Below are 45,782 nucleotides of genomic sequence, written 5' to 3' on the forward strand. Positions count from 1 at the left end.
GTTGATCCTGTTCCGGTAGACCCAACACCAGTTGAACCGCCAGTTACTGAGCCGCCTGTCGTTGTTGACCCATCGGTGTTTATCATATGGCAAGCGGGCGTTAGCCAAGTGAGTAACGGTGATAAAGTGACGCATAACGGCAAGTGCTTCGTAGCTAAAAACGGCCCGGGTGTATGGGAAAGCCCTGTTCAGTCGAATTGGTTCTGGGATGAAATTAGCTGTAATTAATAGTCTGAATATTGAGGAAGTGACTTAAGTTACGAGTTCAGTCGTACGACCATAATGATATAAATAATCAAAAGCCGAAAGTTTCTACTTTCGGCTTTTTTTCGTTTCGAACTTGGCTATCTAAGGAGGGGTATTGGTCTATTTGGCTATGTTGAAGCGCAATTAAAGACTAATTATCCAGTTAGAGGATAAAGTTCTGTACAAATGGTGGTTGTGAATTTATATTCAAATTTAATTTATATTTATTCTCTTTATTTTAGGGTTAAGGTGTACCTATGGAACAGACAGATATCACGTCACTCATCCCCATTGTGATTACTTTGGTGTTGTCGTTGGCGACAAGGAATGTGGTGATTGGCCTTTTTGCTGGTGTGCTAAGTGGTGTGGCAATGCTGGCTGGCATGTTTAGCGAACTAAATCCGCTTGATACGTTTGGTACCATGGTTAAAGGTTACTTAGTCCCTCAACTTACTGACAGCTACAACGCTGGCGTGATTATGCTGTTGGTATTCATCGGAGGCTTTGTCGCATTGATGGAAAAGTCCGGTGGCGGCGTCGCGTTTGCCAAGCGAGTGACTCAGTGGGTAAGCAACAAATGCCAAGCTCAATTGTCAGCATGGTTGGGTGGAATCGTTATATTTTTCTCAGATTTAGGCACCCCTCTAATTGTTGGCCCTGTTTTTCGTCCTCTTTTCGATAAACTGAAACTTTCTAGACAGAAGCTAGCATTCATCATTGATTCAACCTCATCGCCGGTTGCGATCCTTATTCCTTTCATTGGATGGGGCGTTTACATCATGAGCCTGATCCAAAAAGAGTTTACGGCGCTGAATATCAATATGTCTGACTGGGATGCGTTCATTGGTGCAATTCCTTTTCAGTTCTACGCATTCCTCGCGATTTTCATCGTTCCGTTAGTGTCCGTTAAAGGTTTAGACTTTGGACCAATGGCAAAAGCCGAGCGTGATTGCCAAGCGGGAATTAACTCTGGCGTGAATAACGAATCACTAAATCCGTTCTCGCATAAAAATGCAAAGGCATCTTTTGTTTGGGCACCGTTGTTAGTGATGCTGGTGGTGTTATGTGCGATGTTAGTTCCTCAAGGCTTCCCGTTCCAAAAGGTCGCGGGTTCATCGTTCAGAGCAGCTTTATCATCGGCTTATTTCTTTGCCGCGATTACCTTGATCTCGCTAATGGCTTACTACGGTGTAAGAAAACTGTCTGACGGTGTTTCTGTGTACTTAAAAGGCATGGGAAATATGATGCCGGTCGCGATCATCTTGGTATTGGCTTGGGCGTTAAGCACCGTCGGTAAAGAGTTGGGCGCAGCCGCTTATATTGCCGAGCAAGCACAGAGCGGCTTTCCATATTGGTTAGTGCCTGCGGTCGCTTTCTTGCTGTCTGCCATTATTTCATTCGCTACGGGCTCATCGTGGGGAACCTTCGCGATAATGATGCCATTGGTTATCCCAACCGCGATTGCGATAGATGCTCCGCTTCTTGTCGCAATTGGTGCCGTGTTATCAGGTGGCTTGTTCGGTGATCACTGCTCACCGATCTCTGAAACCACGATTCTTTCTTCAACCGGGGCAGGGTGTGATCAGTTTGAACACTTTAAGACACAGCTCCCTTACGCATTAATGAACGGCTCTATCGCTTTGGTTAGTTTTGTAGTGGCAGGCTTTACAGGAAGTGCTTTGGTTGTGTTAGGCGCTCTTGTTGCTCAGCTTATTCTTGTAACTCTGTTAGCCAAGCGCGACGCGAGTAAAAACGCTTCTTCAGAAGTTCAATCTCAAGTGCCTGAATCTAAACCACAACAAGCGTAATTTGAGATTACAAACGAGGGATGAGATTCCAGATATCTCGTCCCTCAATTCTGGAATGACGATTCAATGGGTAGATACGGGATACGAGTAAACGAGTAACGAAAAGCTCGCCCTCTGTTACCTACGTTTGCTATTACGGGGCGCTTATTCAAATCTAAAGACTCTTTTCGCATCCCGAATCTCGTTACCCGCATTTTTTCATATGCATATCACTAACCCAATCTCAACATGCTCTCGCATCTCAAATATCGTTTACTCGCACCAACGTAAACCACCGTCATTCCCTACAGTGAGGAACGAACGTGATAGGGAATCTCTAGCGTTTATCGTCGGTGTTCATATCGAAGAGGAGATTCCAGATATCTCGTCCCTCGATTCTGGAATGACGATCTAATGAGTCGATACGTGACAGGGAATTCGTTTACTTATAGGTTCTATGAATTAATTCGCGTTGTTATGAAACTAATTTTCCATAAGATCATTTACACAATCTTAGTTTTCGATAACTGGATTACCTAGTTGTACGGTTTATAGATTAAAATTTTCTGATAACTTTTATCGTTTTTTTTTAATCAACCACTTTAATAAGGTAAATTCGCAATGTCGACCAAACTAGCTAACCCAGCGCCACTAGGCTTAATGGGTTTCGGTATGACCACTATTCTTCTTAATATCCACAACGCAGGTTTCTTTCCAATCGATTCAATGATTCTTGCTATGGGTATTTTTTACGGTGGTTTGAGCCAAGTTATCGTGGGCACAATGTGTTTCAAACGTGGTGACACGTTCGGTACAACTGCATTTACTTCTTACGGCCTGTTCTGGTTGTCTTTGGTTGGTTTGATTGTAATGCCTTACATGGGTCTACCAGCAAGCCCTGCAGCATTCATGGGTTGGTACCTACTACTATGGGGCATCTTCACAGGCTTCATGTTCATCGGTTCTCTATGCTACCCAGTGGCTAAGCAAGTAGTATTCGGTTCATTGACTATCTTGTTCTTCCTACTTGCAGCTCGTGATTTCACTGGCAGCGAACTAATCGGCACTATCGCTGGTTTTGAAGGTATCTTCTGTGGCGCTTCAGCTATCTACTTTGCAATGGCACAAGTAATCAACAACGAATACGGCCGCACAGTACTGCCTATCGGTGAGAAGAAAGCGCCTCAAATGGCAACACAAGAAATCGCTGCTTAATACTCTAACTCGGGAACAGTTAGTTTGTTATAAGCCATTTATTGGTTATGAATAAAACAAAAGGGGTTAGCCGAAATGGCTAACCCCTTTTTTATGCGTTATTAATAGCGCTATTCTTTTAAAGCGATCTATTTGCTAAGGAAAGCTTAAGCTGAAGGTTGCTCTACAGGTTTAGTGTCTGCAGATTCTGCTTCAGGAGACTTGCCTGTTTTACGCTTGTACTTCTCTTCCCAGTAAGTTGCACCTTTAATGCCTAGTTTTACAGGGTTGAATGTGTACTCAGTTACGCCTTGTTTCTGCTGTTCTTCGTAGTCAGCTAGAGCTTTAAGCGCAGGCTTAGACATGAAGAAGATGATCAGAATACCAACGATGTTTAACCATGCCATCAAGCCAACACCAACATCACCCATTGCCCATGCAAGGTTCGCTGTTTTAACTGTGCCATAGAAAACTGCAGTGATAAGAACAAGCTTAAGTACGAACATCATGCCAGGGATCTTGATGGTACGACGTAGGTAAGCAATATTCGTTTCTGCGATGTAGTAGTATGCAAGAATCGTTGTAAATGCGAAGAAGAACAGAGCAAATGCGATGAATGGCTTACCAATGCCTGGTAGTGCACTTTCAATAGCAAGCTGTGTAAATACAGGACCATTCGCACCAATGTTTGCTGCTAGGTTCTGAACAAGGAACACACCTTCAGCGCCGCCATGAACGTTGTAAGCACCAGTGATGATGATCATGAACGCTGTAGCAGAACATACTAGAAGAGTATCGATGTAGATAGAGAACGCTTGTACCAAACCTTGCTGAGCTGGGTGATCAACACTTGCAGCAGCTGCCGCGTGAGGACCAGTACCTTGACCCGCTTCGTTTGAGTAAACACCACGCTTAACACCCCAACCAATTGCAGCACCGAAGCCTGCCATAGGTGTGAATGCATCACCAACAATCATTGCGAAAACAGTTGGCACTTGGCTGATGTTTAGCAAAATGATAACGAACGCGATGATGATGTAAGCCAATGCCATGAAAGGAACAACGATCTGTGTGAAGTTCGCAATACGTTTAACACCACCAAAGATGATGAAAGCAAGGATGATAGCAACAACAGTACCGGAGAAAATTTTAGCGAAACTGAATGTACCGACAGCTGTTTCAATCATGTCACCTGAGCCAAATGCAGCTTCTACAGCATTACCGATACTGTTTGACTGAACACCTGGAAGCAAAATACCACATGCAAAAATAGTCGCGATAGCGAAGATCCATGCGTACCACTTCTGACCCATTGCTTTTTCAATGTAGTAAGCCGGACCACCACGGAACTGGCCTTCGTCTTCTTCTTTGTAGATTTGCGCTAGCGTAGATTCTGCGTAAGCAGTCGCAGCGCCAAAGAAGGCTACAACCCACATCCAGAATACGGCACCTGGGCCACCGAAACCGATAGCGGCAGCAACACCAGCAATGTTACCTGTACCGACACGGCCAGATAGCGAAACGGCTAGAGCTTGGAAAGACGAGATGCCTTTTGATGAGCTTTTACCCGATAGTAGCAAGCGCCACATTTCAAAGAAGTGACGGATTTGAACAAATCGAGTCATGATGGAGTAGAACAAACCTGCACCTAAACATAGGTAGATAAGTACTGGGCTCCAGATTATTCCATTCAAAAAATCAACGAATGACTGCATGAGTATTTTCCCTGTTAGTTTTGCTTATGATTGTTTTTCGAACAACACAATACTTCACTTGTAACCTGAGTGTTAAATTATTTAACTGCGCATTAGGATTACTGTGACATAAAGCAAGTTATAGAGGGTGTTTGTTAATGCTTAGTGCTAATTCGATAATCCTTCCATTTAATCGCCTATGCAACTGCACGAATTTGTTGGCATTTTTAAGAGTGAATAAATATTGCGTAGAGTTTATGGACTGTTTTTACATGGAATTGTTACGGAATATTTCCTAATCCCCGTTCGTGAAATGGGTCGAAATTCGCTTTTACTTGTATTGAGTAAATTCTATTCGCCTTCAGAATGTTAATGTTTTTTATATACTTATGGAGCATTTATGAAGATATTTTATTGTTTAATAATGGGGTGTTTACTGTTAACTGGCTGTGGGGGGGGCAGCGGAGGTGGTAGTGATGGCAGTACTGGTTCTGAAGGGGGGAGTTTTAGTGGGCTGCCCGACCCAGGTGGAACATTAAGTGAAGACTATGATGTGAGCCAACTTCGAGCGCAAGCAACGTTTTCTAATAATACTGTTACAGATGCAAGTATTGTTGTGACATTAAGCTATGAGAAGGATGCAACTCGTCTTATGTCTCTTACTGGGCTTGATGAAATCGAAGTTTTGGTCGACGGAACGCTAGTTGCCTTAACCAATATCTACGGCTCGCTATACTCTTACGATATGCCAACTTACGCCGCTACTTATGAAGTTATTTGGAAGCGTGATGGTGAGGTAGTTGCTGCAACTAGTTTTGATGGACAACCCTCTGCAATTCCATTGACTAGTACTTATGATGGCAGTGGTTACAATTACGCTTGGACTGAAGATTCTGAGGTTGTATACCGATTCGTGATCCCCTCGCTTTCTTGTCTTAATTCTGAAGGTGTTTACGAAACTTTCCACCATTGGGAAAATGATGATTTAAGTAAAAATGTAGTAACCGGAGGAGCATATTACGTGCCGCTTAGTTTGTTTAACAATTTTACTGAGGAAGAATTAATAAGTAATTACCAGACATGTGATATATCGATTGATATCACTGGTGAGCACAAAGAAATTAATATTAATGACTCCAATAGCTTAATTAAGGGGATTGCTATGGGAGCTGGAGTGTCGTTAGAAACGATATTTTAGCTAGTTTCGTGACATAAGGAGTAAGCTCACAAATTACTTACTCCTTTTTTACTTAGGGGGAGTGATATCTAATCATCGGTACTATGTATCTTGTGAATCCAATTCAGGTTTCGCTGCGCCTCTAAACGAGCCACTTCGTCATCAAGCTCTGCTATTTTTTCTGCCATGATTGCGTGACAGCGATTGGCCAGTTCTCTTGCATCACTAAGCTTGTATCCGGATACATCGATAGGTTCCAGCATCTCGGTGATCACAATGCCATTATTGGCTCGATTAAAGTCAATCTTATTGTGTGTGGTGCTGGTACACATCGGGGTGATAGGCACGCCAGCTTCAATCGCCATTCGGAAAGCGCCCGTTTTGAATGGCAGTAGTCCACGCCCTTTACTACGGGTTCCTTCAGGGTAAACCCAAACAGACAGATCTCTCTGGTGAATTGCTTCAGCCACTTGTTTGATGGTATCGCGTGCTTTGGACTTGTCTTCGCGGTTAATCATGATGTTACCGGTGATCCAATACAGCAGGCCAAAGAAAGGTACATACAACAAATCGCGCTTGCCCAATGAAACAGTGCGTGGTCTTAGCATTCCTGGGTCGGTTACAAAGTCCAATATGCTTTGGTGGTTAGATATGTAGACGCTGTTTTCTGGTGTAGGCGCATTATCTAGGCCGCGCTGCACCAGTTTTACACCGATGATCTTTTGGAGTTGGTTGAACCAACGACAGAAAACGTACACATGCTTGGGGTTCTTGGGGCTAAACAAGCAGTAAACAAAAGCACATAGAGTGGTGAAAATAATAAACACCGTAGCCAAAATAATACGAAGAACAGCAAGCACAATTCACTCCTTACTCACCGCAGATGGCAGTGATTAAATAGTTTTAGATGCTTGAAGTTTTCACTCTATTTAACCGAATTGCAACAATTAACTGTGATAGGGAGCAATTTTTAGATCTTTATATAAAACAAGGACTAACAATGGGTGTTTGACACAGTTATCGAGCTTACACGTGTTCACCAGTAATGGATTATGATCACCAATACTGTTTATTTGGATCCGATTTTTCTACCCATTCCGGATCTTGGCGCGATTCCAAGTAGAGTTGTAGGCCGTTATAAGACATGAAAGCTGCAGGGCCGCCGAGGTGCTCGAAATAGTCAAAATACTCATCTTCGAGAGCACAAAGGTGGGCTAAATCTTTAACCTTGTTAGCCAGCGCCCATTGAATGGCAAATACAGGCGCTATTGAGCCTGAAATATTCACCTCTTCGACGTTTGGGTTAAACATGGAATTAGCTTGCTCAAGCAGTATCTCTTCTTGTTCAGACTCTTGTTGCAGTACCTCTTCGACGATCTCCGAGCGCTTGGTATTAGAAACACTCTTGTTCAACTTGGCGATTCGCAGTGCGTAGCTAAATCGGTCTGATGAAACGATGTCGACAAGCTGCGACAACAGCTCCTTGTCTACGCCCGCAGCCTTGGTGAAATAATCGATACATGAATTGATTGAGGCATAACGAGTACCGTCAAACTCAAAGCCACTGGTTTCGTCGTATACCTCAAGTGGGATGTCATCAACCGACAAAGGCCAGCCTTTGTAATCGACGCGTTGCTTGGCGATTTGATACATCTTCCAAGCGCTGCGTCCAAACCCACCAAGTGTCGAGCCCGAGAAATCAGAATCAATAAGCTCTTGCTCCGTCCAGTTCTCACCGATGCCAAGGTGCTTAGCGTACTTGTCTATCAGAGTGTGTTTTATCTGATCGCGCACAGACCAAATTGAGGTCAGATTCTTCGAGTAGTTAATTCTCGCACACTCATTACAAGCCGGCAGTGCTATCGGTGAATGGCCTATCTTGGCAACAGCCTGCGCTGTCTTAGGGAATTCAACAACGTTACTGGAAGGTTCACCACAAAACCAACAGGTGTGGCGCAGGTTGAATGGGGTATCTATGTGCGAGTATGTGTTAACTGTCAATTTTGAACCATCATGTGTCATTGAGACTGATCTTGTAAATGTGTACTGATTACTTCAATTTCTATAATTACAGTAACCATGGCTTGATGTTTACCAGTGTTAGCTGATAATTCTTGGGAGTCAAAGAGAGTTTCTTATTATCCTCGTAAATATCTAAGAACTTGAGTGAGTTTTTATAAATATTCTTATTGTAGTTATCTGTACTGTGATTTTTGATGGGGAATTCTATCCGTGAACGATATGGGTTTTATAATACTTAGTCAACCATCCGTCGTTTATAATTAACATATTTATCAATATTAATTCTGGGATTGTTTGAAAAATTAGATAACCTCTCAAAATCAAACCAACTTTAAGATTATCCCCCTGTTTTAGAACAATATTTTTGTAAGTTTACGAATGGATGTGGTGACATAGAAGTTTCGACGGCGATATCTAGGGGATAATAATTATAAGAAATGAATTTAGTCAAATTTTAATGTTAAGTAAGTGATCTATGTTCTTCTGAAAAATGAAAATATGATGCGAATCTTAAAAATTAAATGTTATTTATGGTGTGTTGTCTATGTTTTTACATAACTTGTTGATTATTAAATATGACTTTGGTTTAATATGCGTAATTTTGATTTCACAATAGAGTAGAGCATGGCCGGTGTTGGTAATCGATTAAGAGATAATAAAATATTTATTGTTTGTGTGTGTGTTTCATCCCTGATTGCCTTAGTATTTATTATAGGAATAAAAAAACTAGGTTTCCCTGATTCATTGGATAAGGTTAGCGATGCTATAGCTAGTTTAACTAGTGCTTTAGCATTTGTGTGGGTTGTTGGTGGTTTGTTTATTCAACAGTCTGAATTAAGTTTGTCTCGAGATGAATATACAAGGTTACGACATAATTCTGATGATGAAAACTCTTCAAATAAGATACAAATGACATTATCAACGTTAGAGCATTTAATTGATGTATTTGACAGTATTAGTGATAATATATTTTCCGTTTTTATGTCTGAAGATAAATATAAGAAGATTCCTAAGTATTATAAGATACACTCTTTTTGTGAATTGTGTATGAAGTCTCAAAGTAAAAATGATACACACTCTTTAACAGAACTGAGAAGGATGAAAAAGCTTTATGGTCCTGTTTTGAATAAATACCATAGCGTTTATGAAGAACTTAGCTTATATATTTCATCCATCGAAAGTGATCCAAAGAAGTTAAGTAACATGAATTTTTTAAGTAATACTGTTTATTCAGATGTAATGAATAAAATACAGGTTTCTTCCGAAAAATCGAAAATAATATATGAGATTATTAATGAAAGGTGATAGTGAACGTTGGTCAGAGTTGTCTCTTTCTAAGAATATTCCAATGGAAATTTTGTTAGAAAGTTTACCTTCACAAGCCGCCATTTATTCTTTTGAACATGACTTTCGATTGGATAGCTTTTTCCAAGAAGTAAAAAACGAAGATGATTGGTGTGATTTAATTTTGAGTAGAATAAATGATGTTCTAAGTTTATCACATGGAATATCAAGAAAAGTAAAAGTTGGTGCATATGAATCATTAGAAGTTACGTATAGTGGAAGCACAAAAGGGTCATATCTAACAAAAGAGACATTACTGAGTGTTATTGATGTCGATGAAGGTTTTCCTGCTAAATTAATAGATTTTATTAACTCTCTTTCTTCAATCTCTCCATCTCTGTATATAGGAGAGACTAAATGCTTGAAAGCGAGAGTTAAACAGCACTTAGGTTCTGAATCCTCTTTGTCAATCAGATTAAAAGCTGAGGGCATAGATTTCGACAGGCTTAAAGTTAGGTATTTAGTTTTAGAGGATGAACTTTACGAAGAGGGCGATGAGTCTAGTGACGATATTGAGACTGAAACAATAGATTTCTTCGGGTTGGATCTTGATAGTAATAAGAAAAAAGAAGAGATTAACTTACCTTTAAAAATATTTGAAGAAATAGCAACTAGATATACAAAACCAAGATTCGTAAATAAAATTGGCGAGCAACAGATTTAGAAGAGAATAATATGAATGAATTTGATGATGATCTATATGAAGAGAAAAGTGACCAGTGCTACACTCCGACTAAGGCTGTACTTAAAGGTGACTTTTCAGTTTCCAATTATACAGTTCCTTACTACCAAGCTAACCTTACGTTGGAGGAGATTCATCGTCATTTGAAGCTTGTTGAAGATATGCCATCAGAACACCGGCACAAGTGGTCTTTGGAAGAACTTTTCCAGCGTGATATTAATTGGCCCAGAGTTGAAGAAGATATTGTAGTAAACTATTTAAAAAGAAAAGAAAAAAGGTCATTTTTTAACTCTTTGACAGTAGCCCTTCTTCCTATGAATAATGATGGTAAGCTAGGTAGAGCATACAACAAGCTTGATCTTTCGCCACCTTCAGAACCGCCTTTTAATATAGATAAATATGAAGTTACACAAGTCGGTGGGGTCCAAATAGCCTCAAATGGAAGCTCTTCCAATATTCAATATTTGAGGTGGGATGAAAAAAATATATTTGCAGCTACAATTGACGGACAACATCGTCTCGCTGCTTTGAAAAAATTTTTCGAGACATCAAACTTAAGTTTGAAACAAAGAAATACTAGAGTTCCGGTTATATTTTTAGTTTTAGATTCTCGTGTTGGTTTTGATATGCCTAGTATTGTGGGTAACCATGATGATAATCCATTATTATCTGTAGTTAGAGAGGTTTTTGTTGATTTAAATAAGCATGCGAAATTAATATCTAATGCAAGACAGATTTTATTAGATGATCAAGATCTTGAATCAATATGTACTCGAAATCTATTAGTTGGGAAAACTAGAGAAGAATTGCCTGATAAACTTCCACTTGGTTTAGTTAACTGGAAAGATGATTCAGTTAAGTTTGATTCAGGATCATATTTTACTTCGGTCAGTGTTTTACATATGGTGATAAAGGATATCTTATCAATAAAATATCCCGAAGATCCTTTAGATGAAGATCATGTGAGAACATTCTCTAAAAGTGTAGAAGATAGTCTATTTATTTCTGATATTATCTACAAAGGAGAAGGGGAAAATTCTTCAATATATAAAGGTAAACGGAAACTAGAAGAGTATTGCTTAGATAAAGTTACATTGGATGAAGAGCCTATAAAAATACTACCGTATGAATATTCATTAGCTGCAGTCGATTCATTCAACTTACATTATAAGCCTTTAATATATGGTATCTTTAGCAAGTTTAAACCATATAAAGATTTTTGGGAGTTAACAAGGGAAGTTGGTGGTGTTGATGGAGAGCTTGCGTTTTATAACAGTTTGAGTTTATCTGCACAGAAAAACCAAAAAAATAATATCTGGTCAGAAGATGAATTTGAAGGATACGTTAGACGACCTGAGAGTGAATTAAGTAGCTTTAAGAAGGAGCAATGGGCCTTTATGGTCGTTTGGCAAAAAGCATTACTTAAAGCAACAAAGTATGCATATTTTCAATCTTCATCCTTGGAGGGAGAGCATATTGATCCTGAGGGTTTCTTAGATCATTGGATTTCATTCCTAAATGAACTTTATGAGAAAGAGATTTTTAACATAAATTACATATTATCTCCGAATACGACACACACATCAGAGCGTGTTGAAGGTCATTTATGGGAGGGTATTAGTAAAAATCCTGTGACATTGACAATTAAATACTCGAATACTGCAGTCAATAAAATTCAGGATACGTTAATTTTATTTTGGTATTATAAAAAATCTAATGCTACATCACCCAGTGAATTTATTGACATAATTTCAGACAAGAATTCATTAAAGAAATATCCTGGAGCGAGTAAGTTGCTAAACTCTATTGCTAAAGCACTAGTGCCCGTTGCTAAGCATAGATTTTCATTGATAAATGAAGAGGAGATAAAGGTTAACTGCAGAGAACGATTGAAGTTAATCCTTAGTCAGCTCGACTACAAATAATATAGATAAAACGACAGGCTCCTAGTGTAGCCTGTCATCTTTTTACTTGTAACAAGTCACACAAGCACCACCGCCTTCATCGAGGTCGTACATCGCATCCATGTCTAAGGTGTCGATTAGCATACTTTCATCAACCATAGCGTGCATACCTAAACGACGTTTTCGTTCGCGAGCTTTCTTCTTCTCGAAACGCTTTTGAACCTTGTCGTGGTTTGCCTTAATTTGTGCAATACGTTCAGGATCTTCTAATGACTCTAGCGGTTCGTTAGGGCCCATCCAAAAAAATGTTTCACCATTCGCACTTGTTTCTGCTCGCTTCTCATAAGATTTTGCTTCAGCAAAAGCTTCTGGGTGTCGTTCCATAAGACGAACCCACTCAATTTTACGTTGGAAGAAACAAAATGTGCATCCTGAACGAGAGCGCCACTCATAATATTTTGGCAAACCGAGTCCTGCGCTATCAAGAATATCAAGTACGCCTTGCTTCTTAATACCGTCATCAGCAAAAGGCATTTTTATCTTCAAGTACTTTTGACTTTCATTCGGGCGGTAGCCGTCCCGCCAAGGTTCATCAGCACGAATGCCTACATAAGACACTACTTCATACCCTTCGTCTAAATAAGGCTTAATCCACTTTTCAAATGGTTCAAGCTTCATACGAATAGTGCACCAGCGTTGCTGTCCTGCAGGTAAGAAATTGTTGTGCTGTTCTAGCCAGTAATCAAACCCTTTTTTATCATTTATATGAGATATTGGTTTGCCAAGAACAATTTCTAGTTGCTCTAGATAATCGTAAACTTCTGGTAGTTCTTTTCCGGTATCAGTAAAGAAATAATCGATGTCGATCTCAGGGTAATTTCTTGCCATGTAAACCGCTAGGGCAGCACTGTCTTTGCCACCAGAAAGCCCGAGAACATGTTTAACTTTACGTTGTTGACTCATGATTAATACCTATTCATTTAACCTTGAGCTTCCAGTGCTTGTTTCAATAATGTTTGTAAAACATGTATGCGCTCGAATTCATCCATTTCTAATTCTTTTAAGGTGTGCTCTACATGCTTAATTCTTTTATCGGCATTGGCTTGCTCTACAATGCGAACTTCTTTTTTATATGACTGTAGTTGACCGTCATTGCCTTCCAGGACGAGAGATACTAATTTAGTTTTTATCTCTTTTACCTGATTATCTGGCGCTGTATCGGACGATTTAACGACGCTTAAGAAATCTTGAGCAAATTCACTAATCTTTGTTGATGCAGTAAGCAACAGGCCTTCATTCCAACTTTGCTTACCACGGCCAATTACGATCTGAATCATGCTTTCTAGCCACTCAAGTAGACCATCTTCGCTTTTTCCTAGTTCTCGAGCAAAAGCTTTCAGGCGAATATCTCCCGCTTTTTGTTCAACTAGCTGGCACATAGATTTAAGTTCTTTTCCGCTCTCAGGGAATAATGTTTTTACCTTTTGCTTGATATCTTTGAGCATCAACTCGTGCTTGCTACGCAATACTTTGAAGTGATGCTCCAATACATCTACTTTTTGAGTAAACGTAAGCTCACTTTTAGGATCGAGGTATTTAGGTAAATCTACAATCAACAAAGCATGAGGATCGTTAGCTTGCAAGAACAGGTCTCGAACTGAGATTAGCTTCTTATTTTCAGTATAATCAGCGTTGAAGTCGTGCGCGTTCTTAACCCAATTAGGTAAGTTGTGCATAGTTGTAACTAACGGACTAGCAACAGATAAAATATTATTCGTTACATCTCTGTTAGTTTCAGCTGCGGCAAATGAAGCTAAAAATTGCAGCCACTCTTGCTCTGATTTATCTAAAACAATGAATTTAACGGCTAGATCTTGTGGCGACTTAATTAACTTATGTACATAGTCAACATCAGGCTCTGCGATAAATGCATATTCACCACCAAGGTCTTTTTCATAAAAAGCAACTTTATCACCGAGTGATTTTAAGAATGCGAGTAAGAAAATCGGTGTAACACCTTGCGTAATCCCATAAGGTGTTTTGCTCCATAGAGAAACTATTTCTGATAAGCGAACGTTGCGACCTGAGTTTGCTATCAAGTAATCACTTGCGGCATCGAATAGGGCTTTTAGCTTCGGGTCAATATTAGCATCATGGTGCCAATGTTTTTCATTTTCAGCTTCAAACGTATGAATAGCTGTATTTTTTAGGCAGCTAATATACATAGACATCTCTGGTGGATGACCAGTAATCCCCAGACTCTCTTCACCTTCTTGATCTAACATTGCTTCAAGCAATTTCTTTAGAGCGGAGACAGCAGTACCTGATAGCTTATTACGGTTCACAAGCTCGTTCATTATTACTGGAGTTGCATTGAATACTTTTTCTGCAGTGTCACTTACGATAGTACTCAATGTCTTTGTGTCACTTCTTTGCCCAAAACAATACCAATCAGCATTACTAAACGCCTCATTGATTGCATTATCTAAAGCAATTTCGGCATTGATCAAGCGACCATTGTACTCTTTTTGAGCGACATTATCGTGCTGTAAAGTTGCGCCGATCTCCTTGTCTGATTTTATTAACTCAAGCGCATATAGTTCTTTTGCAAGGGCGGTAATTTCATCAGAGCTCTTAGCGCCCGCTAGGATGAGGGTCGGATATTGTTTCGATACGTCTTGTAGTTTTTTTTCATTAGTTTGGTTTAGTAGCAAAACCAAGTTTGCAAACTCACCTTTACGCTCGGCAATTAGGTGTTGCGCAAATTCATCATCAAAATTGTCAGAGATAGATTGCTCAGCCCAACGCAAAGTGCCGACTTTGTGGTAGTAACCTTTTGCAATAATCTGCTTTGAGAAAACAATATGGTTAATGGCTTCGTTACTCGTACCTTGCTGCTCAATTTTCTCTTCGATTAAACTTGGAATATCTAGGTCAGAGCCTTCAAAGACGACCCATGAAGACAAGTGCTTACGGTAGATGATACAGGATGCATTTTTTAAACTGTGTAAATATTCATCCAATTCTTCCTGATCATGTACGTTTGAAGCTGCGAGCAGCATTTCTTCTGTTGCGGATAAGTTTGCCGGTTTTCCAAATAGAGTAATGAGTGCAATAGACTTCAGAATCTCAATTGCCTTCTCTGGTACTTGCTTTTTAGTTGCTTGGCGAATTGATTCTGTAGCTGCAGCCCAACCATGACCATCCGGAGAACCAAGGATTGCGTGTTCTAAGTTTACCTCTAGGTAATCCCAAAGGTGTTCTAGAGTATACCGAGCATCACGATTTACATTCTCTTTCAGAAACATCTGGAAGCTATTTTGCTCATGGGAGTTTAAGAAGCTAAACGTACTACGCTCGTTCTGACTGAATCGGCGCTTTGAAATTGGTCCAAGAATTAGAGCCGTTAAAGGGTGCAGAGGTACACATTGCTCGAGGCGCTGTTTCAACTGTTTCTTACGATCAGATTTATTTTTATCCAATGCTTCCAGTACTTGCTGGACGACACTATCATCTGAGTTGTCGATAGACTCAGAATGAGTGATAGACTTACCTATTAAAGCAACGGTTTCATCCGTTGAAACATTGTAAAGAATGTCATTATAACGACCTTGGATCTTCCCCCACTCTTCTTGGAGTTTTGTGCCACGATCTTTCGCGTACTCACTAAATGCTTGGTGAAGAAGACCAACAAAAATTACAGGTGTATCAATTCGGCCTAGTACCTCGGCTAAATCTTGAAAAAGATGAAGTTCACCACGATTCTTGTTTATGAACTCAAGGCTCTTCCCCATTTCATCTGCAAGTAGCAGTACGCCATCAACCAAGGTATTAGCTTCTGTAAAAAGTGATTCCCAGGTTTCTATTAGATGAGATTCACTTTCTATTTCAATTTTGCTGTATTTGTTATGCAGTTGTTTTGTTGCAGAGTGCTCTAAAAGAGCATCAAGCGTTGCGTCCCAAAAGGTATTGACTGGACTATTTACACCACCCACAGAGCGGATTTGTAGCCAACCTTTTGAATAAGCGATACTTTGAGCAAGTAAGTCTTTTGAGTCTTGGTTAATAACTTCAAGTGCCGCCTTACGCATCTCAGCACTTTCGTGCAGCAAACCGGTAAGAAGCAATGCTATAGTAGATTTACCTGAACCATACGGACCAGTTAGTGTGTAAGCACTTTGACTTGTCTGTGAGTATTGTCTAAAGAGAGTCTCTAAGGCAGACTGCGCTGTACCGTGATATACTAATCCTTGAAAAAATTCAGGGCTAAGATCGCTATCAATACGTGTAGAACGTTGTTGTCTGGTTGCAATCGAGTATTGTTTGTTAAGCGTCACGTCTTATTCCCCGTGATAATAGTTTTCTAGGAACATTGCAGGATCTACTTGTTGTAAATCTTCAAAGTTATGTTGAACTTGTCTTAGGCCTTGGGTATCAGTCCAAGCAATTTTACCCTTACTTAATATCTCTAGTTCGTCTAGCTTTTCACTCAATCCACTTGTGGTTAAGCGGAATACGCGGCCCGGAGAACCTACATCGTTTAATAGCGAATCGAAAGATAAGGTATTGTTATTGTTGATTTTGTTACCATCGCTATCGAGTTGTTTTCGCATCATGTAATCAATTAAAGCGTATCCAAATACAGCAGTAGGTAGAGACTTTTGTAGTGACAATTCTGCACGGTAATCTTTAGCAGACTCTTGAGAAATAAGGCCTAACTCAGTGAAAGGTGAAGTAAAGCTATCTTCGTTGACTTTCGTTGCGGCAGTTGTTTTAACCGCGTACATTTGAAAAAGACAGTCAATGTCTTTTTTTAAAGTTGCATCTGTAACAGCTCGCTCTTGCTCTTTCGCTTTTTCGTGATTTTCTAAAGAGAGCTGAATATCTTTAGAAAGCTGCAATTTATCGACACGAACTCCATTGAAGTAGTTAAAGAACCAGCGAGCAGTATTGAGTTCAGCATTTTGAGAACCAATTGATTGCATCAGCCAGTGAAGTAACCAAACAGTTCCTGTTTTGTCTAAGTACTCATCGAATGCGTTGTTCCCTACAAAGAGTCTTTCTGCAAGTTCCGTTAGTTTATAGGTTTGCTTTTTTTTATCAGTGCATTCAACCAAGTTCAGCACACGAATCCAATGTCTGACAGAAAGAACCATGTTTTTACCCATGCCCATAGATACCATCTGTTCTTCTATATTCTCTTTACTAGATAATGAGTTACCTTTAATAACCTCTTGAATTATCTTGTAAATCCAACCATATCTAATCGGGAAGGTTTGATGCCCTGAGAACTTTAGGACGTTAGACTCGATGCTCAATGTGAATACCTTGTAGTGTTAATTGGAGATTTTATCCAAACAGAGTTGAGATTGTATCAGATAGACGCTTAGCAACATAGGAACAAAGCTTTAATTGATGCTTTATTCATACGATAACTAATTTATGGTATATCGTACATGTGGCTGTAGATATAGAAAAGCTTTAATGCTATAAATGGAGGTTTGTTCTACGTATCAGTTATCTAGGAAAACAAAATGCAAAAGTCTCTAGACATATTTAAGGCAGAGCCTCAATCAGTGTTTGATGTAGTTTGTGAACGTAAAAACACGGGCTTTTATATGCCTGCTTATCAGAGACCGTATTCATGGGAAGAAAGTCATATTAGAGATTTGTTTTCTGATTGTGAGAATGTGTTTAGAAACCTTCTTGAATCACCTGATGCGATAATTTTCCTTGGTTCAATCTTGAGTGTTGATGATAGTTCTGCGCAGACAATTTATCCCCTAGCTAAAAGACATCAGCCTACTCATATAAAGCTAATCATTGATGGACAACAACGCCTTTCAACGTTGATGTTAATAATTTTGTGCCTCAATGAAAGGTTGAGAATGTTATTACCTAGCCTGAAGAAAGCTATCGACTCAGAGCAAGATGATGATGTCAAAGATGTTCTTGATGAGCTGCGTCAAGTTGTATCTCAATTGGAGATTGACACTTCAAACACTGCAGTTGAAACAACTGCTGAACATGAAGTTTATAAATACCTTCCGAAAATTATTCGTTCGCAAGTAGATTGCTGGGGAAGAAATGAGAAAAACAACAATATGATAGTCCTATTTCCGAGTTGTTGTCTTCCTATCAACGTCATATTGTCGAGCAGCGTGATAGCTCCGTATTTAAGCCTTTAGATTTATCTTTAATGAGCTCATCTGCAAAACGCGTAGTTAACAATGTTAAGGAAATCAGAAAGCAGCTTGACTGTGTACAAAAAGGTTTTGAATTCAAATTACCTGGTGGTGAAGTTGAAGAAAAGATCAATATCAGCGATCTAGTCGGTGTTGAAACATTGGATACGTGTTTAGATTTTCCTATTGATGACGATTTAGAAAATGCCGCGGAAGCTCATCCGAAAGTAGCCGAGGTTATTTATGTTGCTGCATTTGCAAAGTTTTTACTTCATCGCGTTTGCCTCACTTATGTTGAAGTAAATAATGAATCTTATGCTTTTGATATGTTTGAGGCATTGAACACTACTGGGGAGCCGCTTACTGCAATTGAAACATTTGTTCCTAAGGTGATTGAGCATATTGGCAACAAACGCAGAGATGGTGCTTCAGAAGAAGAGTTAGAGATATCTATGGAGACTCTCAACTCCGTTACAGAACGTTTTGAAGATATCATCAAGAGCAAAGAAAAAAATGATAAAACTAAGGCGTTAATACTGGCTTTTGTTCGTGCTTATGAAGGCAAAGTAAAAGTTACAAGCTTGAGAGACCAACGTGATGCTATGCTAAAGAGTTACGAAAATTGTCACTATAACTCTAAAGATCAGTATTTAACTCAGCTCGCAACTACTGCCGATTTTTTGTTTGATCATTGGCAAGCGCCGGTACCTGATGTCGCAGGGATGGTTGACTCCAATGAACTAGATATTGCGAACCTCTGTCTTCGTTATCTTGTCGACATGAAACATGACATAGTTCAAAGTTTATTAGTGCAGTTCTTACTAGTTGATCAAAAATTTGATGCAGTTGGCACTGAGAATTCTGACTTTGCAAAAGTACTCAAGGCCGTAACTGCGTTTAGTGTACTTTGGCGAGCCATGAGTGGTGGCGCTGATGGCATTGACGGAGTATACAAAAAGTTACACGAGCGCGGAATGAACCCAGGTCAAAGTGAGTACCAACTCGGTAGCGGCCCTATCACATCTGAACGCTTTAGTGCTGAAGCAATTAAGTCTTTTTTTAGAGACGAGTTAGAAGCCAAGATTAGCTCAAAAGGTTCGCCGAAAGAGTCGGTAGATGAAAAATGGCTTGATATTTGTTCTAAACAACAAATCTTAACTAAGCCAAAGAGTATCAAGATGCTGTTGTTGGCAGGTATGCATGGCATTGAACTTAATGGAGTCGATCATGAGGTATCAGATAAGGTAAGTACTTTTTTCTTGACGACTATGATGTGGGAAGTGATTTCTGGTAAAGATACCATTAAGAAGGTTTTCAATGGCGGTTCGACTGATGGTTGGAGTGATGAGAATATTGCAAACCCCGAAGAGTATAACAAGATTGGTAACGTGTTAATTGATGCTCGAAATGGCATTTCAAGCACCACCCCTCCATCTTGGTATAACCTAAAACAACATATGTTACAGGCGTTATCCAACGATTCTATTAATAATATTGATGATATTTTATTAGCAGAGGGTGAAGTGTCTGACGGACCTAAGCGTAATGCATCGATATTGATGTTGGAGAAAAAGTTTGTAGATATAACATTCGCAGAGCAGTGGACAAAACAGCAAATCAATGAAAGAAGCGTATTACTTCTCACGAATGCATGGCGAAATCTCACTCTCTGGCTGGATTAGGAATTACCATGCAATTCTCCGCACTTGGGCTCAAAGCTAAGTATGATTCCGATGAAGAAAGCATACTTGAATGTGTGCATGTCCCAATACTTACCCATGCAAATCGTTACGATAGAGCTGTAGGTTATTTCTCATCAGATGTATTAGTTTCTGCAGCGCAAGGGCTTGATAAATTTATACAAGCCGAAGGGAGAATGCGCCTCATCATTGGGGATCCTTTATCCGACGCTGAGTATGAAGCGGTGATGAATGGGATATCAACTCCATGTAAAGCTAGGTCGCTGCAATTCGCTGACCTATTGCTTGAAAGTGAAGATAATAACCTGAAACTGTTAACTTATATGGTAGCGACAGGTAAGCTTGATATTAAGTTTGCATTCACCCATCAAGGAATGTTTCACAAAAAAGTCGGTATTTTCTATCAACAAGAAGAGGTGGTTGTCTTCAGTGGTTCTGCAAATGAAACCCTTGCTGGGCTGTCTAAGTATAACTCTGAGGAAATATCACTGTTTTTTAGTTGGCGAGAATCTTTTGAGGATTATGGTCAGGTAGAAGTCGATAATTTTAATTCACTCTGGAGTAATACGAAGAAACGAGCAAGAGTTTTATCTATTGATTCCGAAGCTTATGAAAAAATTCAAGCTGGTGTAGATATTGAAGCGTTAGGCAAAGAGTTGTTTCCAGCACCTCCCCGAATCAAACTTAATAAACCTTTCTTTTCATATAGTTTCTCTAAATCAGAACAACAACCAACCAAGTTAGATATTGAAGTTAAAGTTCCTCGGAAGCCTCTGGTTGTAAAAGGGAGAGCTTTTGAGCTGTTTCCCCATCAAATCGAAGCGATAGATAACTGGCGCAAAGCTGATTTCAATGGTTTGTTTAAATTGGCAACGGGCTCAGGCAAGACATTCACATCTATCTCGGCATTGGTAGAGTTGTATGAGGAACGTCATAAAAATGGTGAATCAACTTTTGCTATTATTAGTGTTCCTTATATTGAATTGGCGAATCAATGGGTTAAGGAGCTAGCTCCTTTCAACGTAGTCCCCGTGCAATGCTACGACGGATCTGATAAATGGGCTGCTGTATTGGATAAAAAGCTACTACGTTTTCGTACTGGAACATTAGATTTTATTTGTGTAATTGCTGTTAATAAAACTCTCTCATCGGAATTGTTTCAGTCCAAGATTTCCAAAGTGTCACCTGAAAATATGCTATTAATCGGAGATGAATGTCATCATCTAGGTAGCCAAGGCTATTTTGATGCTTTACCTCCAGCTCGTTATCGCATTGGATTATCCGCAACCCCTTTTCGCACCGATGATGATGAAGTGGAAGGTTCACCGTTTCCTGATACTGTAAGGCAGAACCTACTTTCATACTTTAAAGGTATCATCAGCGAATATTCTTTAAGTGATGCGATTAAAGACGGAATACTGGCACCTTATAGGTATGACTTGGTTCCAGTTTACCTCGACGAGGAAGAACAAGCTTCTTACGAAGATTATTCAGCAAAGATTCAGAAATTAATTTTGAGAGCCAAATCTGGAAAACTCTCAAATGATGAACAGTCAATGCTGACCAATATGTGTGGTGCAAGAGCGAGGATATTGGCTACTAGCTCTGGTAAACTGCCGGCATTGTTGTCATATCTGAAAGCTAATTCTGAACTGTCTTTAACCCATTCTTTAATCTATGTTGGTGAAGGTTCTGCGCCAGGTGAAAATACCCCATACATCACAAAGGTTACGAACCGTCTGCATGATTATGGTTGTAAGGTATCAAAGTTTACCTCGCAAGAAACGTCGTCAGAGCGGCGTAAGATTATGGATAGCTTTAAAGATAAAAGCATTGACTCTTTGGTTGCGATGAAAGTTCTTGATGAAGGGATCGATGTTCCTGTATGTCAAAGTGCATTTATCTTAGCTAGTACGCGCAACCCTAGGCAATATGTTCAGAGGAGAGGGCGCGTATTAAGAAAATCAGCAGGAAAGAAAGAAGCCTTGATTGTGGACTTTGTCGTCCTTCCATTACCTGGTGTAGTAAATAATTTCAGCCAAAATTTACGACGTGCAGAGTTGGAAAGAATTGATGACTTCAAATTAACGGCGATTAACCCAGAAGACATTGAGAACAGAATCATTGAATTAGGAATCTATTAATGGACCTTAATGCATTTAAAGCTTTATTAAAGGAAGTTGATAAAGACACACAGATAGCTCATCAGGATTACTCAAAAAAGTCCGCAGTTCATAAAGCAGCATTGCAGGTGATGCAATTTGAGAAAGAGCTATATTATGGGGATATTGCACAAACACGTCATATCCAGAAGATCAAAGAGATTATTGAAGTTAATGCGGAAGACATCGTAAATGAAACTAATAAAGCTTGAGATCAGCAACTTTCGTCAATTCTATGGGAAGCAATCAATAGATTTTTCTGTAGATCCAGCTTGTGGCGTTACACTAATTCATGGTGAAAATAACGGCGGAAAAACAGCGCTGCTCAACGCATTGCGTTGGTGTCTCTATGAAGAGACCACGGATAACTTACTCGATCCTAAAAACCTTTTAAACAAACATGCAGCCGCACAAGGCACTAAGACCTTTATGGTTAGTGTTCAACTTGAACATGAGAATCGTTTACTTGAAGTTAAAAGAGTCCAGACAAAAAATAGCTCAAGTAGTGCCCTACATGTTTATGAGATTGAAGATGGTTGCTATGCCGAAAGAGCTGAAGACAACCCGAACACCCTAATTAATACTTTCTTGCCTAAAGAGATGTCGCAATACTTTTTCTATCAAGGTGAAGGTACTGGCACTTTAAGTAGTCAAAATGATTTTTCTCATATCAAAGAGGCTATAGAGAAAGTATTAGGTTTAACTGTCGCTAAAACAACATTGAGGCACTTGAGCACCGTAAAGACAAGTTATCAAAAAGACCTCAAACAGTATGATACAAACAACCAAATCGAGACTCTGTTATCAAACAAAGAAAACTTGGTTTCAGGTTTAGACCGAGATAAAGCACTGTTAGAAAAAAAACAGAATGAGTTAGATAGTGCAGATAAAGAGTACGAAGCTCAGGTTGGAAAGCTTCATCGTTTCGATAAGACTGCAATTGAAGATAAACTCAAGCTTCGTCAACAGAAGTCACATTTACTGGTTGGCTACGAACAAGAGTATAAACGATTATTATCTAGTAAAAATACAAATACACCGAGCTGGGCGTTAAGTACATATAGTCAAAGGCTTGCTTCTGTTGACCTTGCTTCCATCAACACTGAAGAGCTAAATAAGTCACTGCGTTATACCGTAGACAAGCGATTACTGCGCGAGATTATGGACAATACCGAATGCATCTGCGGTTCGCATGTTGAAAAAGGTAGCGCAGCAGAACAACTTTTAGAAGAGCTCGGAAAACATGCTGTTGATCCAGATCTTAAGCATCGTTGGAGATTAGCTGTCAAGTTACAAGAAACGTTGAGTAATCAGTTATTGCCCAAAGTTGCAATGGAGAAGTTATTAGCTGATATCGATGACCGTGAAGATGGAATCCAAGAACTAGAACGTAGTATCAAAGACTTAAGTCACACAATTGTAGAGTCTGATATTCATGATATTAAGGTTATCGAAAAAGCCAAAGATTCGGCTAAATTAAAGCGAGATCAATTGAGCCGTGAAGTACCACGACTAGCAGACCAAGTCCGCAAAAAACAGATTGATATTAAAGATATTGATAACCAAGTCGACAGTTTGTCGTTGACTCAACCCAAAGCTCAAAAAGTCCGTAACTTAATTCACGCAACAGACAGCGTTATTGATCTATATGAAGAAGCTATTGAGTCCTCACAACAAGGAGTTGACCAAATTCTATTGAATAAAATGCAGTCTTTGTTTAGCCAGGTAGCATTTAACGGATATACGATAAAAAAGGATACGAGTACTAAAGTTGGAAACTTTACTTGGGCTATTGTGGATAAAGAAGGAAAGCGTGTTGCTGCGGGGAATGGTTATCAAGCTATGCTCTCTATTTCGTTTATTGTTGCGCTAATTGAATTCTCTAAGGATCGTGCTAACAACAAGCAGCACCTTTTGACCCCAGGAACCATAGCTCCATTTATTGCAGACTCAATTCTCGCATTTATTGGTCCAGATAATGGTCGTGAGCTTGTGCGTTATATTGCTGAGAAAGTAGATCAATCAATCTTTATGTTTTCACAAGCTCAGTGGACTGAATCACATACTGACAAGGGTATTCGTCACAAGATAGGTAAGGAATATAATCTCGTTCAACATACTGTGCTAACTGAGGCAGAATTTAAAGGCCAGTATCCGACCCACCTTACCGTGCAGGGTAAAGATTACGATGTCGTGCGTTTTGGCAGTGATTTTGACAAAGTAACTATTGAGGAGATTCCAACTCATGGCTGAAATGATTGATTGGCGCAAGCTAGCGGTGCGTCGGGATGCCCGTTTTGAATCCTTGGAAGAGAGATTCTGCTCGACGAAAGGGGCTAAAAGTGATGCACGAGTCTTCAATACAGTAAAAGAACTGATGGTATTCGCTGCATTGATTGGTTATCAATTGGATGACTATCAACCACTGGAATCTAAAGTCAATACCACGCCGATCTTATTAGACACGTATGCAACGACAGGGCATGACGCTTATATATATCTTATCGCTCTTGCAAAAGAGCCATCGCTGGATACGCTAAAAGATGAGCACTTAAAGGGTGCTATCGGCATTTTTGAGGGATATTGTAATAGTGGTTTAAAATATATCGATAGCTGGATCATGAATAATATTGGTGAGCCATTAGTCGCTAACATATTATTCAACCAAACATTAGAGTACTTGATTGAAAATGAATAACTATTTCGATTATGCTGCATCAACTCCTGTATCTTCGATTGTTTTAGAAGCTATGGTACCTTGGCAAATTGAAAGTTTTGCTAACCCGTCTGCAAGCCATATGGAAGCTGAAAAAGCATCGAATGCAATACAACAGGCACGTGAATTAATCGCAGATAAACTTGGAGCTATGCCCAGTGAGATTATTTTTACCAGCGGTGCTAGTGAATCAAACAATCTCGCGATAAAAGGTATTGCTTTCAATAATCTCCAGGGAAAAGGTCATTTGATTACTTCTTCGATTGAGCACAAATGTATCCTAAATACATGTGCTTATTTAGAAGAATTAGGTTTTGAAGTGACTTATTTGCAGCCTAATACGGATGGCGTTATTTTATCTAAGCAAGTAGAGAATGCGATCAGACCTAACACTCTACTTATTTCAATTCATCATGTTAATAATGAGCTTGGAACTATCCAACCGGTTACAGATATTGGTGAGGTTGCGTTTGAACATGGTATCCCTTTTCATACTGATGCTGCACAAAGCTTCTGTAAGTTAGATATTGATGTAGACGACATGAATATCGATATGCTCTCTTTGTCAGGGCATAAAGTTTATGGCCCTAAAGGTATTGGTGTACTTTACGTACGAGATGCTCGTAACTCTGAGCTTGTACCATTAATTCATGGTGGCGGGCAGGAACTTGGCCTTCGAGGTGGGACATCTCCGACTCCTTTAATAGTCGGATTGGGTGTGGCTGTTGAGCATTTCCCTTCAGAAGCTTCCGCTCAACAGGCTGAGTTCGAAAAGATAGTAAACGAGTACAATTGTAGTCGAAACGGTGGCGATAACGCTTTATCTACTACTTGGAACGTCACGTTTGAAAATGATGATGAAGTGAAACGGTTTACAAAAGAACAAGATTGGCTCATATCTCAAGGCTCAGCGTGTAATGCTATGTCTAACACTCCATCTCATGTTCTAAGTGCTATAGGTTTGTCTGAGGAGGAAGCTCGTCGTACATATCGTATTAGCCTACCTCCTTATAAGGTCTAGTTAACCAGTAGCTTTTAAACTAAAGTTAGCGACTTGCTTTTGGTTTTTCTGTAGTAAAACATCGTATTCATTTCGATATAAGATAACTTCCTTATCCCAATCCATATCCACGAGCTTCGCCAATCGTTTGTCGAAGCTCTGTTGTTTCTTGTAGTTCTCGTGCTCGGTTGGCATGTAAAGGTGCTTATTAAGCAGTGGCGGCCTACGATCTTCATTAACGTAGTCGAAGAAGTCGATGTCTTGTTCTGCCATCTTTATTTTTATGCGCTCTACTAAGAAAGGCACCGATTTTTCAAAGTCATCATAGGCGGTGAGGGTGAGTTTTCCGGATGTGACATGAATTTTAATTAGGTCTATTTCTTCATCCAGTTCGCCATACATTTGCAACCCTGCACCAACGTAGACTCGCAGCAATAATGGCAAATCACCAATAAAGTCTCGATGCAGAATCAGTGAATGTCCTTCGTTGAGTAGGCTTGCTGGTAACTGGTTATGTGCTTTCTGGCACTGCTGCTGGATTAAGTCGGTGTCTGCAATCGCGAACAGTAATTCTGCAGCCAGGTTGATCGCGGTTTTGTAATCATCAAACAAGGCTTTGATGTCGCGCTTTAGCGGCTCTGGTTGCTGCGTATAGGGTTTTCTTTTCTCAAACAGTCCCATAGTAAAATAGAGGAGAAGATCTTCTTTTCGGCTCTTTTCTGCTTGTTCAAACTCTTTGGTATCAAACATCTCTTGCAGTAAGTTAAAGGTTTTTCTGTGTGAGCCTATTAACTCTCGAATTTTGTCAGATTGTTCAAATTCATCATTGGCAGGAATACGGCCTAGCTCTAAGCAGGTGTTCCAAAAGTCATTAAACAAGTCTTGATGTTGGGTAATAAGCAGTTTGGCTTTGTCTTTGGCTTCAATTGGCTCTGGTGATGTCAGTTGCTGCCATTTATGGTGGCGTTTGTATTTACTCTGCAGGTACTGTTGCTCTTCCAATTTGTCTTTGAAGATATAGAAAATACCAGGCGCGACGGTAATGGCGTCTTCTTGTAGGCTTCTCTCTATGTACGCTTTGATCTCTGATTGCGCATAGTATTTTTGGAAGGTGTTACGAGAGGTGATGACCCCATCCTTATAAGGCTTGAACTGAGCAATGTAGTTTTCGTTGGCCAGCATGACAGAAACCACCAGAAATTTATCGGCTAGCTCCCATGCGCCTAGTAGGGCATCGAGTCTTTCATCTTGATCTTCTATTACGTTAAGAACAAACCCTATGTTTACGATATCAGAATTGGATTTGTCGTTGTCGGGTTGAAAGTTCGGATCCCAACCTAGAGCGTCGAGGCCATGTGCTTCGAGCTCTCTTAAATCGTCTCCGCGGCCACAGCCATAATCGAAAATTGAGTGCTCGCCTTTTAAGTAACCATGTTTAACGAGAGTCTTCATTGGTGCGGAGAGTTCATGACGCACGATGGCCGTTCTGTGCCTATCAATCCCAGCCTCTTCTTGCGTTGTCACAGAGGAGCATCGGAATAGTCGACCATCGACAAGCTCGTAACCATGGCGTGCTATTAGGTTTTCCCAAGAACGTTTAAAACCAATCAAACGGCTGTTTTCGTATAGTCCTGCATTCTCGCCTTCTTGTGTGAGTGAAACGAAGTGTTCGTAATATTCACTTGTTGGCAAAACCATGGTTTCTTTTCGATGTAAGATCGGCGGGTTTTCAGATTCGCGATAGCCTGTAATTTTGTGGCTTAGTTTAGAGAGATCGACATTGAGGCTTTGTTCTAATGCGGGATAGGAGTCAGTATAAAAATCAGGGTAATGAAGAAGAGATAAACGGAACTCTTTTTTAAACAGCTTAACGAGGTTCCAGTCTTCTTCATTTAAGTTAACGGCTTTTGCGACGGCAGGAATGAACTGTGTTAACACTTTAGGTAATGCACTGAATGCGTCTTTATGAAGATAAATGGCATCGGGAAGTTGTTTTCCAACTTTTATTTGAGAGGTAAGTTCAGCAAATAGCTCTTCGTTCATTCCTAATCCTTAGGTGTTTTTGAAGATTATAAATCATCAAACAATGCCTGTGTGGCGCTGCCTTTTGCACTTTTTGTGTTTACGCGAAGCCCATCACTTCGGCGTTGTCGGATAAGGGCGTATTTTGAATTATCTGCCCCAACGCTAATATGCAGCGGTTTATCTTTGCCATAAAAATAGAGGCGGTCGAATTCTAAATGTGTACAGATAAATCGAGCGACCTCATCCATACGTTGCTCATACCCTTCAACATAAATATCACATGCAGCCCCATTGCGCTTACAGATACGGCTATCCCGGGAGTTGAGTTCCATAGAGGCATGTTGGTCAATATCGGGCGCCATATCTCCAGGGCTATTTTTCAATATCCACCTTAAAAGAGGATGGCTTGTATAACCATAGGTCACCGTTACCTCTCCTAGTGAGCGTTCGATAGGTTGTAAAATTTGAACCGTTAAACACTGAAGCTCAGTGGCAGAAAGTTTATTAACCTTGTTGTCTCCTAAGTAATTAGGGTGCCTAGACTTATGCCAATCAATAAGCTTGTGGTCCATATTCAGTCCTTAGGGTTCTTGCTTCCTACTATATTTAACGGACGACGATAGCAAAATCAATGCAATTCGGGGGCTATGTATGTTGTTTATTCTCGCTTTACTCTGCATTTTCTTATTGGGATATCTAGCCCAAACCACAGGCCTTTGTATGGTGAGAGGAGTAAAAGAGGCGATAAAAGGCTCACCAATGTTCATCGTCGCGATTGTTTTTAGTGGTTCATTGGCTTGGGTCTCTATGGCTCTTGGCTCTGTCGTAGAAGGGCGGCTTTTATCCACCGCTTTTTGGCCGAGTCTGTTTTCTCTGTTTGGTGGTTTTCTGTTTGGTATTGGAGCAGCAATTAATAGTGGTTGCGGGGTATCTACCGTAAGCCGTTTAGCTCGTGGTGAAGTTGTGATGCTGGCGACCATATTAGGGTGGTTCGTTGCTTGGTTGTTATTTGCTCCCGTTTTACCTAACGAGTTAAAGGGAGATAAGTTGGTATTGTCTGATTTTTCTCGCTATGCATTTCTTGGAAGCATTTCGCTCATTATTGTGGTGAGTTGCTATTTCATGAATGCGGTAAATCGTAAGTTATGGTTATCAATGCTGGGAATTGGCTTAACGGCAGGTTTTGTATTCCTTTATGAACCACACTGGACGCCAAGTGGGTTGTTGAAATCTATGGGGATTTCTCTTTGGCACGGTAAAGCTGAAGATTGGCCAAGCAGCGAGCGTTTTATCTTGATGATCTCTCTGCTAGTTGGAATGGTCAGCGCCGCGTTATTTACTGGGTCGTTTTCACTGAGGTTAAGCCCTATACGTCGATTGGGTAAACATTTGGTTGCTGGTGTGCTTATGGGGCTTGGTGCTGTGATGGCTGGTGGAGGGAACGATACTCAGCTGTTAGTGGCGATGCCTGTACTTTCTCTGGCGGGTGTTTTTTCTGTGTTAAGTATCATTGTTGGCATATATACCGGAGTTAAGTTGATTCAAAGCCGATAGTTAGCGACAGTACGAGCTAGTGTAAGTTTGTAATTTGAGAACATAATGAAATACATCGGAATTGATGGCTGCAAGGCGGGTTGGCTCGCTTGGATTATCTCTGACAGTGAGGTCCCTGAGTTTAAGGTGGTAAGTACGCTCGATGAGTTGGTTGATGATCTTACGGGAGCAACAACGTTAATCGATATGCCTATTGGCTTTAGCGATTCGCTTACTCCAGATAGATTATGCGATAAAGCAGCAAGACGTTTTCTCACCAGCAAGCGTGGCTCTTCCGTGTTTCCTGTTCCGTGTCGAGAGGCGGTTTACCAAACCGATTACGTTGCGGCGTGTGATGCCAATGTGGAGCAGCTTGATAAGAAGTTTTCTAAACAGACTTGGGGAATTGTGCCCAAGATCCGTGAGCTTGATGAGCTCATTGAAACTCATCCCAATCTTTCTATCAGGGAATCACATCCTGAGGTGGTGTTTGCAGCTTTGAAAGGTGAACCGCTGACGTTTTCAAAACGAACTCAAGAAGGCAAAGAGGAACGGCTTTCTGTTATTCAGCAACTCGCCCCTCAATGGTGTGAAGGCTTGTCCTTGGCCATTTCAAATACCAAGCGTAAAGACGTCGCGATAGACGATATCTATGATGCTTTTGTACTTATGTTGGTTGCTTATTACGCTCCGCAATTATCAACCTTACCAGAGCCTTCTGATGTTGGTGGAGAAGCGGATGTCGACCACAACGGACGAGTTCGAGAGATTGTTTATTGGAACAAAACGCGCTAAGAAAGCGTGCGCTCCACTTGGCTTAATATGTTACTTTCTAACTTATGCGATTTTCCAACATCTGCTACTTTTCACTCTTACTATTTTTGAGTCTTTGATATGAAACGTTTTATTCTCGGCTGGCTGGCCATTGTGCTCAGTGCTGCGAGTTATGCCCAAGTTGCCCCTATATCTCAATGGCAATGCGACATGATGAAAAAGAACAATGTCTTGAGTAGTGGTGCGCCCGTTGGTTGTGAGCGATTATCCAAAGTGGACTTCGATTTCATTAATTTCAAAGGGGAAACGCAACAGGGCAATATGATCGTGCTTGATGTGGTTGCGCCTGCTGTTGAACAAATCTTTTCAGAGCTTAAACAGCGCAATTTTCCTCTTCATTCTGCTCGCCTTATGCGTGAATTCAGAGGTGACGATAACGCCTCAATGGACGCGAACAACAGTAGTGCGTTTAACGCTCGTCCTATTACAGGCGGAGGAGGTTGGTCGAAGCATGCCTATGGTGTAGCGATAGACATCAATCCAGTTCAAAACCCTTTCTTAGAGTTCGATAGCAACGGAAAAATCACGGTAAAGCCTTCACAATCTGCGACAAGCTATGTGAACCGTACTCGCTTTCGTGCGCGTAATGAAATAGAACGCCGCGGCATGGCTGAAGATGTGGTGGAGCTGTTTGCCCATCACGGATTTATGATCTGGGGAGGGGATTGGAATAGCCCAATCGATACTCAGCATTTTGAGGTCGGCTCAAGAAAGTTTGTTAACCAACTGCTCTCTAAACCACAACCTGAAGCCGAGGTGTTATTTGAGCGCTACGTCGAATCTTATCGACAGTGCTATCTCAAAAATAAAGGTGAGGACGCAGAAAAAGCTCGAGCTGTCTGCGCAAAGAAAACAGTCGGGACTTTTTAGTGCTATGTTTATCTAGAACCGTTTGTGTTTTAGCAAGTTAAACTCGCTTCAGGTGTGTTTTGAATCGCTAAGGTCAGCGCTCGTTGTTGGCCTTTTTTGTATTCATTTCTTCAATAGAACACTGAGCATTGAAAAGGTTATTGGGTATCCATTAGTCAATAATCGATAAGCGAATGCAGCGCAGAGTCATCGGTTTGTCATTGAAAAACTCATAGCGTTAACGTTATGTGAGAACCATTGCTGGTGGGGGAACTCTTCGCTGAAACGCCAGTATTATTAGTGAACTGATCACAACGGACCAACTAATGAAAAAGATACCTTTGGCTCTAACTCTTTTAAGCACTCTACTTTTTTCACAATACACTTTGGCTACTGATACTTCACCTACCACTCAAAATCCCACTTACGAACTCGATGGTAAGTCGGTATTAGGTCGCACTGAGAACGTGTACTTATCTAGCGTTCAAGGGCTAAAAGACGTTCCTTTCATTGGTAAAATTGATACCGGTGCGGAAACCACTTCTATGCATGCTGAAGATATTCATGTGAAGAGCTCTAATCCCGATTACCAAAACCTCAAAGATAAAGAGTTGATGGCGGCGTTAACCGAAGACCTGTTGAACAATTCTGATGTTGATTACGATGATTGGGATGGCAGCACCTTTGCGAAATATGAGGCTGTGGTGTCTTTTAAGGTCCAAAACCCACGTACGGGAGATATGGTATTAATCGAAGCGCCTTTAGAGCGTGTCAGCATGATACGCAGCCGCACTAGCAGCACGCCTTTACTTCGTCCTACCGTGAAAATGTCGCTTACCATTGCAGACCAAGAGCTAAAAACAGACGTTAACCTGACCGACAGAAGCCACTTCTCTGCACCAGTATTGATTGGCAAAACCTTCCTTGCAGATAACGCACTGGTGTTTGCGGGCTATGACTACTTGCAAGAGCAAGAGAACGCAACGGTGGTTGGCCGTAAAGAAGTGGTTTCTATCTCTGGAATGGCGATGAATGCGACCTTCTCTTTAAAGAATCGCTACAGCATTTTGCATGCAAAAGACATCGACATAGACAAAAAGAACAAAGAAGTGACGTTTGATATGTTCGACAACGACGGCAAGCAAAAAGAGATGACATTGCCGTTGGTTCGTATGTTAAGCGTGAGCGGTAAGAAGAGACCTTTGGTGTATGTGCCTGTTCAACTCGATGAAAACACAACTAAAGACGTTCTAGTATACCTACGTGAGCGCTCAAGTAGTGAGTCGCAGTTGAGATTTGGAACCAACACCGCCAGCGAACTCTTCATGATTGACACCAGTGCTGAGAATATTTTATCAGAAGGTTCAGAGAACTTTAGTGATGTGGCTGAGTCTGGTGAGCCTATGATTATCTCGCCGGAAGAGGATATCACCCTAGATGACTTCCCGCTTAAGGCTGTGGCTTCTTTCACTGTCAATACGCCTTTGCTGAAGGTCGACAGTTTTGAAATGACAGGTAAAGGCAAAGATGCTTCCGTTGAATTTTATCTTACCGATGTAAATGGTGAGAAGCAGAAGGTGACCAAGCCAATTATTAAGAAGCTTAAAGTCGGGGATGATACTCGTCCGGTTGTAAGTGGTGAGTTTGCGGTGTCTGGAAAAGTGCGTACGCAAGAGTTTGCCATCGATGTGCTCAATACGAATGAGAAAGAAGCGTACTTTATTTTAGGCAAGAAGATGGCCAAAGAAGGCGTTTACGTTAATACGCGTTCTGATTACCTTCTGAAAGCTGAGCCACTGTTTAAAGTAGGGCACATTGAAGTCGTTGAAGTGAACGGCATGAAGTTCCCGGCCAAGCTCGACACTGGTGCGGATGTAAGTTCAATGAACGCAGTCAACATCAAACGATTTAAGAAAGACGGCCAAGACATGGTGAGCTTTACCTATCAAAACAACCAAGGCGATAAGCAAGATTTCACCAAGCCAGTGATTGATGTAATGCGCATTAAAGCCAAGAAAGGCGAGAAGGTGAACATTCGCCCTGTCGTTGAAATGAAGGTTAAGTTAGGTGACCTAGAGAAAGAGGTGAGGGTAAACCTTCAAGACCGATCTCGCTTCGAATACAGCATGATCCTAGGTAAGAACTTCCTGAAACATGGTGCGGTAGTGAGTAGTGATGAAGATTACTTGTTAGGTGATATGGAGTAACCCCTAAACTTATCTAAGCTCGTATCAGAACAGATCTAAACAGCCACACATTTCAGTAATGGGATGTGTGGCTTTTTGTTGCGTGTCTGTTTTTTGATATTGATGTTTTGGTAGGTAGGTGTTTGTTATAAATGATTTTATCTACTAATTCATAAGGTTCAGACAAACAAAAAGGGCCAACTCTTTCGAGTTGGCCCTTTCCAAACGTTTGGTGGGCTGGCGTAATCTGAATTTGTCATTTAACGTTATGATTTTTATATTTAAGTGGCGTTTTAAAAAATGATTTTGGGTAACAGGTTGGGTAAGTAGTTGGTAGAAAAGCAAAAAACGCTATCGTACATTATTGGATAATGATCAATTATGAAGCTTACGATTCTGTGTTCAGTTCCCCAATCCGAAATTTAATAGTCAGTTCAGGCCCTCTTATTGAATGTTAATTATTTTTATTATTGTTCGTAATTATTTTGCTGGTGGTCTTCTTGGGGGAATTAAAGGGATTGCCATTCTTTTTGTGGTGTTATCCATCCAAAACAATTTCACATATATATCACTCTAGGGAATATCCAATCTAATTTATTCAAAGGAGAATAAAATGGAGTCCCCAGTAAATAACATCATCCCTGTATTCGTAGAGGTGACTGCTTTCTGGGAAAAAGGGCATCCACGTAATCTGGCAGTTGGCTGCTAAAAGCTCTATGGCTCGAACAAAAAGTGGAAACAGAAGTATGGTACCACAAGCGGTCATTATCGGAGACCGCGATGTATCGCGTAAACGACTACTCGGAGCTTCACTCACGCTTCGGAATTACAACGCACAAGTAGGTAAGGCTTACGCCATGAGCAAAGCACTCAACAAGCTAACCGGGATAGGTATGCCCGAAACTCAGTATGTTGTTTAAAACGCGAGCTATTTAGCTAGCGTTCGCTCTTTAGCTGAATTCGGCAACAAAGCCAATTTCACTTAGTTAATAAAATAAAAATAATAACAGGATCTGAAAATAACTCATTGTAATATGATGATATTTTTATAATTCCTGAATGATTTTTATTATAGAAATATCGCAAATAATAATATAATTAAATTTTAAAAAAAACAACGAAAAATACAATGCAAAAAAAAATCATCACATATGAAGATCACTTTATAATGATGCTATGGGAAAGGCACTTAACATCAAATAAATCACCATCTGAGAATATTGAATTAGAATTAAATAACTTATCCATGGAACTGATATCTTTAAGAAAAATTAATCAGCAAAGATTTTTAAGTCTGACTGAAAAATCATTATTAAAAAACATTAATCTTATGACAACCAACTTAACAGTTGGAAAGCAACACTTAATCTCGATTAAAAAAATAAAAAAACTTTTAAATTCAAAAAAACAGAACGGCTTTGTTTCCTAAATCAGGGAACTAAATCATCAATCCACGATCTGATCAGCTAAGTTCATCCAAATACTTAGACTAATGGCCAAGCCTCGTTATAAAACAACTAACTAGAAGCAATATAACCAAGCTTTAATCAATCGTGGTTCACTGACAGTTTGAATTGATGAAGAAGTAACCCAACACTGGAAGCAGGTCAAACAAGGCAACCGGGGAAGAGCTCGTTTGTTTAGTGACTTAGCGATTACAACAGCTCTTATGGTCAAACGAGTATTTTCAATGCCATGAGAGGTCTACAAGGATTCATTAATTCTGTTTTCAAGCTTGCTCTAGTGCCATTGTTATGCCCTCATTATTCATGCATTAGCAAGCGAGAAAAAACGGCCAACGTCTCGTTCAAGGCGAAGACTAAAGGAACAATCCAGCATTTAGCCATTGATGCGACTGGGCTGAAGGTCTACGGCGAAGGCGAGTGGAAAGTAAAAAAAGCATGGCACTGACGGGAAGCGGTTGATACAGACACACATGAAATCATTGCTGCTGAGCTGACACTATCAGGTGTGACCGATGCGGAAGTACTCCCTAACCTGCTCAAGCAAACACGCCGAACCATCAAGGAAATCTCGGGAGATGGTGCATACGATACAAGAGAGTGCCACAGAGCGATTAGGGTTAAGAAAGCGACACCTTTAATTCCTCCACGTGAAGGTGACTGCTTTCTGGGAAAAAGGGCATCCACGTAATCTGGCAGTTGGCTGCCAAAAGCTCTATGGCTCGAACAAAAAGTGGAAACAGAAGTATGGTTACCACAAGCGGTCATTATCGGAGACCGCGATGTATCGCGTAAACGACTACTCGGAGCTTCACTCACGCTTCGGAATTACAACGCACAAGTAGGTAAGGCTTACGCCATGATCAAAGCACTCAACAAGCTAACCAGGATAGGTATGCCCGAAACTCAGTATGTTGTTTAAAACGCGAGCTATTTAGCTAGCGTTCGCTCTTTAGCTGAATTCGGCAACAAAGCCCACTCCCAATCAAATTTTGGCTAATATCGCGCTGACCTTTACGGGCATTAGAAATTACAGACCTAGAAACTGCATCAACGTATAAATATGCAGGTGGAGATAGTTATTAAACCGTTGCGCAATGAAAAGAAGTGGGAATTTCTTTCCACTTCTTCTTAGCTTCCACTCGCTCAGTTGGTACCGATAAATCAGGGAGGATATTCAAGACAAGTTATTGGTTGGTCTATGGGTACTTTCTATCTGATCGTGATTACATTCGCCACGGTTGGCAAGTGAGGAAAGTTTTCTTAGGAAGCAAGGGGAAAGCTCATCATGTTCCATTCGGTGAGTGGGCTATTACGGGATAGGCATAATAGAAAGTAGCCCTACGGCTACTTTCTTTTTTTGTTAAATCAGGCATTCGGGCAAGGGTTTGTCAGTATTTTTGCTAAATTAGCAAATATGGATAACCACTAATATGAAAAGTCGCTTAACTTAATATCAAGTATTGATGGTGCAGAGCCGATAATTGTTACCTTCAACTCGATGCTAGAGATGGCGTCAATAGCAAATTTATTAAAGCCCTATCCGGCATTGTCCACCGTTTCTACAATTTCAACTCTATCAGCGTCAACCATTTGCTTTTTGATTAAAGATATAAAACGTTTGTCATTAATTAGCTTTAAGAACAGATCAATGTTGTTTTCATCAACAATAAACTTTCCGTCACCATCAACATCTATCTGCCACTCATGTTCAGCAATGATGTTTTTCATATCTTCAATAAACTGCTGATCTTCAAAGTAACGAGTTTCTTCAGCAGAGACTAAACGACGTAGCAAGGTTTTGTTTGTACCAATCGCAATTTTTAAATCGTCTACTGAAGTGATGATTCCATTTTCAGCAAGAGCATCAACTAAGACATCTCTCTTTGCCTCAAGGCCGGCACGGATGTTCAAGCCTAGCTCATAATTGGCTTTGTCACGAATGAAGACATCTTGGCCGTATGCAACAAAGTCAAAATAATCACGAAAAGAAAAAGTATTGCGAACTTCTACTTTTTTAAAGTCACCATCTGAAAATGCCCAGCTAGACAACGTTGAAGCTCTTTTTAGATTCCAACCGCCTTTAATCTTCGAAAATGCATAGAATTGATGATCAGTGAGATTAAATTCTACAACCAACGCCCAAGCGTTATGAAACTGCTGAATGTCAGTTACAGGATCATTGTCTGCACCCAAACGTATTTTTCCAATAACACACGAAAAGTCCGTGTCTTCGACTGAGTGAACGAGAGCTCTGTCTTCATCAGTATCTACCGTCAGCGCAGAATAAGCTGATAGTTCTCTAATGGGCTCTATATGATTATCTAAACCCAAAAAGAACTTGCGTAAGGTTGAAACCAAGTCTTCATCTAGACCATTAATAGATGTGCTCAGCGCTCTATAAGAGTGCTGGCCCAAATTGGTACTTTTTTTGATAACCCACAACCGCACATCAAGTGCATCGAAATCAATATTTCGAATGCTATCTAAAACTTGCAACTTATCTTGCATTTAAACACCTTAATTAGAGATTATTCCCATATAGTTATTGAGCTTAACGTAACTTTCGTTATTGTCTGGCAATAGGTCATGCTTAGACAACATGACACACTCCTTCTCATTTCCAGCCTCATTATATTTACAGTCGTATAAGCCATAACCAAGCGCTGCTAAAATTGGATTGATAAAAACACTTTGGCTCCGGACGGATAACAAACACAAAACTGACAAAAACAGAAATAGGGAAAATATGTCTTGCCATTTGCTGAGGTCAAAAGCGACAAAAGAAATCATATATGGAATTGTATAGTTAACTACCTCACTAGACCGACTTTTTGCATTGAGTACCTTAATAGCAAATGGTCGTTTCGTTACATTTTGAAGAACGTATGCAAGAAGAGTTAAACTTAAAAAAGACAAAAGTAATAGTGAAAGTACTATCTCTATATTTTTGAATTCAAACCAGTAAGGAACTTTGATTTTGCTGAAAATCCAAATCGCACTGTCAAAGTTATGCTCAAACCAAACGACTTCTTTTACATCCTTAATCATCATAATGAGGAACAAGGGAGTATAACCACTGATAAATATAGCGATTGAAGACAGCAATCTAGTTTTGCTTTTACGATTCATAGCACCCTCACAATAATAAACGTTATTCTATTTGAGCTAAAAACCATACGCAACTTGTTTAATTAAAGAGTGAGACTCGTGAATATGGCTTTTACTTTTGAAAATATTCCACATGAGGTCTTGATAGGTATGATTAATACAATAATTCGACAGACGACATAAAAAAGTGACGCTAAATGCTGCGCCACTTTCGTATTTTTACGAGTCACCAATTTTAAGCTTTGGCTAAGATTGAGATCGATCTTCATTTAGTTCAGAGCTGTGAAGTGCTTCGAGGACTAAAACAGAAACAGCCCTACTTTCTAACTATCTTTCCCGTCGTATTATCTATCCGATACTTTGAGATGTTACCATCCAAAATATGTTGAATAACTTCCAGCACTGTCGCAAGGGGGGCATTAAACCACTCTTTCGGGTTGTATGTCTGCCCTGTATGACCTTTAAGAGTGATGTTCAACCTTCGATGTCCTAAGAAGCCATGAATCAGCGTTTCTAGTTTATGCGCATCAATGTTGTAGCACTCCGTAGTCATAATTACTCGGACAGGAGCTTCTAAGAAAGTCCTATCTTTTTCTGCATACTTGATACGATCTTCCACAGTGCCGTCCGTAAACCCTACCTTATAAAGGTTAGATTTAAATGGTGTTAGTGCACTATCTGTACTCTTCGTCGCCAATACGTAAACAAGTCCCGTAGGAACAGGAGTTTCATCCGTCTCAAGCTGTGAACCTTCACGTACAACTTTGCAGCCTTGCTCATCTCGGACTAACCCATGTGTTAGTGACTGGAATAACATGTGCATTTCTGTACCGTTATCGAAAATCAAGTGCAATCTGGCGTTGTAGCTACTGTACCCTTCTAGCTTTTCACCAGCAGAGCTGACGTATCCCATAACACCATTGAGGATAAAAGCATCCCCGACGTGCATTTGAAGTTCATGACGAAACCGTTCTAGTGATGCAGCCCCAGATTTTAGCTCTTGCTGAACAGTTTTAAATATAGGTAGGTAACGGTGAAAGTCTGCACACGGTTGTCGTTTTGCGATCTCATCAGGCTGTGATTTTTTCTCAGCGGGTACGTGACGCATCGTAAATAAATCAGGAGCATCAAAGTCTAAAAGATCATCGTCATCATCAAAGATATCATCTAGTGAGGTCACCAATTCTGACTTATCAATTTCGACATAGGAGGGCTGCTCTGCAACGCTATCAGCTTGTTTATCTCCGTGTGCCACTAAATCACTCTGAAGCAAACCATACAAGTCATATTGCGATAGCGCTTCGCATTGTTCAGGGTTAGCCTTGAAGGCCCTCAAACGACGAGCTAAGCGCTTTTCATCAAATGATGTTGAATCACTACTTGGAGCCCGAGCATTCGTTTCATAAAAGATTGAGATTTCTTCAAACTGGCTAGCTAATATATTCCCAGCTGGGGCTTTAACCTTCAGAGGGACAACATCAAGTAGCCCCAAGTCATCCTCTTCTGAAAAGATATCATCCAAGTCGATCTTTTCGACCGCTTTAGAAGCACGTAATCGGATCATTTAATTACCCCTGCTTTGCCATTCGTTGTTGCTTCATTTTTCGAATGTAGGCAAGTACCTCAGCATAGCGCTGTTCTATAGGGTCGGAAGAGTTCAATGACGGCTCACGTTGATGTTCGACTCTGAATGCCTTGATTCGAGGCCAAAGCATCACAGCTTCTTCTTCAGATACGTTCGCTTGGCTCGCTCGTACAGTTTGTTGGATCGTCTTAAGGATATCGGCATCAACAGACTTAGACAGGATCTCATAAGCGCCATGGAAAGGGTTCACGGAATCAATCAGATCAATATTCAAGTTTTCGATGTTAACGAACTTATCACCCATCTTTATGAACTGATTATTCGGTCCCGAGTCACCGCTTTCAGAAGAGTCATTGCCTTTGCCATAAGAGCTTCCATCCTCCGCAATTACCGCATCATCAGGAAGATCTTTACCGTCGATTAAGCCACCTTGCTGTCCGATATAAAGACTCTGTAAAACGCCCGTTCTAACTTGCTCTATTTCATGTTCTTCAAGGTCTGGATACAAGGTTTGAATGACTGATGGAAGCTCAATCTCATTGATGACCTCAGCAGGCGTTGTTTCCGCAATTGCCCCCTTAATCACAGACTCTTTAGCAACAAGAGCCGATAAAATCTCACCTTTATCACCATTAAGGATGTCTAGCACCTTTTGTGAAACAGGTGTGGTAGTGTCATCAACAATAACAGTGTTAGCAGGCAGATCTTTTCCGTCCCATTGAGAGCGAGGTTTGAACTGGATACTTGGAGCTAATATTTGCTCCATTAAAAGCGATGTCGTGATGGCTTTAAGCATGTTGTTCACGGATACCTTAACATCATCATCTTGTGCATCAGGCTGAGCAATAAGGTTCGTAAACTGAGCGTGACTTTTCCCTTCACTGTCACGAGTAGCTCGACCAATGATCTGAACAATCTCCGTCATAGAGCTACGGTAACCTATAGTCAGAACATGTTCACAGTACGGCCAGTCAAAACCTTCTTTTGCCATACCTAACGCGATAATAACGTCCATCTGTTCAGCAGACTCTATATCACGCAAGTAAGCCTGAACCTTAGGACGCATATCGCTATCATCAACTAAGTTGGCAACCAAGAGTGTTCTGCCAGATTGTTTGCACTTCACTTGATAAATACCAGTATCAGGATCTTGCATGATTACATCACCAAGCACCTCAAGAATTGAGTCAACCTCTGTGTATTTATCTTTGGTAGATTCACCAGAGTTCACGTTTGGGATATGAACAATGGTCTTCTTAGTTGGGTCTAGTACCGATGGCAAAGCATTGATATACGTGCCTTGATAAAAGTGATATCCAATACCTAAGGTCTTTAAGTGCTTGTAACCATTAAGCTGTTCGTAATAGGTGTATGTTACCTTGGTAAACAATGCTTCGTCTTCAGGAAGCAAGATAGGAACAGTGTCACCTCTAAAATACGAGCCTGTCATAGCAAGAACATGTGCTGATGATTGCTTCATTAAATCATCGATTAACCCACCCAAACGGCTATTTTCATCAGCTGAAACGTGGTGGAACTCATCGATAGCAACAAGGCAGTTATCAAAATCACTGGCAGATAGCTTACCAAAGACACTCCTAAGCGTTGAATGAGTACAAACTAATGTTTGGTCATCACTTTCCATGAAGCGCTTGAAAGCATTTGCTTTGCCACTTTCGCTACCACTGATACATAAGTTGTTTTCAGGCTTTACTGTCCAGTTTGCAAAGAATCCGAACTTCATCAGGTCAGTGTCTTTGAAAGAGCCACCAATAGACATTTCAGGTACAGCTACAATGACTTTGCGGACGCCTTGATTAATGAGTTTATCCAAACCCAAGAACATTAGAGCTCTTGACTTACCTGACGCAGGCGGAGCTTTGATCAACAAGTATTGACTAGCACGCTCAGCGAACGCACGAGTCTGCATCTCTCGCATGCCCATATCATTATGAGAAGCGCTTTGACCAGTCTGGTTGTAGCGAACCTGTAAGATGTTATTTTTCATTATTCAAACCTTTACCAACTTCGTTTTATTAGCTTTGTATCATTTCTTCATAACGTGCCAAAAGGAAGCTCAATCGTTCTGTGGAGTCTTCAAAAGGCTTATCTCGATATAATTTATCAACAGCTTTGTCTAAATTCTGGTGGGCCTCTAGTAATTGCAAAGGCATCGTTTCAGGGTTATATAAAGTGGCTAATGTAATACCGGGGAAATCTTCTCTAACTAGCAAGATCTCTTGAGCTAGATCCATAATTTCGCTTTTCTTCGCTTCATCAATATTCGGCCAAGGGAATGTATTGTAAACAATTTGGTTTCCATAGCTGTAACGACTTTCTAGACGCATAGAAACTAATCTCATCCAATCGTTATGCATAAGAGAATTTAAGATAGCAAACTCGTAAAGATCACCACCGGGTAGGATAAAGTTCTTATTTGTACTTACAACCTCATGGCTAAAGAAACCAATAGGTACATAAGTTCTTCGTTCAGATGAGACTCCGGGCACTAGAATATAGTTACCGGAGTTCGGTTGGCACACCTGCATAAAAATATGTGGCTTCTTTGCCATTTTAAGAGCAGCTGCATGCCCGGCTTTTATTCGTAGGTCCCTAACGTTATCGACTCTTACTTTTATTAAGGGCATCTCATCAATTTGTTCTTGGGTAGCATCAACAAGCCAAAGACACCAACGTTCTTTCCCATTAATAAACTCGTTAGCACCTAGCAGCTTTCTAATCCACTGTGCAGAGCTAGGCTCTCGCTCAACAAGCTCAGCCTTTTCATTAGAATCCAAGATTAGGTTCCCTCCATCAGTTGGCTTATTGCCAAATAGTAATGGGGGGACTCCTTCGACTAACGGCTTCTTTAGAGCTTTTACAACAGTGTTACGACCTTCAACCAAATAAGGGCTAATATTGGCAACGTTCTTGCGCAACCAACTCTTTTCATGTTGATGATAAAGCGCTCGGTTTTTTTCTTTTGCTGATAAGCCAATGATAACAACGTGGACTCCAGCCTTATCTCTCGCATTATTAGTCCAAGGGAAAGCTGTGTATGCAAAATGAATATTTAATCCCAGATCAAAAATAGGGCTCCAGAGCGTCGCAACCTGCTCACCTTGGCAAATAGAGTTGGTTGCAACCAATGCAAGTTCAGCATTTGAGTGTTGTATGTAATTTGCTCCTTTCCAGAACCAACAAGCAACATAATCAAGGTATCCAAGCGCTTTGAACCCATCGAATACTTTTTGCATATCATCTTTTTGATCTGATGAACGTCCTTTGGTCCCAAGAAAAGGCGGGTTGCCAATTACATAGACTTCATCTGTTTCTTGTTTGGGGCAAACTTCATCCCATTTCAATTGGAGACTATTTCCACCGACAATATTACCTGTTGCTCTCAAAGGTAAAGCTGGCTCAGCAGGGCCAATCTCTTTTTCCCACTGTTTGTTAATTTGATGCTCCGCTAACCACAATGAGAGGCGTGCTATCTCACAGGCAAAATCATCGATTTCAATACCATAAAACTGATCTAAGTGAATGTTGCTAATAAAAAAGCCTTGATCGATTTTCATCAGAGCTTGAATGACTTCAATTTCAAGAAGGCGCAATTCTTTATAAGCAATGATCAGAAAGTTTCCCGAGCCACAAGCAGGGTCAAAGACTTTAATCTCACCGAGTCGAACGAGTAATCGTTTGAGTCCGTTCACACTGTTGCGTTGCTTTTCAAGCTCTGCTCGTAATGGGTCTAAAAACAGAGGTTGAATCACCTTCATGATGTTGCTGTAAGAGGTGTAGTGCTGGCCTAATCGAGCACGCTGATCAACATCAATAACCGCTTGGAACATACTACCGAAGATGTCTGGGTTAATTGCACTCCAATCTTCTAAGCCACACTCAATCAGAATACGACGACCTTTTTTCCCCAGTTCAGGGATAGGCTCATCGGCCTCGAATAACCCACCATTGACGTAAGGGAAGTCAGTCAAGTGTTGCGGTAAGCGTGAGCGTAACTCGCTGCCTTTAGGGCTGTTGAGAATCGAGAATAGATCATGAAGACATTGATCTAAATCGCTGCCATCTTCAGATGTCACACTCTTGATAGCTGAGGTGAATTGCCCCTGCTGTGGGAAAATCCCTGTATCCTCAGCAAACAAACAAAACAGTAAACGGGTCAGGAAGACGTTTAAGGCGTGGATATCTTCTGGAGTATTAAGGTCGTTGTGAACGCGAATAAGGTCAAACAACTTACCCATTTTAACAGCAGCTTTTACATCCGCTGGTTTTTCGCTGTTCAGGATAGCTTTCTCAAGACCAACCAATGGCAAGAAGAAGCTGTAGTTGCGGTGTAAGACTTCAAAGTCGATGTCTAATCGCTCACCAGTTGCCGTATCCCAAGCTAAGACACGCTCAAAGTCAGTAGTTAAAATATAACGAATTTTATTCTTAGATATCATTGGATCCGCAATAAGCTCATCCAATACGGCATCTATGTCTTGCTCAGTACCAGTAGGAAAATAATAAAGCTTATTTTTCAACCCCACATGACCTTCAACCTTGGCTATATTGCGGTTGCCACCTTGGCGTATTTGAGTAATTGTCGCTTTAGGGAAATTGAATGCAGTAAGAAACCCATAGATGAATTCGCTAGGGTCAGATACTTCAACGAGTTGTTCAAGCTGCTCAAATATTTTTGCTTGATTGACGGCCATGAGGATCCTAAATTAGTTTGAAAATCACACAATTGATGAAGGGGAATTATACAGAAAAAACGTTCTTTAATCATTGATATTCATATCAAATGCACAAACCATAATGACAGCCTAAGAATATGAAGACTTTTGATGCCACTTGCATTGCCGAATGTTAATAACGACCTACACAGTTTTAAAAGGGCATAAAGCCAGCAGCTTTCGCTACTAGCTCAATTCATTGTTATGCTCGATTCTCAATCCACTCATCCAATTCATGCTCAACCCATGCGGAGGCTCGCTCTCCAAGCGATACATTGTGTGGAAACTCCCCGTTAGCCATCATTTTGTAGATGGTCGACTTACTTAACTGCACTCTTTCTATCACTTCTTTTAAACGAACTAATCTCATGAAATTCTTCCTCTATGGTTATCACTCATGAGATAGAGTTGAAGTGTAAAAATTTCCTTAACCTGCTATCGGTTGGCTTATTTTTAGGTCGTCCCGTGATTGGTTTCCGCTCCTGTCAGTAACATCAATCATGCTTGTGCTCGTGGCCTCGCGGATGATGGTTGTCTTTTCTTTGACCTTTTTTCTCTCGGCTTTCTCGGCTGCCTTCCTTTCTTTTTTGATTTACTGACAAATGAACCTATCGTGCTTTGAGCGTCAACGTCATGATTCATGGTGATGCTAGCTTGCCTACTTAGTGCGTAGAACAAGCAGCGATGTTGGTAGTCAAAGTCCTCATGGTCTTTGTTGAGTTCAAGCAGAGGTTGAGTAAGAAAGGAACAAAGGTCACTGATGTCGTATTGGCTCGTCTGTGTGGTCGTTGCCCACGTTCGCGTAATGTCTTTCGTCAGTTTTTTTCTGATTTGGTATTCATTTGCTATCGGTTGGTAGGGCGCTGCATCTAAAAACATCGTGAAGCGGTAACAGATATCACCAGAGTCCAAGACTTCCTTTCTCCATATCACGTTAATCTTGTCGTGCTGCCTGTAATGGCAGAAGCGATAAAACCACTGATTAAATAACGTCTTGGCTTGATGGTTGTGCTTTCTGGGTATGCCTAGCCGAAACCGAAATACGTAGCAGTGTCCGAAACGACTTAGTACGCTTCGATAAGCAAAATAGAGTTTTTCTATCAGTGGCAACGAAAGACCGCCATCCACCGTATCGATTTGGTACTCACGGAACCATTCACTCTCAATCACATTATCTTCCATAACGCTTATCCTGCTTTGCTTTCAACTCAGCCATCTTGATTAGCTTCTCATCTCGCTCTTGAATCTTTTCCAGTATCCAATTTTGAATATCTTGATATCGCCAGCCAATGGCTCTTGCACCTAGGGACACGGATTGAGGAAAAGTATCTTCCTCCATAAAGCTGTAGATAGACGCTCTGGAAAGACCGCTGATATGAATCACTTCTTTAAGTCTTATCAAGCGATTCGGATGTCCAGTGTTTGAATGGTTTGGGTTCATGATTATTGCCTTTGTTGGTATCACTCAAACAAAGACGCAGGTCTGTATTTTTTATCTCAACAAGTCTCAGTCGGTCTCATAGTGGATTTGAATTCGATTGAAGAATTTTTCACATACATATCATTCTCTTGAGCATTGCATTTATTGATACAAGGAAAAGATATGGAAACGCTATATACATTTAACGATCCCGTTACAGAGCACCA

At 40.6% G+C, this 45,782-nt stretch carries 34 protein-coding genes and 3 pseudogenes; 21 read left to right on the plus strand and 16 right to left on the minus strand.

The genetic code is table 11. The annotated features are described in order from the left end of the window. The 3 genes and pseudogenes from IQQ51_RS27035 to IQQ51_RS12535 all read left to right on the plus strand — a co-directional run. A pseudogene (locus IQQ51_RS27035) lies at positions 1 to 228 on the plus strand (carbohydrate-binding protein); the annotation flags it as partial. 275 nt (positions 229 to 503) lie between these two features. Beyond that, positions 504 to 2,054, plus strand: a complete 1,551-nt coding sequence (locus IQQ51_RS12530) for a Na+/H+ antiporter NhaC family protein (RefSeq protein WP_193841238.1) — start codon at positions 504 to 506, stop codon at positions 2,052 to 2,054. 600 nt (positions 2,055 to 2,654) lie between these two features. Next, the gene (locus IQQ51_RS12535; RefSeq protein WP_010440610.1) at positions 2,655 to 3,248 is read left to right on the plus strand and encodes an acetate uptake transporter; all 594 of its coding nucleotides are present in this window, start codon (positions 2,655 to 2,657) and stop codon (positions 3,246 to 3,248) included. 146 nt (positions 3,249 to 3,394) lie between these two features. Here IQQ51_RS12535 and IQQ51_RS12540 read toward each other — a convergent pair whose 3' ends face one another. Continuing rightward, positions 3,395 to 4,942 carry an alanine/glycine:cation symporter family protein gene (locus IQQ51_RS12540; protein WP_193841239.1) on the minus strand — a complete coding sequence of 516 codons (1,548 nt, stop codon included), beginning with the start codon at positions 4,940 to 4,942 and terminating at the stop codon, positions 3,395 to 3,397. 379 nt (positions 4,943 to 5,321) lie between these two features. On the opposite strand from IQQ51_RS12540, the gene IQQ51_RS12545 reads away from it, so the two are divergent. After that, on the plus strand, positions 5,322 to 6,119 hold the full coding sequence (locus tag IQQ51_RS12545; RefSeq protein ID WP_193841240.1) for a hypothetical protein: 798 nt from the start codon (positions 5,322 to 5,324) through the stop codon (positions 6,117 to 6,119). 68 nt (positions 6,120 to 6,187) lie between these two features. Here the strand turns inward: IQQ51_RS12545 and IQQ51_RS12550 are convergent, their stop codons facing one another. Together IQQ51_RS12550 and IQQ51_RS12555 are read right to left on the minus strand one after the other, a co-directional pair. Then, entirely contained in the window at positions 6,188 to 6,958 is a 771-nt protein-coding gene (locus IQQ51_RS12550; RefSeq protein ID WP_193841241.1) for a 1-acylglycerol-3-phosphate O-acyltransferase, read from the minus strand. Between the two features lie 196 nt (positions 6,959 to 7,154). Further along, on the minus strand, positions 7,155 to 8,120 hold the full coding sequence (locus IQQ51_RS12555; RefSeq protein ID WP_193841242.1) for a hypothetical protein: 966 nt from the start codon (positions 8,118 to 8,120) through the stop codon (positions 7,155 to 7,157). Between the two features lie 624 nt (positions 8,121 to 8,744). On the opposite strand from IQQ51_RS12555, the gene IQQ51_RS12560 reads away from it, so the two are divergent. The 3 genes from IQQ51_RS12560 to IQQ51_RS12570 are packed head-to-tail and all read left to right on the plus strand — an operon-like array spanning position 8,745 to position 12,071. Further along, a complete protein-coding gene (locus IQQ51_RS12560; protein ID WP_193841243.1) occupies positions 8,745 to 9,425 on the plus strand; it encodes a hypothetical protein in 681 nt (226 codons plus the stop codon). Beyond that, positions 9,415 to 10,128: a hypothetical protein gene (locus IQQ51_RS12565; protein ID WP_193841244.1), complete on the plus strand. Its 714-nt coding sequence runs from the start codon at positions 9,415 to 9,417 to the stop codon at positions 10,126 to 10,128. The genes IQQ51_RS12560 and IQQ51_RS12565 overlap by 11 nt, the downstream gene beginning before the upstream one ends. Positions 10,129 to 10,139: 11 nt before the next feature. Next, complete coding sequence (locus IQQ51_RS12570; RefSeq protein WP_193841245.1) at positions 10,140 to 12,071, plus strand: DNA sulfur modification protein DndB; 1,932 nt, start codon at positions 10,140 to 10,142, stop codon at positions 12,069 to 12,071. A 42-nt stretch (positions 12,072 to 12,113) separates the two neighbouring features. Here the strand turns inward: IQQ51_RS12570 and IQQ51_RS12575 are convergent, their stop codons facing one another. The 3 genes from IQQ51_RS12575 to IQQ51_RS12585 are packed head-to-tail and all read right to left on the minus strand — an operon-like array spanning position 12,114 to position 17,368. Next, complete coding sequence (locus IQQ51_RS12575) at positions 12,114 to 13,013, minus strand: phosphoadenosine phosphosulfate reductase family protein (RefSeq protein ID WP_193841246.1); 900 nt, start codon at positions 13,011 to 13,013, stop codon at positions 12,114 to 12,116. A 17-nt stretch (positions 13,014 to 13,030) separates the two neighbouring features. Next, complete coding sequence (locus IQQ51_RS12580; protein ID WP_193841247.1) at positions 13,031 to 16,387, minus strand: hypothetical protein; 3,357 nt, start codon at positions 16,385 to 16,387, stop codon at positions 13,031 to 13,033. Positions 16,388 to 16,390: 3 nt separating this feature from the next. Then, the gene (locus IQQ51_RS12585) at positions 16,391 to 17,368 is read right to left on the minus strand and encodes a DUF4007 family protein (protein ID WP_193841248.1); all 978 of its coding nucleotides are present in this window, start codon (positions 17,366 to 17,368) and stop codon (positions 16,391 to 16,393) included. A 216-nt stretch (positions 17,369 to 17,584) separates the two neighbouring features. Between IQQ51_RS12585 and IQQ51_RS27040 the strand changes: the two genes are divergently transcribed. Genes IQQ51_RS27040 through IQQ51_RS12615 form a run of 7 tightly spaced genes read left to right on the plus strand, consistent with a single transcriptional unit; the run spans position 17,585 to position 25,834 of the window. Continuing rightward, a complete protein-coding gene (locus tag IQQ51_RS27040; protein WP_228012835.1) occupies positions 17,585 to 18,238 on the plus strand; it encodes a DUF262 domain-containing protein in 654 nt (217 codons plus the stop codon). Between the two features lie 11 nt (positions 18,239 to 18,249). Then, the gene (locus tag IQQ51_RS12590; protein ID WP_228012836.1) at positions 18,250 to 19,917 is read left to right on the plus strand and encodes a hypothetical protein; all 1,668 of its coding nucleotides are present in this window, start codon (positions 18,250 to 18,252) and stop codon (positions 19,915 to 19,917) included. Between the two features lie 8 nt (positions 19,918 to 19,925). After that, complete coding sequence (locus IQQ51_RS12595) at positions 19,926 to 22,079, plus strand: DEAD/DEAH box helicase family protein (protein WP_193841249.1); 2,154 nt, start codon at positions 19,926 to 19,928, stop codon at positions 22,077 to 22,079. Next, entirely contained in the window at positions 22,079 to 22,309 is a 231-nt protein-coding gene (locus IQQ51_RS12600) for a CxC ATPase DNA modification system associated small protein (RefSeq protein WP_193841250.1), read from the plus strand. Before IQQ51_RS12595 ends, IQQ51_RS12600 begins: the two co-directional genes overlap by 1 nt. Beyond that, positions 22,290 to 24,350 carry an AAA family ATPase gene (locus IQQ51_RS12605; RefSeq protein WP_193841251.1) on the plus strand — a complete coding sequence of 687 codons (2,061 nt, stop codon included), beginning with the start codon at positions 22,290 to 22,292 and terminating at the stop codon, positions 24,348 to 24,350. Before IQQ51_RS12600 ends, IQQ51_RS12605 begins: the two co-directional genes overlap by 20 nt. Further along, positions 24,343 to 24,795 (plus strand): hypothetical protein, encoded by a 453-nt coding sequence (locus IQQ51_RS12610; protein ID WP_081230286.1) that lies wholly within the window; start codon positions 24,343 to 24,345, stop codon positions 24,793 to 24,795. Before IQQ51_RS12605 ends, IQQ51_RS12610 begins: the two co-directional genes overlap by 8 nt. Beyond that, positions 24,788 to 25,834: a cysteine desulfurase family protein gene (locus tag IQQ51_RS12615; protein ID WP_193841263.1), complete on the plus strand. Its 1,047-nt coding sequence runs from the start codon at positions 24,788 to 24,790 to the stop codon at positions 25,832 to 25,834. The genes IQQ51_RS12610 and IQQ51_RS12615 overlap by 8 nt, the downstream gene beginning before the upstream one ends. Here the strand turns inward: IQQ51_RS12615 and IQQ51_RS12620 are convergent, their stop codons facing one another. Both IQQ51_RS12620 and IQQ51_RS12625 read right to left on the minus strand, forming a co-directional pair. Next, on the minus strand, positions 25,835 to 27,856 hold the full coding sequence (locus IQQ51_RS12620; protein WP_193841252.1) for a DNA phosphorothioation-associated putative methyltransferase: 2,022 nt from the start codon (positions 27,854 to 27,856) through the stop codon (positions 25,835 to 25,837). 26 nt (positions 27,857 to 27,882) lie between these two features. Beyond that, positions 27,883 to 28,410 carry a hypothetical protein gene (locus IQQ51_RS12625; protein ID WP_050646953.1) on the minus strand — a complete coding sequence of 176 codons (528 nt, stop codon included), beginning with the start codon at positions 28,408 to 28,410 and terminating at the stop codon, positions 27,883 to 27,885. A gap of 187 nt (positions 28,411 to 28,597) precedes the next feature. Here IQQ51_RS12625 and IQQ51_RS12630 point away from each other — a divergent pair, with 187 nt between their 5' ends. From IQQ51_RS12630 to IQQ51_RS12660, 7 genes and pseudogenes are all read left to right on the plus strand, one after another. Next, on the plus strand, positions 28,598 to 29,392 hold the full coding sequence (locus IQQ51_RS12630; protein ID WP_193841264.1) for a YeeE/YedE thiosulfate transporter family protein: 795 nt from the start codon (positions 28,598 to 28,600) through the stop codon (positions 29,390 to 29,392). A 45-nt stretch (positions 29,393 to 29,437) separates the two neighbouring features. Beyond that, positions 29,438 to 30,166: a DUF429 domain-containing protein gene (locus IQQ51_RS12635; protein ID WP_193841253.1), complete on the plus strand. Its 729-nt coding sequence runs from the start codon at positions 29,438 to 29,440 to the stop codon at positions 30,164 to 30,166. A 99-nt stretch (positions 30,167 to 30,265) separates the two neighbouring features. After that, a complete protein-coding gene (locus tag IQQ51_RS12640) occupies positions 30,266 to 31,075 on the plus strand; it encodes a M15 family metallopeptidase (RefSeq protein WP_193841254.1) in 810 nt (269 codons plus the stop codon). A gap of 305 nt (positions 31,076 to 31,380) precedes the next feature. Beyond that, positions 31,381 to 33,261: an ATP-dependent zinc protease gene (locus IQQ51_RS12645; RefSeq protein ID WP_193841255.1), complete on the plus strand. Its 1,881-nt coding sequence runs from the start codon at positions 31,381 to 31,383 to the stop codon at positions 33,259 to 33,261. Between the two features lie 631 nt (positions 33,262 to 33,892). Next, positions 33,893 to 34,160, plus strand: a pseudogene (locus IQQ51_RS12650) (IS5/IS1182 family transposase); the annotation flags it as partial. A 209-nt stretch (positions 34,161 to 34,369) separates the two neighbouring features. Then, positions 34,370 to 34,669, plus strand: coding sequence for a hypothetical protein (locus IQQ51_RS12655; RefSeq protein WP_193841256.1), 300 nt, complete (start codon positions 34,370 to 34,372; stop codon positions 34,667 to 34,669). 117 nt (positions 34,670 to 34,786) lie between these two features. Then, positions 34,787 to 35,625, plus strand: a pseudogene (locus tag IQQ51_RS12660) (IS5 family transposase). Between the two features lie 617 nt (positions 35,626 to 36,242). On the opposite strand, the gene IQQ51_RS12665 reads toward IQQ51_RS12660, so the two are convergent. From IQQ51_RS12665 to IQQ51_RS12700, 8 genes are all read right to left on the minus strand, one after another. Continuing rightward, positions 36,243 to 37,214: a Kiwa anti-phage protein KwaB-like domain-containing protein gene (locus IQQ51_RS12665; RefSeq protein ID WP_193841257.1), complete on the minus strand. Its 972-nt coding sequence runs from the start codon at positions 37,212 to 37,214 to the stop codon at positions 36,243 to 36,245. A gap of 9 nt (positions 37,215 to 37,223) precedes the next feature. Then, on the minus strand, positions 37,224 to 37,835 hold the full coding sequence (locus tag IQQ51_RS12670) for a hypothetical protein (RefSeq protein ID WP_193841258.1): 612 nt from the start codon (positions 37,833 to 37,835) through the stop codon (positions 37,224 to 37,226). 295 nt (positions 37,836 to 38,130) lie between these two features. Then, positions 38,131 to 39,378: a GIY-YIG nuclease family protein gene (locus IQQ51_RS12675; RefSeq protein ID WP_193841259.1), complete on the minus strand. Its 1,248-nt coding sequence runs from the start codon at positions 39,376 to 39,378 to the stop codon at positions 38,131 to 38,133. Positions 39,379 to 39,382: 4 nt separating this feature from the next. Then, positions 39,383 to 41,407, minus strand: coding sequence for a DEAD/DEAH box helicase (locus IQQ51_RS12680; protein ID WP_193841260.1), 2,025 nt, complete (start codon positions 41,405 to 41,407; stop codon positions 39,383 to 39,385). A 28-nt stretch (positions 41,408 to 41,435) separates the two neighbouring features. Continuing rightward, a complete protein-coding gene (locus IQQ51_RS12685; protein WP_193841261.1) occupies positions 41,436 to 44,114 on the minus strand; it encodes a class I SAM-dependent DNA methyltransferase in 2,679 nt (892 codons plus the stop codon). 223 nt (positions 44,115 to 44,337) lie between these two features. Beyond that, entirely contained in the window at positions 44,338 to 44,505 is a 168-nt protein-coding gene (locus IQQ51_RS12690; RefSeq protein ID WP_017081606.1) for a helix-turn-helix transcriptional regulator, read from the minus strand. 128 nt (positions 44,506 to 44,633) lie between these two features. Continuing rightward, the gene (locus IQQ51_RS12695; RefSeq protein WP_193841262.1) at positions 44,634 to 45,317 is read right to left on the minus strand and encodes a YagK/YfjJ domain-containing protein; all 684 of its coding nucleotides are present in this window, start codon (positions 45,315 to 45,317) and stop codon (positions 44,634 to 44,636) included. Further along, complete coding sequence (locus IQQ51_RS12700) at positions 45,307 to 45,576, minus strand: AlpA family transcriptional regulator (protein WP_193840521.1); 270 nt, start codon at positions 45,574 to 45,576, stop codon at positions 45,307 to 45,309. The genes IQQ51_RS12695 and IQQ51_RS12700 overlap by 11 nt, the downstream gene beginning before the upstream one ends. Between the last annotated feature and the right edge of the window lie 206 nt (positions 45,577 to 45,782).

The sequence above is a fragment of the Vibrio sp. OPT18 genome (assembly GCF_015163615.1).
GTDB lineage: Bacteria > Pseudomonadota > Gammaproteobacteria > Enterobacterales > Vibrionaceae > Vibrio > Vibrio coralliirubri.

Excerpts from the sequence above, each read along its gene's own strand:
- IQQ51_RS12700 (WP_193840521.1), bottom strand. The coding sequence starts at position 45,576 with ATGAACCCAAACCATTCAAACACTGGACATCCGAATCGCTTGATAAGA.
- IQQ51_RS12595 (WP_193841249.1), top strand. The coding sequence starts at position 19,926 with ATGCAATTCTCCGCACTTGGGCTCAAAGCTAAGTATGATTCCGATGAA.
- IQQ51_RS12590 (WP_228012836.1), top strand. The coding sequence starts at position 18,250 with ATGAGCTCATCTGCAAAACGCGTAGTTAACAATGTTAAGGAAATCAGA.
- IQQ51_RS12640 (WP_193841254.1), top strand. The coding sequence starts at position 30,266 with ATGAAACGTTTTATTCTCGGCTGGCTGGCCATTGTGCTCAGTGCTGCG.
- IQQ51_RS12630 (WP_193841264.1), top strand. The coding sequence starts at position 28,598 with ATGTTCATCGTCGCGATTGTTTTTAGTGGTTCATTGGCTTGGGTCTCT.
- IQQ51_RS12675 (WP_193841259.1), bottom strand. The coding sequence starts at position 39,378 with ATGATCCGATTACGTGCTTCTAAAGCGGTCGAAAAGATCGACTTGGAT.
- IQQ51_RS12620 (WP_193841252.1), bottom strand. The coding sequence starts at position 27,856 with ATGAACGAAGAGCTATTTGCTGAACTTACCTCTCAAATAAAAGTTGGA.
- IQQ51_RS12635 (WP_193841253.1), top strand. The coding sequence starts at position 29,438 with ATGAAATACATCGGAATTGATGGCTGCAAGGCGGGTTGGCTCGCTTGG.
- IQQ51_RS12610 (WP_081230286.1), top strand. The coding sequence starts at position 24,343 with ATGGCTGAAATGATTGATTGGCGCAAGCTAGCGGTGCGTCGGGATGCC.
- IQQ51_RS12545 (WP_193841240.1), top strand. The coding sequence starts at position 5,322 with ATGAAGATATTTTATTGTTTAATAATGGGGTGTTTACTGTTAACTGGC.
- IQQ51_RS12670 (WP_193841258.1), bottom strand. The coding sequence starts at position 37,835 with ATGAATCGTAAAAGCAAAACTAGATTGCTGTCTTCAATCGCTATATTT.
- IQQ51_RS12535 (WP_010440610.1), top strand. The coding sequence starts at position 2,655 with ATGTCGACCAAACTAGCTAACCCAGCGCCACTAGGCTTAATGGGTTTC.
- IQQ51_RS12690 (WP_017081606.1), bottom strand. The coding sequence starts at position 44,505 with ATGAGATTAGTTCGTTTAAAAGAAGTGATAGAAAGAGTGCAGTTAAGT.
- IQQ51_RS12695 (WP_193841262.1), bottom strand. The coding sequence starts at position 45,317 with ATGGAAGATAATGTGATTGAGAGTGAATGGTTCCGTGAGTACCAAATC.
- IQQ51_RS27040 (WP_228012835.1), top strand. The coding sequence starts at position 17,585 with ATGCAAAAGTCTCTAGACATATTTAAGGCAGAGCCTCAATCAGTGTTT.
- IQQ51_RS12540 (WP_193841239.1), bottom strand. The coding sequence starts at position 4,942 with ATGCAGTCATTCGTTGATTTTTTGAATGGAATAATCTGGAGCCCAGTA.
- IQQ51_RS12575 (WP_193841246.1), bottom strand. The coding sequence starts at position 13,013 with ATGAGTCAACAACGTAAAGTTAAACATGTTCTCGGGCTTTCTGGTGGC.
- IQQ51_RS12565 (WP_193841244.1), top strand. The coding sequence starts at position 9,415 with ATGAAAGGTGATAGTGAACGTTGGTCAGAGTTGTCTCTTTCTAAGAAT.
- IQQ51_RS12625 (WP_050646953.1), bottom strand. The coding sequence starts at position 28,410 with ATGGACCACAAGCTTATTGATTGGCATAAGTCTAGGCACCCTAATTAC.
- IQQ51_RS12680 (WP_193841260.1), bottom strand. The coding sequence starts at position 41,407 with ATGAAAAATAACATCTTACAGGTTCGCTACAACCAGACTGGTCAAAGC.
- IQQ51_RS12685 (WP_193841261.1), bottom strand. The coding sequence starts at position 44,114 with ATGGCCGTCAATCAAGCAAAAATATTTGAGCAGCTTGAACAACTCGTT.
- IQQ51_RS12665 (WP_193841257.1), bottom strand. The coding sequence starts at position 37,214 with ATGCAAGATAAGTTGCAAGTTTTAGATAGCATTCGAAATATTGATTTC.
- IQQ51_RS12570 (WP_193841245.1), top strand. The coding sequence starts at position 10,140 with ATGAATGAATTTGATGATGATCTATATGAAGAGAAAAGTGACCAGTGC.
- IQQ51_RS12530 (WP_193841238.1), top strand. The coding sequence starts at position 504 with ATGGAACAGACAGATATCACGTCACTCATCCCCATTGTGATTACTTTG.
- IQQ51_RS12605 (WP_193841251.1), top strand. The coding sequence starts at position 22,290 with ATGAAACTAATAAAGCTTGAGATCAGCAACTTTCGTCAATTCTATGGG.
- IQQ51_RS12645 (WP_193841255.1), top strand. The coding sequence starts at position 31,381 with ATGAAAAAGATACCTTTGGCTCTAACTCTTTTAAGCACTCTACTTTTT.
- IQQ51_RS12560 (WP_193841243.1), top strand. The coding sequence starts at position 8,745 with ATGGCCGGTGTTGGTAATCGATTAAGAGATAATAAAATATTTATTGTT.
- IQQ51_RS12600 (WP_193841250.1), top strand. The coding sequence starts at position 22,079 with ATGGACCTTAATGCATTTAAAGCTTTATTAAAGGAAGTTGATAAAGAC.
- IQQ51_RS12555 (WP_193841242.1), bottom strand. The coding sequence starts at position 8,120 with ATGACACATGATGGTTCAAAATTGACAGTTAACACATACTCGCACATA.
- IQQ51_RS12655 (WP_193841256.1), top strand. The coding sequence starts at position 34,370 with ATGCAAAAAAAAATCATCACATATGAAGATCACTTTATAATGATGCTA.
- IQQ51_RS12615 (WP_193841263.1), top strand. The coding sequence starts at position 24,788 with ATGAATAACTATTTCGATTATGCTGCATCAACTCCTGTATCTTCGATT.